This window comes from Janthinobacterium sp. GW822-FHT07H10 (genome assembly GCF_058798675.1).
Genome location: NZ_JBXAKS010000020.1, coordinates 1 through 56,445, shown reverse-complemented (window position 1 = coordinate 56,445; position 56,445 = coordinate 1). Strand labels below are relative to the sequence as shown.

The 56,445-nt window shown below is 64.2% G+C and carries 56 protein-coding genes (1 of these 56 only partly in view); 29 read left to right on the top strand and 27 right to left on the bottom strand.

Translation table 11 applies throughout. The features are described from left to right. The 12 genes from AC1RDJ_RS27070 to AC1RDJ_RS27015 form a co-directional block, all read left to right on the top strand. Positions 1–296, top strand: the final stretch of a protein-coding gene (locus tag AC1RDJ_RS27070; protein ID WP_071322365.1) for a pseudouridine synthase. It extends 415 nt beyond the left edge of the window; only the last 296 of its 711 coding nucleotides appear in the window; its start codon lies off the left edge, out of view; the stop codon is at positions 294–296. 214 nt (positions 297–510) lie between these two features. Beyond that, entirely contained in the window at positions 511–1,509 is a 999-nt protein-coding gene (locus AC1RDJ_RS27065) for a fumarylacetoacetate hydrolase family protein (protein ID WP_493029281.1), read from the top strand. A 260-nt stretch (positions 1,510–1,769) separates the two neighbouring features. After that, on the top strand, positions 1,770–2,963 hold the full coding sequence (flhB, locus tag AC1RDJ_RS27060) for a flagellar biosynthesis protein FlhB (protein WP_493029280.1): 1,194 nt from the start codon (positions 1,770–1,772) through the stop codon (positions 2,961–2,963). Next, the gene (flhA, locus tag AC1RDJ_RS27055) at positions 2,960–5,056 is read left to right on the top strand and encodes a flagellar biosynthesis protein FlhA (RefSeq protein WP_071322368.1); all 2,097 of its coding nucleotides are present in this window, start codon (positions 2,960–2,962) and stop codon (positions 5,054–5,056) included. Before flhB ends, flhA begins: the two co-directional genes overlap by 4 nt. Before the next feature lie 260 nt (positions 5,057–5,316). Beyond that, a complete protein-coding gene (flhF, locus tag AC1RDJ_RS27050) occupies positions 5,317–6,630 on the top strand; it encodes a flagellar biosynthesis GTPase FlhF (protein WP_071322369.1) in 1,314 nt (437 codons plus the stop codon). After that, on the top strand, positions 6,623–7,486 hold the full coding sequence (locus tag AC1RDJ_RS27045) for a MinD/ParA family ATP-binding protein (protein ID WP_071322370.1): 864 nt from the start codon (positions 6,623–6,625) through the stop codon (positions 7,484–7,486). Before flhF ends, AC1RDJ_RS27045 begins: the two co-directional genes overlap by 8 nt. 45 nt (positions 7,487–7,531) lie before the next feature. Then, the gene (locus AC1RDJ_RS27040; protein ID WP_071322371.1) at positions 7,532–8,263 is read left to right on the top strand and encodes an RNA polymerase sigma factor FliA; all 732 of its coding nucleotides are present in this window, start codon (positions 7,532–7,534) and stop codon (positions 8,261–8,263) included. Continuing rightward, positions 8,245–8,991, top strand: a complete 747-nt coding sequence (locus tag AC1RDJ_RS27035; protein WP_071322372.1) for a flagellar motor protein — start codon at positions 8,245–8,247, stop codon at positions 8,989–8,991. Before AC1RDJ_RS27040 ends, AC1RDJ_RS27035 begins: the two co-directional genes overlap by 19 nt. Before the next feature lie 5 nt (positions 8,992–8,996). After that, positions 8,997–9,767: a flagellar motor protein MotD gene (gene motD, locus AC1RDJ_RS27030; RefSeq protein ID WP_071326254.1), complete on the top strand. Its 771-nt coding sequence runs from the start codon at positions 8,997–8,999 to the stop codon at positions 9,765–9,767. A gap of 271 nt (positions 9,768–10,038) precedes the next feature. After that, positions 10,039–11,649 carry a CehA/McbA family metallohydrolase domain-containing protein gene (locus AC1RDJ_RS27025; protein ID WP_493029279.1) on the top strand — a complete coding sequence of 537 codons (1,611 nt, stop codon included), beginning with the start codon at positions 10,039–10,041 and terminating at the stop codon, positions 11,647–11,649. Positions 11,650–11,743: 94 nt separating this feature from the next. Then, positions 11,744–12,106: a translation initiation factor Sui1 gene (locus tag AC1RDJ_RS27020; protein WP_493029278.1), complete on the top strand. Its 363-nt coding sequence runs from the start codon at positions 11,744–11,746 to the stop codon at positions 12,104–12,106. Between the two features lie 61 nt (positions 12,107–12,167). Further along, the gene (locus AC1RDJ_RS27015; protein WP_493029277.1) at positions 12,168–13,028 is read left to right on the top strand and encodes a hypothetical protein; all 861 of its coding nucleotides are present in this window, start codon (positions 12,168–12,170) and stop codon (positions 13,026–13,028) included. A 52-nt stretch (positions 13,029–13,080) separates the two neighbouring features. Here the strand turns inward: AC1RDJ_RS27015 and AC1RDJ_RS27010 are convergent, their stop codons facing one another. The 3 genes from AC1RDJ_RS27010 to flgA all read right to left on the bottom strand — a co-directional run bounded on the left by AC1RDJ_RS27010 (position 13,081) and on the right by flgA (position 14,685). Further along, positions 13,081–13,548, bottom strand: a complete 468-nt coding sequence (locus AC1RDJ_RS27010) for a flagella synthesis protein FlgN (RefSeq protein WP_071322376.1) — start codon at positions 13,546–13,548, stop codon at positions 13,081–13,083. A 9-nt stretch (positions 13,549–13,557) separates the two neighbouring features. After that, a complete protein-coding gene (gene flgM, locus AC1RDJ_RS27005; RefSeq protein ID WP_034754089.1) occupies positions 13,558–13,866 on the bottom strand; it encodes a flagellar biosynthesis anti-sigma factor FlgM in 309 nt (102 codons plus the stop codon). Between the two features lie 111 nt (positions 13,867–13,977). Continuing rightward, positions 13,978–14,685, bottom strand: a complete 708-nt coding sequence (gene flgA, locus AC1RDJ_RS27000; RefSeq protein WP_493029276.1) for a flagellar basal body P-ring formation chaperone FlgA — start codon at positions 14,683–14,685, stop codon at positions 13,978–13,980. A 191-nt stretch (positions 14,686–14,876) separates the two neighbouring features. Between flgA and flgB the strand changes: the two genes are divergently transcribed. The 13 genes from flgB (at position 14,877) to AC1RDJ_RS26935 (ending at position 27,882) form a co-directional block, all read left to right on the top strand. Next, on the top strand, positions 14,877–15,329 hold the full coding sequence (flgB, locus tag AC1RDJ_RS26995; protein WP_493029275.1) for a flagellar basal body rod protein FlgB: 453 nt from the start codon (positions 14,877–14,879) through the stop codon (positions 15,327–15,329). Between the two features lie 2 nt (positions 15,330–15,331). Then, the gene (flgC, locus tag AC1RDJ_RS26990; protein ID WP_071322379.1) at positions 15,332–15,733 is read left to right on the top strand and encodes a flagellar basal body rod protein FlgC; all 402 of its coding nucleotides are present in this window, start codon (positions 15,332–15,334) and stop codon (positions 15,731–15,733) included. A 15-nt stretch (positions 15,734–15,748) separates the two neighbouring features. After that, entirely contained in the window at positions 15,749–16,444 is a 696-nt protein-coding gene (locus AC1RDJ_RS26985) for a flagellar hook assembly protein FlgD (RefSeq protein ID WP_071322380.1), read from the top strand. A gap of 53 nt (positions 16,445–16,497) precedes the next feature. Continuing rightward, complete coding sequence (locus AC1RDJ_RS26980) at positions 16,498–18,045, top strand: flagellar hook protein FlgE (RefSeq protein ID WP_071322381.1); 1,548 nt, start codon at positions 16,498–16,500, stop codon at positions 18,043–18,045. A 182-nt stretch (positions 18,046–18,227) separates the two neighbouring features. After that, positions 18,228–18,971, top strand: coding sequence for a flagellar basal body rod protein FlgF (locus tag AC1RDJ_RS26975; RefSeq protein WP_071322382.1), 744 nt, complete (start codon positions 18,228–18,230; stop codon positions 18,969–18,971). Positions 18,972–19,043: 72 nt separating this feature from the next. Then, complete coding sequence (gene flgG, locus AC1RDJ_RS26970) at positions 19,044–19,826, top strand: flagellar basal-body rod protein FlgG (RefSeq protein ID WP_071322383.1); 783 nt, start codon at positions 19,044–19,046, stop codon at positions 19,824–19,826. Between the two features lie 52 nt (positions 19,827–19,878). Further along, the gene (locus AC1RDJ_RS26965; protein WP_071322384.1) at positions 19,879–20,529 is read left to right on the top strand and encodes a flagellar basal body L-ring protein FlgH; all 651 of its coding nucleotides are present in this window, start codon (positions 19,879–19,881) and stop codon (positions 20,527–20,529) included. A gap of 2 nt (positions 20,530–20,531) precedes the next feature. Continuing rightward, complete coding sequence (locus AC1RDJ_RS26960; protein WP_493029274.1) at positions 20,532–21,647, top strand: flagellar basal body P-ring protein FlgI; 1,116 nt, start codon at positions 20,532–20,534, stop codon at positions 21,645–21,647. 10 nt (positions 21,648–21,657) lie between these two features. Continuing rightward, positions 21,658–22,581, top strand: coding sequence for a flagellar assembly peptidoglycan hydrolase FlgJ (flgJ, locus tag AC1RDJ_RS26955; protein WP_071322386.1), 924 nt, complete (start codon positions 21,658–21,660; stop codon positions 22,579–22,581). 87 nt (positions 22,582–22,668) lie between these two features. Continuing rightward, entirely contained in the window at positions 22,669–24,636 is a 1,968-nt protein-coding gene (gene flgK, locus AC1RDJ_RS26950; RefSeq protein WP_071322387.1) for a flagellar hook-associated protein FlgK, read from the top strand. A gap of 71 nt (positions 24,637–24,707) precedes the next feature. Next, positions 24,708–25,949 carry a flagellar hook-associated protein FlgL gene (gene flgL / locus AC1RDJ_RS26945; RefSeq protein WP_071322388.1) on the top strand — a complete coding sequence of 414 codons (1,242 nt, stop codon included), beginning with the start codon at positions 24,708–24,710 and terminating at the stop codon, positions 25,947–25,949. A gap of 181 nt (positions 25,950–26,130) precedes the next feature. Continuing rightward, positions 26,131–26,574: a MarR family winged helix-turn-helix transcriptional regulator gene (locus AC1RDJ_RS26940; RefSeq protein ID WP_493029273.1), complete on the top strand. Its 444-nt coding sequence runs from the start codon at positions 26,131–26,133 to the stop codon at positions 26,572–26,574. Between the two features lie 48 nt (positions 26,575–26,622). After that, positions 26,623–27,882 (top strand): MFS transporter, encoded by a 1,260-nt coding sequence (locus tag AC1RDJ_RS26935; protein WP_071322390.1) that lies wholly within the window; start codon positions 26,623–26,625, stop codon positions 27,880–27,882. A gap of 9 nt (positions 27,883–27,891) precedes the next feature. Here the strand turns inward: AC1RDJ_RS26935 and fliR are convergent, their stop codons facing one another. The 13 genes from fliR to fliF form a co-directional block, all read right to left on the bottom strand. Continuing rightward, positions 27,892–28,758, bottom strand: a complete 867-nt coding sequence (fliR, locus tag AC1RDJ_RS26930) for a flagellar biosynthetic protein FliR (protein ID WP_493029272.1) — start codon at positions 28,756–28,758, stop codon at positions 27,892–27,894. 16 nt (positions 28,759–28,774) lie between these two features. Next, positions 28,775–29,044: a flagellar biosynthesis protein FliQ gene (gene fliQ / locus AC1RDJ_RS26925; RefSeq protein WP_071322392.1), complete on the bottom strand. Its 270-nt coding sequence runs from the start codon at positions 29,042–29,044 to the stop codon at positions 28,775–28,777. Positions 29,045–29,056: 12 nt separating this feature from the next. After that, complete coding sequence (gene fliP / locus AC1RDJ_RS26920; protein ID WP_493029291.1) at positions 29,057–29,836, bottom strand: flagellar type III secretion system pore protein FliP; 780 nt, start codon at positions 29,834–29,836, stop codon at positions 29,057–29,059. A 7-nt stretch (positions 29,837–29,843) separates the two neighbouring features. Beyond that, the gene (fliO, locus tag AC1RDJ_RS26915; protein WP_493029271.1) at positions 29,844–30,449 is read right to left on the bottom strand and encodes a flagellar biosynthetic protein FliO; all 606 of its coding nucleotides are present in this window, start codon (positions 30,447–30,449) and stop codon (positions 29,844–29,846) included. Further along, on the bottom strand, positions 30,446–30,880 hold the full coding sequence (gene fliN / locus AC1RDJ_RS26910; RefSeq protein WP_034754038.1) for a flagellar motor switch protein FliN: 435 nt from the start codon (positions 30,878–30,880) through the stop codon (positions 30,446–30,448). The genes fliO and fliN overlap by 4 nt, the downstream gene beginning before the upstream one ends. A gap of 64 nt (positions 30,881–30,944) precedes the next feature. Continuing rightward, positions 30,945–31,931: a flagellar motor switch protein FliM gene (fliM, locus tag AC1RDJ_RS26905; protein WP_034754035.1), complete on the bottom strand. Its 987-nt coding sequence runs from the start codon at positions 31,929–31,931 to the stop codon at positions 30,945–30,947. A gap of 6 nt (positions 31,932–31,937) precedes the next feature. After that, entirely contained in the window at positions 31,938–32,447 is a 510-nt protein-coding gene (fliL, locus tag AC1RDJ_RS26900; protein ID WP_071322395.1) for a flagellar basal body-associated protein FliL, read from the bottom strand. 186 nt (positions 32,448–32,633) lie between these two features. Beyond that, positions 32,634–33,938, bottom strand: a complete 1,305-nt coding sequence (locus tag AC1RDJ_RS26895) for a flagellar hook-length control protein FliK (protein ID WP_493029270.1) — start codon at positions 33,936–33,938, stop codon at positions 32,634–32,636. 19 nt (positions 33,939–33,957) lie between these two features. After that, positions 33,958–34,398 (bottom strand): flagellar export protein FliJ, encoded by a 441-nt coding sequence (gene fliJ, locus AC1RDJ_RS26890; RefSeq protein ID WP_071322397.1) that lies wholly within the window; start codon positions 34,396–34,398, stop codon positions 33,958–33,960. A 32-nt stretch (positions 34,399–34,430) separates the two neighbouring features. Then, positions 34,431–35,747 (bottom strand): flagellar protein export ATPase FliI, encoded by a 1,317-nt coding sequence (fliI, locus tag AC1RDJ_RS26885; protein WP_232251296.1) that lies wholly within the window; start codon positions 35,745–35,747, stop codon positions 34,431–34,433. A gap of 89 nt (positions 35,748–35,836) precedes the next feature. Next, positions 35,837–36,538, bottom strand: a complete 702-nt coding sequence (locus tag AC1RDJ_RS26880) for a flagellar assembly protein FliH (RefSeq protein ID WP_493029290.1) — start codon at positions 36,536–36,538, stop codon at positions 35,837–35,839. 43 nt (positions 36,539–36,581) lie between these two features. Continuing rightward, on the bottom strand, positions 36,582–37,580 hold the full coding sequence (gene fliG, locus AC1RDJ_RS26875) for a flagellar motor switch protein FliG (protein WP_034787109.1): 999 nt from the start codon (positions 37,578–37,580) through the stop codon (positions 36,582–36,584). Continuing rightward, the gene (fliF, locus tag AC1RDJ_RS26870; protein ID WP_493029269.1) at positions 37,573–39,288 is read right to left on the bottom strand and encodes a flagellar basal-body MS-ring/collar protein FliF; all 1,716 of its coding nucleotides are present in this window, start codon (positions 39,286–39,288) and stop codon (positions 37,573–37,575) included. The genes fliG and fliF overlap by 8 nt, the downstream gene beginning before the upstream one ends. A 286-nt stretch (positions 39,289–39,574) precedes the next feature. On the opposite strand from fliF, the gene fliE reads away from it, so the two are divergent. Then, complete coding sequence (gene fliE / locus AC1RDJ_RS26865; RefSeq protein ID WP_493029289.1) at positions 39,575–39,916, top strand: flagellar hook-basal body complex protein FliE; 342 nt, start codon at positions 39,575–39,577, stop codon at positions 39,914–39,916. An 84-nt stretch (positions 39,917–40,000) separates the two neighbouring features. Here the strand turns inward: fliE and AC1RDJ_RS26860 are convergent, their stop codons facing one another. From AC1RDJ_RS26860 to AC1RDJ_RS26825, 8 genes are all read right to left on the bottom strand, one after another. Next, on the bottom strand, positions 40,001–40,747 hold the full coding sequence (locus tag AC1RDJ_RS26860; RefSeq protein ID WP_083411645.1) for a flagellar brake protein: 747 nt from the start codon (positions 40,745–40,747) through the stop codon (positions 40,001–40,003). Between the two features lie 25 nt (positions 40,748–40,772). Next, positions 40,773–41,099, bottom strand: coding sequence for an EscU/YscU/HrcU family type III secretion system export apparatus switch protein (locus tag AC1RDJ_RS26855; protein ID WP_071322403.1), 327 nt, complete (start codon positions 41,097–41,099; stop codon positions 40,773–40,775). Then, a complete protein-coding gene (gene fliK / locus AC1RDJ_RS26850; protein ID WP_493029268.1) occupies positions 41,092–42,291 on the bottom strand; it encodes a flagellar hook-length control protein FliK in 1,200 nt (399 codons plus the stop codon). The genes AC1RDJ_RS26855 and fliK overlap by 8 nt, the downstream gene beginning before the upstream one ends. A 17-nt stretch (positions 42,292–42,308) precedes the next feature. Further along, positions 42,309–42,635, bottom strand: a complete 327-nt coding sequence (locus AC1RDJ_RS26845) for a flagellar protein FliT (protein ID WP_289885295.1) — start codon at positions 42,633–42,635, stop codon at positions 42,309–42,311. 3 nt (positions 42,636–42,638) lie between these two features. Continuing rightward, positions 42,639–43,085: a flagellar export chaperone FliS gene (gene fliS / locus AC1RDJ_RS26840; protein ID WP_071322406.1), complete on the bottom strand. Its 447-nt coding sequence runs from the start codon at positions 43,083–43,085 to the stop codon at positions 42,639–42,641. 21 nt (positions 43,086–43,106) lie between these two features. Continuing rightward, a complete protein-coding gene (gene fliD, locus AC1RDJ_RS26835; protein WP_289885296.1) occupies positions 43,107–45,785 on the bottom strand; it encodes a flagellar filament capping protein FliD in 2,679 nt (892 codons plus the stop codon). A 230-nt stretch (positions 45,786–46,015) separates the two neighbouring features. Beyond that, positions 46,016–46,381: a flagellar protein FlaG gene (locus tag AC1RDJ_RS26830; RefSeq protein WP_071322407.1), complete on the bottom strand. Its 366-nt coding sequence runs from the start codon at positions 46,379–46,381 to the stop codon at positions 46,016–46,018. An 84-nt stretch (positions 46,382–46,465) separates the two neighbouring features. Then, complete coding sequence (locus AC1RDJ_RS26825; protein WP_071322408.1) at positions 46,466–47,953, bottom strand: flagellin N-terminal helical domain-containing protein; 1,488 nt, start codon at positions 47,951–47,953, stop codon at positions 46,466–46,468. Between the two features lie 425 nt (positions 47,954–48,378). Here AC1RDJ_RS26825 and AC1RDJ_RS26820 point away from each other — a divergent pair, with 425 nt between their 5' ends. Genes AC1RDJ_RS26820 through AC1RDJ_RS26810 form a run of 3 tightly spaced genes read left to right on the top strand, consistent with a single transcriptional unit; the run spans position 48,379 to position 52,573 of the window. Then, the gene (locus AC1RDJ_RS26820) at positions 48,379–50,427 is read left to right on the top strand and encodes a tetratricopeptide repeat protein (protein WP_493029267.1); all 2,049 of its coding nucleotides are present in this window, start codon (positions 48,379–48,381) and stop codon (positions 50,425–50,427) included. Then, positions 50,427–51,365, top strand: coding sequence for a UDP-glucuronic acid decarboxylase family protein (locus AC1RDJ_RS26815; RefSeq protein ID WP_071322410.1), 939 nt, complete (start codon positions 50,427–50,429; stop codon positions 51,363–51,365). The genes AC1RDJ_RS26820 and AC1RDJ_RS26815 overlap by 1 nt, the downstream gene beginning before the upstream one ends. Next, positions 51,362–52,573, top strand: a complete 1,212-nt coding sequence (locus tag AC1RDJ_RS26810; protein WP_493029266.1) for a class I SAM-dependent methyltransferase — start codon at positions 51,362–51,364, stop codon at positions 52,571–52,573. Before AC1RDJ_RS26815 ends, AC1RDJ_RS26810 begins: the two co-directional genes overlap by 4 nt. Positions 52,574–52,660: 87 nt before the next feature. Here AC1RDJ_RS26810 and AC1RDJ_RS26805 read toward each other — a convergent pair whose 3' ends face one another. From AC1RDJ_RS26805 to AC1RDJ_RS26795, 3 genes are all read right to left on the bottom strand, one after another. After that, complete coding sequence (locus AC1RDJ_RS26805; RefSeq protein WP_071322412.1) at positions 52,661–54,232, bottom strand: GGDEF domain-containing protein; 1,572 nt, start codon at positions 54,230–54,232, stop codon at positions 52,661–52,663. A gap of 223 nt (positions 54,233–54,455) precedes the next feature. Beyond that, entirely contained in the window at positions 54,456–55,103 is a 648-nt protein-coding gene (locus AC1RDJ_RS26800) for a response regulator (protein WP_071322413.1), read from the bottom strand. A 33-nt stretch (positions 55,104–55,136) separates the two neighbouring features. Further along, positions 55,137–56,445: sensor histidine kinase (locus AC1RDJ_RS26795; protein ID WP_493029265.1), on the bottom strand; the 1,309-nt coding region annotated here is incomplete at its 5' end.

Here is a 56,445-nt window from a genome sequence, read left to right as displayed (position 1 = left end):
CCACGCAAGAGCCCGTCACGGATGAGCTGGTGGCCCTGCTGCTGGCTGGCGTGCAATTGCATGACGAACCGGCGCCGCTGGCGGCCCTGGTCTGCGTCAAGCGTGGCGAGCACCAGTTGGAAATTGTGCTCGAGCAAGGCAAATACCACCAGGTCAAGCGCATGCTGGCCGCCGCCGGCAACCATTGCAGCGCGCTGCACCGTTCCGCCATCGGCAGCCTGACCCTGGAATCGCTGGGCATCGCCGAAGGCGAGTGGTGCTATCTGACGCCGGAACAACTGGCGCTGCTGGCCTGAAAACAGCTGGCCTAAGCTGCTGCGCGTCGCGCTTTGCGGCCGGCGATGCTCGCCGTGCACTGGCACGGCTGCGCTTCTCGGCCGCAAATCACTGCCGCTCGCGATGGTTCTGCCTGAAGCTCCACCTCTCTCCTTAATCGCCAGATGCCGTGATTTCCCGGCTTTTTGGCGTCTTTAGCCCACTATTGCCTGCATTTGACGAAGTTTCCCGCACATGAAATTAGCTACCCTGAACGATGGCACGCGCGATGGCCAGCTGGCTGTCGTCTCGCGCGACCTGAAAACGGCGCATCTGGCCGACGGCATCGCCTCGACCCTGCAAAAGGCGCTCGACGACTGGAGCTTCATCGCACCCCAGCTGGACTTGCTGTACCAGACCATCAATAGCGGACGCGGCCATCGTGCCTTCGACTTCGATCCCGCCAATTGCATGGCGCCCTTGCCGCGCAGCAGCCTGCGCGTGGCGGGCGCCGCTTACCTGCAGCAGACCGAACGGGCTTGCAAGGCCGCCGGGGCGGAAGCGCCCGCCAATCTGCGCGACGCTCCAAGGATGTACCAGGGCGCCAGCGACGCTTTCCTCGGCGCCCACGAAGACATTACCCTGGCGCACGAGCAGTGGGGCATCGATTACGAAGCGGGCATCGCCGCCATTACGGACGATGTCGCCATGGGCTCCACGCCGGACCAGGCGCACCTGAACATCAAGCTGCTGATGCTGGTCAACGACATCACCCTGCGCAACGTGGCGCCCGACGAGCAGGCCGGCGGCTACGGCTTCCTGCAGGCGAAGCCGGCCATGGCATGTTCTCCCGTGGCCATCACGCCCGACGAGCTGGGCGACGCCTGGCGCGGCGGCAAGGTGCATTACGCCCTGCGCTGCAGCCTGAATGGCAAGTTGTCGGGCCAGCCCCATGCGGGCGCCGACATGGCTTTCAATTATCCGCAGCTGCTGGCCCATCTGTGCCAGACGCGCAACGTGCGCGCCGGCGGCGTGGTGAGTGCGGGCGGCGTCGCCAACAAGGAAATCAAGAAGGGTTTTTCCAGTATCGTTGAGCGACGTAACCAGGAGATGATCGCCGATGGCGTCGCCAGCACGCCGTTCCTGCTGTTTGGCGATGTCGTTCGACTGGAAATGCTGGGCGATGACGGCAAGTCGCTGTTTGGCGCGATTGAGCAAACCGTAAAGCAAGCCGAGGCGAGAAAAAATCGTTAGGCCCCCGAGAAAATGGCCATGACGGCGTTGCAGTCCCTCGCCGTACATTCGTACTGTCTTCGGGGCTGCGCCTTGTCCTGGCCATTTTTCGGTCTCCTTTGACGTGGCGCCTGCGGCGCCTTGTTTCATCTAGGCAAAGGAAATGCCGGGGAAATGCCCCCCTGTTCCGCCGATGGCGTGGGCCCGCTGGAACCGATAATGCGACATGCCCAGTCCGTATTGCGCCTAGCCAGGCCGCAGGACTTCACCGGAGTTGATTGATGTCGGAAGACAGCGACGCAGAAAAGACCGAAGCCGCGTCACCGAAGCGCCTCGAGCAGGCGCGTGAGGAAGGCGACGTTCCGCGATCGCGTGAAGTGGCCACGTTTACGGTGCTGATGGCGTCCGGCTGCTGCCTGTGGTTTGCCGGCGACGCCATCGTGCGCCGGCTGACGGCCGTCATGGTGTCCGGGCTGACACTCGACCGTGAACAGATACTCAATCCCGATGCGATGATGTTGCGCATCGGCTATGACGTGGGCTCGGTACTGCTGACCTGTTTGCCATACGCCGCGGCCATCATGCTCGTGGCGCTGGCCTCGCCCGTGCTGGTCGGTGGCTGGCTGTTCAGTTCCAAGGCGTTTACGCCGAATTTTGGCAAGCTCAACCCGATTCGCGGCCTGGGCAATATGGTGTCGAAGAATGCCCTGGTGGAATTGCTGAAGGCCGTCGCCAAGACCATCGTTGTCGGCGTCGTCGCCTGGCTGGTGATGCAGCATCAAAAGGATGCCGTGCTGGGCCTGTCGGTCGAATCGCTGCGCGCCGGCTCGGCGCACCTGATCAGCTTGCTGATCACGGCCTTTTTGCTGATCGTCGGCGCGCTGGGCCTGATCGCCGCCATCGACGGCCCCTACCAGATGTGGCACTACGCCAACAAGATGAAGATGACCTTGCAGGAAGTCAAGCAAGAGTCGAAGGAATCGGACGGCAATCCGCAGATCAAGGCGAAAATCCGCCAGATGCAGCATGAAATGTCGCGCCGCCGCATGATGGCCGACGTGCCGACGGCCGACGTGGTGGTGACCAACCCGACGCACTATGCGGTGGCGCTGAAATACGGCGAGAATTCGCGCGGCGCGCCGCAGGTGGTGGCCAAGGGCATCGACGAGGTGGCGGCGAAGATCCGCGAACTGGCCGGCGAGCACAAGGTCGCCATCCTGGAAGCGCCGGCCCTGGCGCGCGCGCTGTACAAGCACACGGAGATCGGCGACGAGATACCCGAAGCGCTGTACGGCGCCGTGGCCGAGGTGCTGGCGTATGTGTTCCAGCTGCGCAGCTACGGCAAGGGCCAGGGCGAGCGTCCCGACAAGCCGAAGAAACTGGATGTGCCGCCCGAGCTCGACCCGCAGAACCCCGCATCGCAGATACCGCCCGCAGCAGACGCGGCAGACAAGAATAAAGGAAGTGCACCATGAACGGTTTGACCATGCCAGCCTGGTTGAGCGGATTGAAAGGCAACGCCAGCAAGGGCCTCGCCGCGCCGATCATCATCATCATGCTGCTGGCGATGATGGTGCTGCCGCTGCCCGCCTTCATCCTCGACATCTTCTTCAGTTTCAATATCGCGCTGTCCATCATCGTGCTGCTGACGGCGCTGTACACGGTCAAGCCGCTCGACTTCATGGCCTTCCCGACCATCCTGCTCGTGTCGACCATGCTGCGCCTGTCGCTGAACGTGGCGTCCACGCGCGTGGTGCTGACGGAAGGCCATACGGGCGCCGACGCGGCCGGCAAGGTGATCGAAGCGTTCGGTCACTTCTTGATTGGCGGTAACTACACGGTCGGTATCGTGGTCTTCATCATTTTGACCATCATCAACTTTACCGTCGTCACCAAGGGTGCGGGCCGTATCGCCGAGGTGGGCGCCCGCTTCGCGCTGGACGCCATGCCGGGTAAACAGATGGCCATCGACGCCGACCTGAATGCCGGCCTGATCGGCGAAGACGAGGCGCGCCGCCGCCGCACGGAAGTGGCGCAGGAAGCGGAATTCTATGGCGCCATGGACGGTGCCAGCAAATACGTGCGCGGCGACGCCATCGCCGGCATCATGGTCACCGTCATCAATATCGTCGGCGGCTTGCTGGTGGGCTTGCTGCAGCACGACATGGGCTTTGCCGATGCGCTCAAGAACTACACCCTGCTGGCCATCGGTGACGGCCTGGTGGCGCAGATTCCTTCGCTGATCATTTCCACGGCGGCCGGTATCGTCGTCTCGCGCGTGGCCAGCGAGCAGGACATCGGTACCCAGCTGGTGGGGCAATTGTTTGCGAAACCGCAAGTGCTGTACATCACGGCCGGCATCATCGGCGGCATGGGCTTGATTCCCGGCATGCCGAACATGGTCTTCATCCTGCTGGCGTCCCTGCTGGCCGGTTCCGCGTATCTGATCAGCAAGAAGCGCACGCAGGCGAAAGAGGCGGCCGAAAAGCCGGCCGAGGTGCAGCAAGCCACGGTGGCGCCCGAGCAGGAAGAGGCCAGCTGGCAAGACATCATGCCCGTCGATACCCTGGGCCTGGAAGTGGGCTACCGCCTGATTCCGCTGGTCGACAAGACGCAGGGCGGCGAATTGCTCAAGCGCATCAAAGGCATCCGCAAGAAATTCGCCCAGGAAGTGGGCTTTTTGGCACCGCCCGTGCATATCCGCGACAATCTGGAATTGAAACCGTCGGCCTACCGCATCACGCTCAAGGGCGTGGAAGTGGGGGTTGGCGAAGCATTCAATGGCCAGTTCCTGGCGATCAACCCCGGCATGGCCAGCGGCACCTTGCCCGGCCTGTCCACGACGGACCCGGCCTTCGGCTTGCCGGCCACGTGGATCGAGGCCAGCCTGCGCGACCAGGCGCAGTCGATGGGCTACACGGTGGTCGATGCGGGCACCGTGGTGGCCACGCACCTGAACCACCTGATCACCTCGCACGCTTCCGAATTGCTGGGCCGCGCGGAAGTGCAGGCGCTGCTCGACCACCTGGGCAAGGATGCGCCGCGCCTGGTGGAGGACCTGGTGCCGAAGATGCTGTCGCTGTCGACGCTGCAAAAAGTGCTGCAGAACCTGCTGATGGAAGGCGTGCACATCCGCGACATGCGCACCATCATCGAAACCCTGGCCGAGCACACGGTGCACACGCAGGATCCGAACGACCTGACGGCGCTGGTGCGCGTGGCCCTGGGCCGCGCCATCGTGCAGCAACTGTTCCCCGGCGCGGCCGAACTGTCCGTAATGACGCTCGACAGCCGCCTCGAGCGCCTGCTGATGCAGGCGATGGGCAATGGCGGCGATGGCGCGGGCATCGAGCCTGGCCTGGCCGACACCATCGCCCACCAGGCGGGCCTGGCCGCGCAGCAGCAGGAAGCGCTGGGCCTGACGCCCGTGCTGCTGGTGCCGGCGCCGCTGCGCGCGCTGCTGTCGCGCTTCCTGCGCCGCGCCCTGCCGCAGCTGAAGGTGCTGTCGCATGCGGAAGTGCCGGAAACCAAGACCATCCGCGTCACCAGCCTGGTGGGTGCGCAGTAGTTGCCTGATAAGCAAGGCGGGGCCGTTCCGGCGCGAACGGCCCCGTTTTTTACTTGCCGCACCTCAATTTCCTCACGGCAAACTGAATAACGGGTACTTTCCCGTCCTGTTCCTTCGATCATTTCCCCAGTGCATCGCTAATAATGGAAACTGTCCGAGTGATCTGTGTCCATGTGGAAGACAGCACTCAAGCAACAGGAGTCGATGATGGTCACACCGTTCAGCCAGTACTGCGCCACCCCCGCCTCGGGAGGCCGGCCATGAATGTGAAGAAATTTACGGGCGCCTCGTCGCGCGATGCGCTGCGCAAGGTGCGCGAAGCGCTCGGCCCCGATGCCGTGATCCTGTCGAACCGCCAGGCCGATGGCGTGGTGGAAATCCTCGCGCTGGCCAATGACGATGCCGCCTCGCTGGCATCGCCGCCGGCCGCCTCGGAAATGGCCCAGCCGCGTCCCCAGTTGCAGACCCAGTTCGCCACGCCGCAGCGCGCGGCCGCCCCGGCCCAGCGCCCGGCCGCGCCGCGCCAGGCATCGTCCGAGCCAGTGGACATGGCCCGCATGCAGCAGATGATGGCCAGCGCGCTGGCGCACGTCAAAGAGAACGCCGCCGCCGAGATGAGCGGCATGATGAATGAAATCCGCGCCATGCGCGGCATGATGGAAACCCAGCTGGCGGAAATCTCGTGGGGTTCGACGCAGCAGCGCGAGCCGCAAAAAGCCGTCGTGCTGCGCGAAATGCTGGCGGCCGGCTTCTCGGCCAGCCTGGCGCGCTACCTGATCGACAAGCTGCCCGCCGGCCTGGACGGCGCGCAAAGCATGCGCTGGATCAAGACCGTGCTCAGCCGTAACCTGAATACTGTCGCCAATGAAGACGCCATGCTCGAGCAGGGCGGCGTATTCGCGCTGGTGGGCCCGACCGGCGTCGGCAAGACCACCAGCACGGCCAAGCTGGCGGCGCGCTGCGTGATGCGCCACGGCCCGGAAAAGCTGGCCCTGATCACCACGGACGCCTACCGTATCGGCGCGCACGAACAGCTGCGCATCTACGGCAAGATCCTCGGCGTGATGGTGCACTCGGTGAAGGACGAGGCGGACTTGCGCATCGCCCTGAAGGAATTGAAGAACAAGCACACGGTGCTGATCGACACGGTGGGCGTGAGCCAGCGCGACCAGATGGTGACGGAGCAGGTGGCCATGCTGTCGGGCGCCGGCGCCGACGTCAAGCGCCTGCTGTGCCTGAATTCGACGGCAACGCAGGAAACGCTCAATGAAGTGGTGCGCGCCTACCAGGGCAGCGGCCTGGCCGGCTGCATCATGACCAAGCTCGATGAGGCGGCGTCCATCGGCAATGTGCTCGACGTGGTGATCCGCCAGAAGCTGAACCTGTTTTATGTGTCGAACGGCCAGCGCGTGCCGGAAGACCTGCACCTGGCCGACCGCGCCTACCTGATCGACCGCGCCTTCAAGCTCAAGCGCGATACGGCGGCGACGCAGTTTTCCGATGCCGAACTGCCGCTGCTGATGGCGCAGGCCGCCGCCCGCAACAATGAAGCGCGCGGGGTGCACCTTGGCTAATTTCGATTTCGACCAGGCCGAAGGCCTGCGCCGCATGCTGGCCGGCCCGCAGCCGCGCGTCATGACGTTCCTGTCGGCCACGCCGCAGGACGACAAGGGCGCCATGCTGGTCAACCTGGGCGCTTCGCTCGCGTATGGCGGCAATGAAGTGCTGCTGGTCGACGCCAGCGGCGGCAGCGACGGCGTCGCCTCGCGCCTGGGACTGGCGCACGGCGCCAGCCTGCTCGACGTGGCGCGCCAGCAGTGCGGCCTGAACCAGGTGATCCACCAGGTGCCGCAGGGCTTCGGCGTGGCCCACCTGGGCGCGCGCAACCACCTGATGGACAGCAGCGACTATGCGGGCGACGAAGACACGCGCCGCCTGGGCAAGACCTTCGAAGTGATGGCGCGCCAGAGCGGCATCGTGCTGGTCGACGGCGTGGTGGCCGAGGAGGGCGCATGCTTCCCCGTGCCGCTGATGGCCTCGTCCGACATCGTGGTGCAGGTGTCGAACAGCGCCAATTCGATCAAGGCGGCCTATTGCCTGATCAAGCGACTGAACCAGGAGCTGGGACGGCGTCCGTTCGGCATTCTTGTCACCGGCGCTTCCGAATCCGAGGCAAAAGTGGTATACGATAATATGGCGCAGGCGGCGAGCCGCTACCTGGCCGTGAAACTGACGTCGATGGGCTCGGTGCCGGCCGATGAATACCTGCACCGCGCCGCGCGCCTGGGCCGCAGCGTGGTCGACGCGTTTCCGCTGGCGGGAGCTTCGGTGGCGTTTCGCGGACTGGCCGAGCGCCTGGTCCGTTCGGCGGCGCCGGTGCTGGGCACCACCTTGTACCAGACGGGGAGCGCACACCATTTCAGCGCCTGAATCCAACCGTAGCACCAGATAAGACGATAAAACAATAAGCAGCCTATGTACACGGTCAAAGGGAAATCGAACAAGGACTATTTGCTGACGGAGCATATCCCGCTGGTGAAGCGTCTGGCGCACCATATGAAGGCGAAATTGCCGCCTTCGGTCGAGGTCGATGACCTGATCCAGGCCGGCATGATCGGCCTGCTGGACGCCATCAGCCGCTATGAGGAAACGCATGGCGCGCAGTTCGAGACGTATGCCGTGCTGCGTATCCGCGGCGCCATGCTCGACGAGCTGCGCACCAGCGACTGGCTGCCGCGCAGCATGCGCCAGAACATGCGCAAGATCGAAGAGGCGATGAGCATTTTGCAGCAGCGCCTGGGCCACCCGCCGACGGAGTCGGAAGTGGCGAAACTGCTGAAAATGTCGCTGGCCGACTACCAGGAAATGCTGGGCGACGGCGGCGGCCACCAGCTGGTGTACTACGAAGATTTTCATGACCCGGACGGCAATGACAGCTTCCTCGACCGCCATTGCGTGGACGAGGACAGCGACCCCTTGCGGTCCCTGCTCGATACCGATTTCCGGCAATCCGTGATCGATGCCATCGACGCGCTGCCGCCACGCGAGAAAATACTCATGGGCCTGTACTACGAAGAAGAGCTGAACCTGAAGGAGATCGGCGCGGTGATGGGCGTATCGGAATCGCGCGTCTCGCAGCTGCATACCCAGGCCGTCGCGCGCCTGCGCGCAACCTTGAGGGAGCAGGCGTGGACTGGTCCAGCGTAATCGGGCTGGCGCTGGCGCTGGCGGGCCTCCTGGTCGGTCAGGCACTGGAGGGCGGCAAGATGGCCTCCCTGCTGCAGCCGGCCGCCTTCGCCATCGTTGTCATCGGCACCTTCGGCGCCGTGCTGCTGCAAACGCGCTTGCGCACCTTCGTGCGCGGCCTGGAAATGCTGCGCTGGGTGTTCCTGCCGCCTTCGGACACGCGCGCCGCGCTGGCGCGCGACATCGGGCAATGGAGCCTGACGGCGCGCCGCGACGGCCCGCTGGCCCTCGAGCGCCTGATGGAAAACACGGCCGACCGCTTCAACGCCAAGGGCTTGCGCATGATCGTCGACGGTATCGCGCCCGACAAGCTGCGCCAGCTGCTCGACGTGGAAATCTCCGCCTACGAGATGGCCGAGCGCCAGGCCGTCAAGGTGTGGGAATCTGCCGCCGGCTATTCTCCCACGATCGGCATCCTGGGCGCCGTGCTGGGCCTGATCCACGTGATGGAAAACCTCACCGACCCCAGCAAACTGGGCGGCGGCATCGCCGTGGCGTTCGTCTCCACCATCTATGGCGTGGGCTTGGCCAATCTGCTGTTCCTGCCGGTGGCAAATAAACTCAAGGCCATCGTTTCGCGCCGCGTGCTGCAGTATGAAATCACGGCCGCCGTGCTGTACGACATCGCCACGGGCGACCATACGCGCATCATCGAAGAGCGCGTGGCCAGCCTCCTGCACGAGCACTGACCATGATGCGGCGCGCGCGCAGGAAGTATGACGAGGAACCGGACAACCAGGACCGCTGGCTGATCTCGTACGCCGATTTCATCACCCTGCTGTTCGCCTTTTTCGTCGTCATGTATGCGATTTCGCAAGTCAACGAAGGCAAGTACCGCGTCTTCCAGAGCGCCATCGGCCAGGCCTTCAGCCTGGACAAGGGCGCGCCGCCCATCCTCATGGAAGCGCCGCAGGCGATCCCGCTGCCGAATCCCGCCCTGAAGCGCCGCACGGAAGCCATCCGCCGCGAGCGCGAGCACATGACGCGCCTGGCGCAGGACCTGACGTCCACCCTGGCGCCGCTGGTGAAGGAAGGCAAGGTGCGCGTGACGCAGACGAGCCGTGGCGTCAGCGTGGAAATCAACGCCAGCGTGCTGTTCGACCCGGGCGCGGCGCGCCTGACGCCGGAATCGGACCAGGCCCTGCGCGCCGTGGCCGTGCTGCTCAAGGACGACACGCACGACGTGCAGGTGGAAGGGCATACCGATGTGCAGCCGATCAGCAATTCGAACTTCGCCTCGAACTGGGAACTGTCGGCCGCGCGCGCCAGCGCCGTGGTGCGCCTGTTCATCGCCAGCGGCGTGCAAGCCACGCGCCTGACGGCCGTCGGCCACGCCGACAACATCCCCGTGGCGCCGAACGCCACGCCGGAAGGGCGCGCGCGCAACCGCCGCGTCGCCGTGACCATCCTCTCGGGCATCCCCGAGACGGTGACGGAAGTGCCGACGGCGCCGCCGGCCAACTGACAAGGCCTGACAAAACCGTCGCGAGCGGCAGCGAGGCTCGGCGCCCCTGTTGGCCCGAGAAGCGGAGCTGTGCCTTGCACTGGGCCGCCGAGGCCGTGAGCATCGGCGGGCGCAAATCGCGACGCGCAGCAGGTGTTGTTAGGTGTTCTATGTTAGGTGTGCTAAGCCTGGCCTTCCTGCCGGCGCGGCTTCGCGCCCTAGTGCGTGTCATGGGCTGGTCATACTGGACTGCTAGGCTGTCGCCCTTCTTTTCAGCTTCCAGGTCAATCCCATGTCTTACTCCAGAACCTTGCTTCCTTCGGCCATCGCCATCCTGTTGAGCGTCGCTGCCTGCGGCGGCGATGGCGGCCCGGACAGCAGCGTGCCACCGCTGCCCGCCGGCCGCTGGATCGCCGGCGACCTGCACACCCACACCACGCAATCGGCCGATGCGGATGTCAGCCAGACGCTGGACAAGGTGCTGGCCAAGGCCTTTACCACGTATGGACTCGACTGGATGGCGCTGTCCAACCATTTGCGCGTTTCCACGCGCGATGCGCTGGGCGCGCCGCTGCCGGCGCCCATTCCGATGTCCATCGCTGCCGAACGCCATGAAATCCCGCGCGTCCAGGCGCTGCAGGCGGGCGGCGCCTACGCCGACAAGCTGGTCTTTTCCGGCTTCGAGTGGGACATGCCGACCCACGATCACATCGGCATCGGCCTGTTCGAAGGCAAGGACAAGCTCAGTGCCAGCACCCGGGGCATGAAGGAGTTCGAATACCTGTTCACCACGCGCGACGCCAGCATGTTCGACGCCGCCGACGTCGCCGCATGGAAAGGCAAATATGGCGAGGCGCGCTACAACAAGACGGCTGCCGACGCGCTGCAAGCGATCAACTGGCTCAGGCAGAATTATCCGGAAACCAGCTACGCCGTCATCAACCACCCGTCGCGCAACAAGGGCAGCTACAGCATCGCCGACTTGCGCGCTTTTAACGATGCCGCCCCCAACATCATGTTCGCCATCGAAGGCATGGTCGGCAACCAGATGGAGCCGGACCGCGGCGGCTATACGGCCGCCTACACGGACGACAATGCGCTGCTGCGCGTGTATGGCGGTGTCGACTACGTGGTGGCCAAGCTGGGCGGGCCATGGGATGCGCTGCTGGGCGAGGGCCGCCGCATCTGGAACCTGACCGACTCGGATACGCACTTCAAGATCGTCGGCGGCAACAGCAGCGGCTATTTCCCCGGCGAATATGCGAAGAACTATGTGTTCAACAGCGCGCAAGGGGCGCCGCAGGCGAAGGATTTGCTGGCCGGTTTGCGCTCGGGCAAGATGTTTTCCACCTATGGCGACTTGATCAACGCACTGGACTTCAACCTGGCCAGCAAGGACGACCGCAAGGAGATGGGCGGCGAGCTGAAGGTCGGCAACGGCGACACCGTCACGGTTACCATCCGCTTCAAGAGCCCGGCCAGGAACAACTACGAGAAGCCGGTCGACAGCGGCGTGGCCGCCAACGTCAAGCCCGTCGTCGACCATGTCGACATGATCGTCGGCGATGTCGGCGCGAAGGCGGTGGCGGGCACGCCAGCCTACGACGTTGCCAGCAATGCCAGCACGCGCGTGCTCAAGCGCTTCACCAGCGCGGACTGGAAACTCGGGGCGGACGGCTACTACAGCGTGAGCTACCAGGCCACGGCGGCGAAGAACCAGTATTTCCGCCTGCGCGGCACCAATCTGGGGACCGATGTTGCCGGCCTGACGCAGGCTGGCGAACCGCTGGCCGACCAGCGCACGGGGGCCACGGACAGCACCCAGCGCTTCAATGACATCAACGACCGCAATTACCGCAGCCTGTGGTTCTATTCGAATCCGGTCTTCGTGACCGTGCGTTGATGGCGTCGCCGGCCGGCAGCGCGCCGCCGGATGGGGCGGGGGCCCGCTGCCGCTTGGTACAATCGGGGCCTTTCCCCACTTTTATCTCTCGATCATGAAAAGCAGTTCCCAGGGCGGCCTCGTGTATTCCACCGAAACGGGCCGCATGTGCCCCGCCTGCCGCCAGCCGCTGGCGCAGTGCGCATGCAAGGCCGCAGCGAAAGCGGCGCCGGCGGGCGACGGCGCCGTGCGCGTGTCGCGCCAGACCAAGGGCCGCGGCGGCAAGAGCGTCACCGTGGTGAAAGGCCTGGCGCTGGACGCCATCGCGCTGGCCCTGCTGGGCAAGCAGCTGCGCACGCAGTGCGGCTCGGGCGGCACCGTCAAGGATGGCGTCATCGAAGTGCAGGGCGACCACGTGGACGCCATCCTGGCCGCGCTGCTCAAGCTGGGCCACCGGGCGAAGCAGGCCGGCGGCTGAGGTGCGGGCCGGTGCCGCGCGCCTGTGGTAACGTGCGCTTCCCGACCCCGCCCGCCACCTCATGATGAATCGCACACTTGCCAGCATCGCCATCGCCGCCACCGCGGCCGCGCTGGCGCTGGCGTACTGGCCCGCGTCCGACGGCGGCGCGCCGGCAGCGGCCACCGCCACCGCTGCTGCCGGCGCGCCACCGGGGCGCAGCCTGGCCTCGTATTTTTCTGTCGATGCCTCCGTCCCCGCGGCCGAGGCAGCCCTGGTCATCCCCCTGGCGCAGCGGCTCGAGCGGCTGGCCGCCAGCGGCAGGGCGGAAGATGCGTATGCCGCCTTCAATCTGATCGACGACTGCATGGTCTTCCTGCGGGAGGGGCGCTTGCCGGGCATGGAGTTCGAACTGGGGCGCGAGATGACGGCGGAAGAGAAGGTTGCCCAGCAGCAGCTATGTGCGGGCTTGACGCAGCGCCAGCGCGACGAGCGCCTGGCCTACCTGGCCACCGCCGCGAAGGCGGGCGTGCCGGGCGCCAGCACGATTTTCCTGTCGGAAGGCCCGTTCGGCGACCGCAGCGCGCTGCGCAACCGTCCCGACGACCCGCTCGTGCAGGAATGGAAGCGCCAGGCCATCGCCCAGCTGACGGCGCAGGCGGACGAGGGCGAGCTGAGCAGCGTTTCGACCCTGATGATGGCGTATCTGCGCGATGGCGACGTGGTGCGCAAGGACGCGCCGCAAGCGTATGGCTACCTGCTGGCCCTGCGCATGGTGTATGGGGAACTGCTGGCGCCCGGCATCGCCAATCCGTATCAGGATGAATACTGGCACTGGCTGCAGGATGAGCTGACGCCGGCGCAGCAGGCCGCCGCCACGGCGAAGGCGCAAGCCATCGCGGCGAAATTTCGCCAGCATGCGGGGCGTCCCGCGCCCGCTTGAACGGACAGGGGCGCGCGCCTTGCCGCGGTAGTGCCGTGTCGGGGTGTTTGGCTTAGCCGATGACGACGCGCCGGTTCGGCGTATTCGTCGTCGGTTGGCCGCTGGGGCCGTAGAAATTGCCGCTTTGGGCCGTGGGGCGCAGGGCGTTCAGGGCGCCTTGCGTGTGCAGCATGTGCTTGTTGACCAGCAGGCTGTTCAGGCGGTTCTGTTCCTTCGCTTCGCGCGTCGTCTCGAGCAAGGCTTTCCACAGGGGCGCCGCGTCGGCGATGCCGGCGCCGACCAGCCAGTCTTCCATGCCGGCTTCGGCGGCCATGAAACCGGCCGCCGCCAGGGCCTGGTGGCGTTGCGCCGCCAGCTGGCTCAACTGTCCTATCAGTGCCGTCTTGCGCACGGTGATCTCCGCAACCGCATCGATGTCAGCCGCAACCAGATGCAGCTGTTCTTCTTTCATCAATGCCAGCAATGTGGTCATGAGCTCTTGCTCGTCGCGCAGGCTGGAAAACGGAGTCACTGATTGCATGGGGGAAACCTATCTATTTCGTGAGTGCAGCAAGTCCTTGACTGTATCCAAGAGACCGTCCGCCACTTTTTCAGAGTTGACCTGGAACTGGCCGTCGGCGATCGCCAGCTTGATGCGTTCGACTTTTTTCGTGTCGAACACGGCGCCGCTGCCGGCAGTTGCACTGGCCGCTAATGCCTGTCCTTGCGGCGACAGGCGTACATTGTCCGACGTCGTCGGTGTTGCTTGCGCTTTCTCGGCATTGCGGGCACCCGAGGTATTCGCGGGCGCTACCGGCAGGCCGGGATTGCTTTTAATGGTGTTGTCGGTAATTTTCACAGCGTGATCCTCGTCTGGTCGAAGTCAAAAAACTCCGGGATATGTGTCATTATCGGCACCTTCTTCCGAAACTTTAGTGCGCCAGACCACAATATCGCTGTCCATCCGTATCTAGAAAGCCACCTCCACCAGGCCGCCGGCGCGCGCCACGCCGCTGATCTGCTGGCCGCCCTGGGTGCGTACCTGCACCACCTGGCCGTCGCCGGCGCTGCCGATGGCGCGTCCTTCTGATGCCACCTGGAAACCATTGCCACTGGAAACGACACGCACCAGCTGGCCCTGCATCACCACGGGCTTGCGGCGCAGGGTGTCGAGGCGCATCGGCGTGCCCGGCGGCAGCGAGATATTCGTGCTGGCGCCCACCACCTGGGCCATGTCGGTGGCGATGCCTGCCGGCAATGCCGCCAGGTCGCCCTGCATCGTCACCAGCTGGCTGGCGTCGATGGCCTGTCCCTGCGCCAGCGGCACGGCGCTGGCCACGTAGTCGCCGACGACGGCCACGTTCGCCTGTAGATAGATGGTCCAGCTGGCCGGCGCCGTGCAGCGCACGCCGACGGTGGTCTTGCCCCAGGCGCGCGCGCCGGGGGCCATGAACGCTTGCGGCGCGGGGCAGGCGGCCAGGTTCAGGCGCGGATCGACGGCGCCGACGGTGACCGTCACCTTGCCGGGCAAGCCATTGCTTTGTACCTGCAGGAATTGTTCCACGCTGTCGCGCAGTGCTTCCGGCATCTGGCGGCCAGCGTTTTGCGCCTGCGCCAGCGGCGCGGCGGCGGCCAGTGCGGCGGCAAGGGCGAGAAGGAAAGCAAGCGGTGTTTTCATGGTGATAGGCCTCTGGAATATTGCCATGATAGGGCGCGGCGGCCCGTTCGAAGCGCGGATTAGGGGGTAAAAGTGCGGTCTGATCCGGCGATGGTCTTGCCGGTGGGCACCGTACTATGTTTCCTGTCATCACTATACCGCCATCCTTCCGCCATCTCGGGCGCCAGTGGCAGATCTTTCCGGAGCCTGACATGATAGGGAAACTCGACGATTACATGCGCTTCAACGAGACGGCGCTGAGCCTGCGCTCGACGCGCCAGGAATTGCTCGCCTCGAATATCGCCAATGCCGACACGCCCAACTACAAGGCGCGCGACGTCGATTTCGCCAGCGCCCTGAAAGGGGCGATGGCGCGCAAGGATGGCGTGCCGCCCGCCCTGAAGGGCACGGCGCCGCAGCATATGCCGGGCAAGGGCGTCGCCGCCGCCGTGGGGGGCAGCGCGGGCGGCAAGGTCGAGACGCTGGCCGACGGCACGCCGCTGCTGTACCGCGCGCCGGCCCAGGGCGCCGTCGATGGCAATACGGTCGACATGGACCTCGAGCGCAATGCCTTTGCCGACAACGCCATCCGCTACGAGGCCGCCGTGACGTTCCTCAACTCGCAGATCAAGGGCATGCTGACGGCCATCCAGGGAGGGCAATAATCATGTCGCTATTTAATATCTTCAATGTTTCCGGTTCGGCCATGAGCGCCCAGGCGCAGCGCCTGAATACGGTGGCCAGCAACCTGGCCAATGCCGACAGCGCCACCAGCGCCAGTGGCGAAGCCTACCGCGCCAAGCAGGTGGTGTTCGAAGCCGTGCCCATGGCCAATGGCGCCACGGCCGTCAAGGTGCAGAAGGTGATCGAAGACCCGTCGCCGATGAAGCTGGTCTACGACCCGAAGAATCCGCTGGCCGACGAGAAGGGCTACGTCACCATGCCCAACGTGAATACGGTCGACGAGATGGTCAACATGCTGTCGGCGTCGCGCTCGTACCAGACCAACGTGGAAACCATGAACGCGGCCAAGTCGCTGCTCCTGAAAACCCTCACCATCGGCCAATAAGGCTGACTGACCATTATGGCAACCATCGATACCAGCAACACCGTCACCACCGACCTGATGGCGACGATGAATCCGAAGAAGACCACGGCCGATCCCGGCAGTGTCGAGGCGGAAACGAACAAGTTCCTGACCCTGCTGGTCACCCAGCTGAAGAATCAGGACCCGATGAACCCGCTCGACAATGCGCAACTGACCAGCCAGCTGGCGCAGCTGTCCACGGTGACGGGCGTCAACAAGCTCAACACGACCCTGGAAACCCTGAAAGCCAGCTACCAGCAAGCCGAATCCATGCAGGCGGCCAACATCATCGGCCACGGTGTGTTGACGGCAGGCAAGGATATCAACCTGAGCAAGAGTGCCGCCCTGCTGGGCGTGGACCTGGCCACGCCGGCCGACAAGGTCAAGGTCATCATCTACAAGGATGGCAAGGAAGTCCACTCGATCGACCTGGGCGCGCAGGCGGCGGGCACCTTGCCGCTGGGCTGGAACGGCTCTACCGCCGATCTCGACAAGGACGGCAAGAACATCGTGCTGGCCGACGGCGCCTATACCTTCGCCGTGGAGGCCTCGCGCGGCGGCACCAAGCTCAAGGATGCGACGGCGCTGATGTTCGGTTCGGTCGCCAGCGTGTCGACGGGCGCCGGTGGCGTGAAATTGAATGTGCCGGGCGTGGGCAGCATCACCATGGCCGACGTGAAACAGATTCTGTAAGCCGCTTCCCCTTAGCGTGACCCTCTACCCCTAATTTCTACCAGGAGAACACAATGTCTTTCCAACAAGGCCTGAGCGGCTTGAATGGCGCCGCCAAATCGCTGGACGTCATCGGCAACAACATCGCCAACTCGTCGACCGTGGGTTTCAAGCAATCGCAGGCGCAGTTCGCCGACATCTATGCCAACTCGCTGTATGGCGTGGGCGGCAACCAGGCGGGGATCGGCGTGTCGGTTTCGCAAATCGCCCAGCAATTTAATCAGGGTAACCTGGAATCGTCGTCGAATCCCCTCGACATCGCCATCAATGGCGGCGGCTTCTTCCGTACCAGCGTCAACGGCGCCATCCAGTATTCGCGCAACGGCCAGTTCCAGGTCGACAAGAGCGGCTTCATCGTCAACGCCCAGCTGGCGCAGCTGACCGGCTATCCGGCCGACGTCAACGGCAAGATCGTCGCTGGCGCCGTCGTGCCCCTGCAGATCGACCAGTCGGACATGAAGCCGCAGGCAACGACCAAGATCAGCACGGAAGTCAACCTCAATTCCAATACGGCGATGCCGACCACGGTGCCGTTCAAGTCGACGGACGACACGTCGTACCACAAGTCGTTTCCCGTCGAAGTCTTCGATTCGCTGGGCAATTCCCACAATATGTCGAATTTCTACGTCAAGACGGGCACCAACACCTGGGATGTCTACTCGGCCATAGACGGCACGGAAGTGACGAGCATGAAGGCCGCGGCCGCCCTGCAGACGGACCCTGCCTCGCTGGCTGCGCGCGCCGCCTACCAGGCCGCCGCCACGGCCGTGCCGCTGGTGCCGGCCAATGTGACAGCCGCCGCCGTCGCCTATGGCAACGCGGCCGGCGCCGCCGTCTCGGCCGCCGCCGCCGCCGCGGGCGCCACGCCGGCGCAACTGGCCGCCATCGCCGCCACCTACGGCAGTGCCGTGCCGAATGGCGTCAATTCGAGCCGCACGCCGGACCAGATCGATGAAGCCATCCGCGCCGTGACCGTGGTGCCAGCCGTCAAGACCGGTTCGCTGGTCTTCAACACGGTCGGCAGCCTGGACCGGGCCGCCATGCTGGCCCTGACGCCGCCGCAAACCTTGCCCGTCACCGTTAACCTGCCGATCTTCCCGGCCACGGGCGCGAATGCGACCCTGTCGGTCCAGGTCGACTTCACCAAGTCTACCCAGCTGGGCACCGTCACGGCGGAAAAGAAAACGGAAGCGGACGGCTACAAGGCCGGCCAGCTGAGCCGCTTCGTCGTGGGTGACGACGGCGTCATCCAGGGCCAGTACAACAATGGCAAGACGCGCGCCCTGGGTCAGGTAGTACTCAGCAACTTTACCAACCCGAACGGCCTGCAGCCGCTGGGCAACAACGCCTGGGTGGAAAGCTCGGCTTCGGGCAAGCCCATCACGGGCGAGCCCAAGACGGGTACCCTGGGCAATTTGCGTGCCTCGGCCGTGGAAGTGTCGAACGTCGATTTGACGGCGGAACTGGTCAACATGATCACGGCGCAGCGCGCCTACCAGGCGAATGCGCAGACCATCAAGACGCAGGATTCGGTCCTGCAGACGCTGGTGAACCTGCGTTAACGTGGGGGCGCCTCGTTAAGCTGCTGCGCGTTTCACTACCGGGCCGGCGTTGCTCGCTGTACCTCCGTACAGCTGCGCTACTCAACCCGGTATTGAACCGCTCGCTACGCTTCCCGAGGCACCCTAGATGTTGCAGTAGTACCGGGGTCTGACCCCAGTTTTCGTTTTGTACGGAGAAACACATGGACCGTCTCATCTACACCGCCGGCTCGGGCGCCAAGCACATCCTGGACAAGCAGGCGACCACCGCGAATAACCTGGCGAACGCCACCAGCACGGGTTTCCGCGCCCAGCTCGACTCGTTCCGCGCCGTGCCCGTGGTGGCCGACGGCATGATGCCGACGCGCGCCTTTGTCGTCGACTCGACGGTCGGCTCCGATTTCACGCAAGGTCCCATGCAGCACACGGGCCGCGCGCTCGACGTGGCCGTGGAAAACGGCGGCTGGATCGCCGTGCAGTCGGCCGACGGTTCCGAAGCCTACACGCGCAACGGCAGCCTGAAACTCAATGAAAACGGCATGCTGCAGACGCAGGCCGGCCTGATGGTGCAGGGCGATACGGGACCCATGGCGATACCGCCCGGCGTGACGGTGGCGATTGCCAGCGACGGCACGGTGGGGACGATTTCCACCGACGTGCCGCCCGGCCCGTCGACGGTGCTGGGACGCATCAAGCTGGTCAATCCACCCGAGCAGCAACTGGTGCGCGGCGACGACGGCCTGTTCCGCCTGAAGGATGGCGCCGTCGCCCAGGCCGACCAGGCCGTCAAATTGACGACGGGCGCGCTCGAGGGCAGCAATGTCAGCCCCGTCGACTCCATGGTCAGCATGATCGCCCTGGCGCGCCAGTTCGAAACGCAAATGAGCCTGTTGAAGAATGCCGAGAATAACGCGGCGAAAGCCACCCAGATCCTCGCTTTGAATTGATGGGGGCAGCCGCATAATGGTCACATAGAAATAGTCTACAGGGCTGACTAGCGCTGTTATTGGAGAAAAATCATGATTCGTTCCCTTTGGATTGCCAAGACCGGCCTGGAAGCGCAACAGACGCAGATGGACGTGATCGCCAATAACCTGGCCAATGTCAGCACCACGGGCTTCAAGAAGTCGCGCGCCGTGTTTGAAGACTTGCTCTACCAAAATGTCCGCCAGCCGGGCGCGCAGTCCTCGCAGCAAACCCAGCTGCCATCGGGCTTGCAGATCGGCACCGGCGTGCGCACGGTGGCCACGGAACGCATCCATACCCAGGGCAATCCCCAGGCCTCGGGCAATTCGCGCGACGTGATGGTCAACGGCACCGGTTTCTTCCAGGTGCTGATGCCGGACGGCGCCACCGCCTACACGCGCGACGGCTCGTTCCAGACCGACAGCAACGGCCAGCTGGTCACTTCCGAAGGCTTCGTCATCCAGCCCGCCATCACCGTGCCGACCAATGCGCTGAGCCTGACCGTGGCGCGCGACGGCACCGTTTCCGTCACCCTGCCCGACACGGTGGCGCCATCGCAGATCGGCTCGCTGCAGCTGACCACCTTCGTCAACCCGGCCGGCCTCGAGTCGAAGGGCGAAAACCTGTACATGGAAACGGGCGCGTCCGGCGTGGCGCAGACCAATACCCCGGGCACCAACGGCGCCGGCGTGCTGATGCAGGGCTATATCGAGACGTCGAACGTCAACGTGGCCGAGGAAATGGTCAACATGATCCAGACGCAGCGCGCCTACGAGATCAACAGCAAGGCCATCACCACATCCGACCAGATGCTGCAGAAGCTTTCTCAGCTTTAATTTTTTTTTAGTCGTCATGCCATCCGCCGCCGGATGGCAGCGGAGGTTCGTCATGCAATACCCCCTCATCGCCGTCTTGTCCGCAGTCCTGTTGTCCGGCTGCGCCATCACGCCCACCTCGATCGTGCAGTACCCGACCACCACGCGCGCGCCGATGCCGGAACCCGTGGTCGTCAACAATGGCTCGATCTACCAGCCGTCGACTTACCGTCCCGCCTTCGAAGACCGCCGCGCGCGCCATGTGGGCGACACCATGACCATCGCCATCACCGAGCGCACGAACGCCGTCAAGGCGGGCGCCAGTTCCGGCAACAAGTCCGGCAGCGTGGGTTTCAGCACGCCCGGCTTCGCCCAGGGCCGCCTGGGCGGCACGGTCTCGGCGAATGGCGCGACGAAATTTGCCGATGGCGACAACCAGTCCGCCAGCAACACGTTTTCCGGCGTGATCGGCGTGACGGTGATCGAGGTATTGCCAAACGGTAATTTGATCGTGGCGGGCGAAAAGCAGATCGCCATGAACAAGGGCACGGAATTCATCCGCTTCTCGGGCATGGTCAATCCGGACACCATCGGCACGGGCAACGTCGTGCCGTCGACCCAGGTGGCCGACGCGCGCGTCGAATACCGCACCAACAGCCAGATCGACCGCGCCGAAATGGCCTCGATGGCGTCGCGCTTCTTCCTCAGCCTGTTGCCGTTCTGATCATGGCCACGTTTACCTTCCCCCGCCTTTTACTCGTCTGCGGCCTGGCTGGCGCCCTGCTGGCGCCCGTGGCGCAGGCCGAGCGCATCAAGGACCTGGCCAGCATCGCCGGCGTGCGCCAGAATCAGCTGATGGGCTATGGCCTCGTCGTCGGCCTCGACGGCAGCGGCGACCAGACCACGCAGACGCCGTTCACCATCCAGAGCGTGGCGGCCATGCTGCAGCAGCAAGGCGTCAACTTGCCGCAAGGCACGAGTTTGCAATTGAAGAACGTCGCCGCCGTGATGGTGACGACGGCCTTGCCCGCGTTTGCCCAGCCGGGCCAGCTGCTCGACGTGACGGTGTCGTCGATGGGGAACGCGAAAAGCTTGCGCGGCGGCACTTTATTGATGACGCCGCTGAAGGGCGCCGACGGCCAGGTGTACGGCATGGCGCAGGGCAACGTGCTGGTGGGCGGCGTGGGCGCGCAGGCGGCCGGCAGCTCCGTCGTCATCAACCACCTGAGCGTGGGGCGCATCTCGGGCGGCGCCACCGTCGAGCGCGCAGTCGCCTCGGCGCTGGGCGCCAACAACACGATCCGCCTGGAATTGAACGCCACCGATTTCGCCACGGCCAGCCGCGTGGTCGACGCCATCAACAGCCGCTATGGCACCGGCACGGCCGCCGCGCTCGATGGGCGCGTGATCCAGGTGCAGTCGCCGGGCGGCAGCGACCAGCGCGTGGCGTTCCTGGGCCAGCTGGAAAGCATCGAAGTCAACCCGGCCCGCCTGGCGGCCAAGGTCATCATGAATGCGCGCACGGGCTCGGTGGTGATGAACCAGTCCGTGACCCTGGAAACATGTGCCATTTCGCACGGCAACCTGTCCGTCACCATCAATGTCGAGCCGCAGGTGAGCCAGCCGGCACCGCTGTCGGGCGGGCGCACGGTGGTCACGCAGACGGCGCAGATCGATATCAAGAAGGAACCGGGCAAGGTCATGCTGGTCAAGGGCGGCGCCTCGCTGTCCGACGTGGTGAAAGCCCTCAATGCCATCGGCGCCTCGCCGCAAGACTTGCTGGCCATCCTGCAGGCGATGAAGGCGGCCGGTTCGCTGCGCGCCGAACTTGAAATCATTTGATGGACATGCCATGATCAGCCAAACCGACCTCAGCAATACCGCCGCCTATGACGTGAAGGGCATGGATGGCTTGCGCCAGTCCGCCAAGGCGCGCGACCCCGCCGCCCTGAAAGAGGCGGCCACGCAATTCGAAGCCATGTTCATCAACATGATGATGAAAAGCATGCGCGACGCCACGCCGCAGGACGGCATCATGGATAGCCAGCAAAGCAAGATGTACACCTCGATGCTGGACCAGCAGACGAGCCAGAACCTGGCCAAGCGCGGCACGGGCCTGGCGGACGTGCTGATCCGCCAGCTGTCGTCGTCGAACCAGGCGCTGGCCGCCGATGGCGCCGAAGCGCCGTCGCCCCGTTCCTCGAGCATGGCGCAGGCGCTGGCCGCCTTCCGCCAGCAGCAGGGCGCGCTCACCGAGGGCGCGAGCGGTGCCACGGGCGGCAAGACCCTGAGCGACAAGGCCAACGCCACGCAGGCGCCGCACGTGCGCGCGTTCCAGGAAAAGCTGGGCGCACATGCGGAAGAGGCCAGCCGCGCCACCGGCATCCCGGCCAAGTTCATGCTGGGCCAGGCGGCGCTGGAAACGGGCTGGGGCAAGCGCGAAATCATCGCCCGCGACGGCAGCAGCAGCCACAACCTGTTCGGCATCAAGGCGTCCGGCGACTGGAAGGGCAAGGTCACGGAAGCCGTCACCACCGAGTATGTGAATGGCAAGGCGCAGCGCAAGGTGGAGAAATTCCGCGCCTATGACAGCTATGCGGACAGCTTCAAGGATTACGCGCAATTGATTACGAACAACAAGCGCTATGAAAAAGTGCTGGCCAGCGCCGGCGACGCCAGCACGTTTGCCCACGGCTTGCAAAAGGCCGGCTATGCGACGGACCCGAATTACGCTGCCAAATTGACAAAAATTATCAAGAATTCGCTGGTTGGTTAAGCCGCCGCCATATCCTGTGCAGGCCGCGTGCTTCAAGTTTTCGCTGCGGCTGCCGTAAATACTTTTGAGGGTAACCAATAAGACACCATGACTTCGAATCTACTCAGCATCGGTAAGAGCGGTTTGCTTGCAGCGCAGGTGGGCCTGTCGACGACCGGGCATAACATCACCAATGCCAACGTGGACGGCTACAACCGCCAGGTGGTGCTGCAGCAGACGGCGCAGTTCAACAATGCCGGTTATGGCTTCGTGGGCAATGGTACGGAAGTGTCGCAAGTGAAGCGCCAGTACGACAGTTTCATGGCCGCCCAGGTGAACAATGCGCAGGCGACCACCAGTTCGCTCGATGCGTATTACACGCAGATCAGCCAGATCGACAACTTGCTGGCCGACCCCACGGCCGGGCTGTCGCCGGCGATGGCCGATTTCTTCAAGGGCGTGCAGGATTTCAGCTCGAATCCCTCGTCCGTGTCGTCGCGCCAGGCATTGTTGTCGAGCGCCAACTCGCTGGCCTCGCGCTTCCAGGGCCTCAGCGCGCGCCTGACGGAAATCGGCGACGGCGTCAATTCGCAGATCACCTCGAATGTGAAGGTGATCAATTCCTACGCCAAGCAGATCGCCGAGCTGAATAACTCGATCGCCAGCCTGACCGTCAATCAAAGCAACCAGCCCAACGATTTGCTCGACCAGCGCGACCAGCTGATCACGGAGATGAACAAATACGTCAAGACTACGGTCCAGCCTGGCTCGAACAACACGATCACCGTGTCGATCGGCTCGGGCCAGCCGCTGGTGGTGGGCGACAAGAACTTTGAGCTGGCCGTCACGCCTTCGCCGACGGACCCGCAGCGCCTGGACGTCGGCTATGTCACGGGCTCTACCGTCACCAAGCTGTCGGAAAGTTCGCTGACCGGTGGCGCGCTGGGCGGCTTGCTGGAATTCCGCAGCGGCAGCCTGGACCGTATCCAGAATTCGCTGGGCAAGGTCGCCATCGCCCTGGCCGCCACCTTCAATGACCAGCACAAGCTGGGCCAGGACTTGAATGGCGACATGGGCGGCGACTTTTTCAAGGTGCCCGATCCCGTCATCGGCGCCGATTACCGCAACAATTCATCGAGCACGACGGCGCTGTCGGCCAAGGTCAGCGATCCGACCAAGCTGACGGGCAGCGATTACGCCGTGAGATATGACGGCGGCAATTATGTCGTGACGCGCCAGAGCGACGGCGCGAAAACGACCATCAACCCGTATCCGCAAACCGTGCCGCAAACCATCGATGGCGTGGATTTCTCGATTTCGGGCACGGCCGCCGAAGGCGACAACTTCATGGTCAGGCCGACCGCCAACGGCGCTGCCGGCCTCGGCGTGCTGATTACCGACCGCAACAAGCTGGCCGCCGGCGCGCCGATCGCCACGGGCGCGCCCGTCAGCAACACGGGTAGCGGCAAGCTTGGCCTGGGGAGCGTGGACAAGGCCTATTTGACGCCCGGCAACGCGCTTACGAGCACCGTGACCTTGACCTACGACAAGGTCAGCGGCTCGCTGTCGGGCTTCCCGGCAGGCCAGGCCGTGACGGTGAAAGGCTTGAACGGCAGCAGCACCACGTATCCGGCCGGCACGGCGAACATTCCGTACACGGAAGGCGACAGCTTCAACTTCGGCGGCATCAACGTCAGCATGACGGGCGCGCCGGCGCAGGGCGACAAATTCACCATTGCGCCGAACTCGGGCGGCGTGGGCGACAGCCGCAATGCGGCGCTGCTGGCGAGCTTGCAGACGAAAAATATTCTCGACGGCGGCAAGGCCACGTTCCAGGGTTCGTACGCGGAAACCGTCAGCTTCGTGGGCAACAAGACGCGCGAAGTCCAGGTCAGCGGCCTGGCCAGCCTGGCGTTGTTGCAACAGACGAGTACACAGCAGCAAGCCGTGTCCGGCGTCAACCTCGACGAAGAGGCGGCCAACCTGCTGCGCTACCAGCAGGCTTACCAGGCGTGCGGCAAGGTCATGCAGATTGCCAGCACCCTGTTCGACGTGGTCATCGGTCTCGGACGTTAATTCTTCATTATTCAGATTCAGCGATTTAAGCGGCGGCTTGTAGCGCCGCCGCCATCAGGAAGGGCAGCATCATGCGCATCAGTACCAGAATGATCTATGAAACGGGCAGCTCCCAGCTGAATAACCTGCAGGGCGCGCTGAACCGCACGCAGATGCAGTTGTCTGCCAACCGCCGCAACCTGACGCCGGCCGACGACCCGATCGCCTCGGCGCGCGCGCTGGAAGTGACGCAGTCGCAATCGATCAATACGCAGTTCGTGACGAACCGCTCGAACGCCAAGAATTTCCTCTCGCAGGAAGAGCTGGCGCTGGCCAGCACCACCTCGCTGATCGCCGACGTGAAGGATCTGGTCTTGAAGGCCGGCAATCCGGCGCTCAAGGATATCGACCGCCAGAGCCTGGCGACGGAGCTGAAAGGCCGGCTGACCGACCTGCTGGGCATCGCCAACACTTCCGACAATGCGGGCGGCTACCTGTTTTCCGGCTACAAATCGTCCACCCAGCCGTTCAGCCAGACTCCGGGCGGCGCCACCTATGTGGGCGACCAGGGCCAGCGCGAGCTGCAGGTAGGCTCGGCGCGCTACCTGGCCACCAGCGACTCGGGCGCGACCGTGTTCGAGAACAATCTGACGGGCAACGGCAAGTTCACCACGGCGCCCGATCCAGGCAATTTCACGCGCGGCGGCGCCGGCATCATTTCCGGCGGCACCGTCACCGATCCCACCAAGTTGACGGGGCACAAGTACTCGATCGATTTCCAGGTGACGGGCACGGGCACCGACGCCAAGACGACCTATACCGTGACGGACGTGACCCTGGGCCAGACCATCCCGACTCCGGCCGTGCCGGTGGCCTACAAGGCGGGCGACGCCATCAACTTCGACGGCCAGCAAGTCAATATCGCGGGCAAGCCGGCCGACCTGGACAAGTTCACCCTGGAGCCGAGCGGCAAGGAATCGATCTTTACCACGATCACCAACCTGATCGGCGCGCTGGGCCAGCCGGCCACGGGCGACGCCGGCCAGGCGCGCCTGACGGCCAGCCTGAACGCGGCGCACAATATCCTCGACACGGCTTACGACAATGTGCTGTCGGTGCGCGCGGAAGTCGGTTCGCGGCTGAAGGAGCTCGATACCCTCGACAGCGCCGGCGACGACCTCGACCTGCAGTACGCGAGCACCCTGTCGGGCTTGCAGGACCTGGACATGGTGAAGGCGATTTCCCTGTTCAGCCAGCAGCAGATCACCCTGCAGGCGGCGCAGAAGTCGTTCACGTCCATCTCGGGACTGTCGCTGTTCAATTACATCAGCTAAGCCATCCGTTTCAGTGCGGAGACCGGGGAGCCGGGGCAGGGAGTGCATCTTCCGCCCCGGCTTTTTTGCGTGCGCAGGAGAGCCACTTCGACAAGATGGTCAGGTAGCCTGTACAGGCAAACTGTGTAGGTTACCTGCATATCTGTTATAGTAGGGCCTGTTGATCCACTACCCGTTTCCCATGCCTACTCCACAAGACGAACACGAACAAGTGCTGCAACTGGCCGGCGAATTGCGCATTCTCATCGGCAAGCTGCGCCGCCGCCTGCGCGAAGAGGCGCATCTGGGCGACGTCAGCATGTCGCAGGCATCTGTGCTCAGCCGTCTCGAGCGCGACGGCCCGGCCACCGCCAGCAGCCTGGCGCGCGCCGAAGGCATGCGTCCGCAGTCGATGGCCGCCACCGTGCTGGCGCTGACGGAAGCGCAGATGGTGACGGGGTCGCCCGATCCGGCCGACGGGCGGCAGACCATCCTGACCCTGACGGACAGCTGCCGCGCCTGGATCGCGGCCAGCCGCGCCGCGCGCGAAGACTGGCTGGCGCGCACCATTGAAACGCGGCTCACGCCGCAGGAAGTCACCGAACTGGACAAGGCGGTGGCATTACTCAAACGTTTGGCGCAGTGATCCGCTGAACCATTCACCCCGACCCCGGCAAGGAGCCCGCACGCCCAGATGAAAAACACATTCCGTTCGCTACGCAATCCCAATTACCGTATCTGGGCCGGCGGCGCCCTCGTGTCGAATGTCGGCACCTGGATGCAGCGCACGGCGCAGGATTGGCTGGTGCTGAGCGAATTGACGCAGCACAATGCCAGCGCCGTCGGCATCGTCATGGCCTTGCAATTCGGCCCGCAGCTGCTGTTGCTGCCCCTGACGGGCATGGCGGCCGACCTGCTGGACCGGAGAAAATTGCTGTTGTTCACGCAGGCGGCCATGGGCTTGCTGGCGCTGGGCCTGGGCGTGCTGTGCATCAGCGGCCTGGTGCAACTGTGGCATGTGTATGTGTTTGCCTTCCTGCTGGGCTGCGTGACGGCCTTCGATTCGCCCGTGCGCCAGACCTTTGTTTCCGAGATCGTCGACGAGGAAGACTTGACGAACGCCGTGGCGCTGAATTCCACCTCGTTCAATGCGGCGCGCATGCTGGGCCCGGCCGTGGCCGGTTTGCTGATCAGCAGCGTCGGCAGCGGCTGGGTCTTCATCATCAACGCCGTCTCGTTTGCCGCCGTGATCGGTTCGCTGTTGCTGCTGCGCGTGCAATTGCTGCGCCGCGCGCCGCGCCTGAAAGCCACGCGCGCCAGCCTGGGCGAAGGTTTCCGCTACGTGCGCCAGCGGCCCGACCTGATGGCCATCCTGCTGATGCTGTTCCTGATCGGCACCTTTGGCTTGAATTTCCCGATTTTCCTGTCGACCATGTCGGTGACGGCCTTCCATGCGGGGGCCGGCCAGTATGGCGTGCTCAGTTCCGTGATGGCTTGCGGTTCCGTGGCCGGCGCCCTGCTGGCGGCGGGACGGGGCCGGCCCACCCTGGCGCTGCTGCTGGGTGCGGCCGCGCTGTTCGGCTTTGCCTGCGCACTGGCGGCCGTGATGCCCAACTACTGGCTGTTCGGCATGGTGCTGGTGGTGATCGGCATCGCCGCGCAAACCTTTACCACCAGCGTCAACAGCAGCGTGCAACTGTCGACGGCGCCCGCCATGCGGGGCCGCGTGATGGCCATCCTGTTGGCGATCTCGGCTGGCGGCACGCCGCTGGGCGCGCCCATCGTGGGCTGGGTGGCCGATACCTTCGGCCCGCGCTGGGCGCTGGGCATAGGCGCCCTGTCGGGGCTGGCGGCGGCCCTGGTCGGCGTGCGCTATCTGGTCAGGCATCACCAGTTGCGCCTGAACGTGGACCTGCGGCGCTGGCGTTTTGCGCTGAGCAGCGACCAGCCCTGAGCGCCGGCCTTACGGTGCGGGCAGCGGCGCTGGCTGGGCCGGCGGCGCGGGGCGCAGGGGATTCGGCGGCACGGGCGGCGGCGGGCGGTCGCGCGTGGCGAAGCCGCGCGGCAGCAGACGTGCCGTTTCTATGCCGCGCAGGAACATGTTCTGGAATGGCGTGGCCAGGTAGGGCAGCACCATGCCGATCACCAGCAAGCCCACGCCCAGGGTGACGGGGAAGCCGATACCGAAGATGTTCAGCTGCGGCGCGGCGCGCGTCAAAATGCCCAGTGCCACGTTGGTCAGCAGCAGGGCGGCGATGATGGGCAGGGAAATTTGCAAGCCGGAACGGAAGATTTCCCCGCCCCAGGCGGCCAGCTGCTGAAAGCCGCCGCCGCTGACCGGACTCGATGAAATCGGCAGGCTGACGAAGCTTTCCGCCAGCGCCGCCAGCAAGACCAGGTGCCCGTTGACAGTCAAAAACATCAACGTGGCCAGCATGACGAGGAACTGGCTGATGGCGGAAGACCTGCCCTTGGTTTGCGGGTCGAAGAACGAGGCGAAGCCCAGGCCCATGGTCAGGCTGCTGATTTCGCCGGCCATCTCGATGGCGGAAAATACGATGCGGATGGAAAAGCCCATGGCCAGTCCCACCAGCATTTCCTGCGTCAGTATCAGCAATCCCGCCAGCGACATGGGATTGACCGCAGGCAATGCCGGCACGGTGGGGGCGATGATCATGGCCAGCATGACGCCCAGCGAGACCTTGACGGTGGCCGGCACGGCCGCGTTGCCGAACAGCGGGGCGGCCGCGATCAGGCCAAGGATGCGGCTAAGCGGCCACAGCAGAGCTGCGATCCACGTGTTCAGTTCAATGCTGGACAGGGTCAGCATGGCAACAGCGGCTGCACTAGCCCACCAGGTTCGGGATGCCCGTGAAGACCTGGCGCATGTAGTCGAGCATGACGGACAGCATCCATGGGCCGGCCACGACGATGGCGATGAAAATGCCCACCAGCTTGGGGATGAAGGACAGGGTCGCCTCGTTGATCTGCGTGGCGGCCTGGAAGATACTGACGATCAAGCCGATGATGAGGGCGACCAGCAGCATGGGCGCGGCCACCATCAGCGTGATTTCCATCGCATGGCGGCCCAGGGTCATGACGCTTTCGGGTGTCATCGCAGTCCTATCCTAGTAAAAACTCTGTGACAGCGAGCCCAGCAGTAACTGCCAGCCATCGACGAGCACGAACAGCATCAGCTTGAACGGCAGCGAGATCGTCGCCGGCGACATCATCATCATGCCCATCGACATCAGCACGCTGGCGACCACCATGTCGATGATGAGGAAGGGGATGAAGATGGCAAAACCGATCTGGAACGCCGTCTTCAGTTCGCTGGTGACGAAGGCCGGTACGAGGATGCGCAGCGGCACGTCTTCCGGGCCTTGCAAGTCTGGCGAGCGCGACATCTTGGCGAACAGGGCCAGGTCGGCCTGGCGCGTTTGTTTCAGCATGAAGGTTTTCAGCGGTTCGACGCCCTTGTCCATCGCCTGCTGCATGCTGATCTTGTTTTCCTGGTAAGGCTGGTAGGCATCCGTATAAATCTTGTCGAACACGGGGCCCATGACGAACAGGGTGAGGAACAGGGCCAGTCCCACCAGCACCTGGTTCGGCGGCGCCGATTGCGTGCCGATGGCCTGGCGCAGCAGGGACAGCACGATGATGATGCGCGTAAAGCAGGTCATCATCAACAGCGCCGCCGGCAAAAAGGTGAGCGACGTCATCAGGATGAGCGTCTGCACCGGCAGCGAATAGTTCTGGCCGCCGCCCGGCGCCGGCGTGCTGGTAAACGCGGGGATGCCCGGCTGGGCCAGGGCCCACAGCGGCAGCGCCAGCGCGGCGACAGCCAGCAGCCAGGTCAGCGGAGTCTTGATATCGCGCAATGCCAGCGCCTGTTTCGCCTGCGTCATTGCGTGTTTATTTCCCATTGCGCTTTTCGATGGTCTGTTTCAGCCATTCGGAAAAATTGGCGGCCGCGGGGCCGTTTTGCGCCGTCGCCAGTTGCGGCAAGTCGCCTTCCTGGCGCGGCATGGTGGCCAGCGCATTCACGCGGCCGGGCGAGGCGCCGACGACGATCCACTGGTCGGCCACTTCGATCAGCACGATGCGTTCGCGTCCACCGAGGTTGAGCGAGCTGACGACGCGCATCCGTGCATTGCCGCCCATGGCTTTCGGACCGTAGCGCTTCATGAACCAGGCCAGGCCGATCAGCAGGGCCAGCACGAAGACGAGCGCGAAGATGGTTTGCAGCAAGCTGCCGGCGGACGACGTGGGCGCCATGGTCATCGGCGCGCCGGGCGGCATGGCGGGCAGGGCGGCGGCGGCAGGCGAGGTGGTGGCCGCAGCCGCAGCCGCGGGGACGGCCCCGGCTTGCCCGCTTGCGCCCTCGGCAGGCGTGCTGGCGACGGCGGCGCTGGCCGCCGGCGCTGCTGTCGGGATGGAAGCGGGCGCCGGCGCCGCCTGGGCAATGCAGCATGCCGCCACGAGCGGCAGCATGGTGGAAATCAACAGGCCAGGCTTCATTTATTGAGTTTTCGGATACGTTCGGACGGCGTGATGATGTCGGTCAGGCGGATGCCGAACTTGTCATTCACCACCACCACTTCGCCCTGGGCGATCAGGCAGCCGTTGACCAGCACGTCCATCGGCTCGCCGGCCAGGCCGTCGAGCTCGACCACGGAACCCTGCGCCAGTTGCAGCAGGTTCTTGATGGCGATCTTGGTGCGGCCCAGTTCGACCGTCAGCTGCACGGGGATATCGAGGATGAAATCGATATCGTTGTGCGTTTCCGACTTCGACGCCTGCTTGGAAAAGTCCTTGAACACGGCGGCGCTGGCCGCGCTGGCCGTATTGGCGGCCTGGTTCTGCAGCGCTTCGGCTTCCGCCTTGGCCTGCTCGGCAATGGCCGCGCCCCAATCGTCTTCCGCGCTTTGGTCGTCTTGGTTGTCAGACATGTGTTTCTCCTGTTGTACAGATGTGGGCCGCAGCGCGACCCGGGTATTTATCTATTGCAATTATTTAATGATTGTTCATGTTGTCGGCATTGGCCAGCAACTTTTCAACCTTCAGCGCATATTGTCCGTTCAACACGCCATATGTGCAATCCATCACGGGCACGCCGTCGACGGTGGCGGCGATCAGTTCCGGGATGTTGAGCGGAATGATGTCGCCCACCTTCATGTTCAGGATTTCATCGAACGACACGCGCGCCGTGCCCAGCGACGCCACCAGCTCGACTTCGGCGATCTGGATCTGCTGCGTCATCAGGCGGATCCAGCGCTTGTCCACTTCCAGCGCCTCGCCCTGCAGGCTCGAGGTCAGCGAATCGCGGATCGGCTCGATCATTGAATATGGCATGCAGAAGTGGATTTGTCCGGAAACGGAGCCCAGTTCCACCGTAAACGTGGAGGCTACCACCACCTCGTTGGGCGTGGCGATGTTGGCGAACTGCGTGTTCATTTCCGAACGGATATATTCGAACTCGACGGGGAAGACCGGCTCCCACGACTTGGTATAGGCTTCGAAGACGATATCGAGGATGCGCAGAATGATGCGCTGCTCCGTCTGCGTAAAGTCGCGCCCTTCGACGCGCGTATGAAAGCGCCCGTCGCCGCCGAAGAGGTTGTCGACCAGCAAAAACACGAGGCCCGGATCGAAGACCATCAGGGCCGTGCCGCGCAGCGGCTTCATGTGTACCAGGTTCAGATTGGTCGGCACCACCAGGTTACGGATGAACTCGCTGTATTTCGACACGCGCACGGAGCCGACCGACACTTCCGCGCTGCGGCGCAGGAAGTTGAACAGCCCCACGCGCAGCAGACGGGCAAAACGCTCGTTGATAATTTCCAACGTCGGCATCCGGCCGCGCACGATGCGCTCCTGGGTCGCCAGGTTGTAGGTACGAACTCCCGTGACGTCTTCCGGCGCCTGCGCGTCGTCCTGGTCTCCGTTGACACCCTTCAGAAGGGCATCGACTTCTTCCTGGGAGAGGAAATTATCGGCCATGGCTGCTTATTGAATGATGAATGCGGTAAATAATACGTCCGTCACGTCCTGCTCCGGCCCTTTGTCCTCGAACGGCTGGTTCACCTGGCCGATGATTTCCGCCGCCAGTTGCTGCTTGCCTTCCACGGTATTGAGTTCCGAGGCTTTTTTGCCAGACAGCAACAGCAACAGGCGGCTGCGCACCTTCGGCATGTTCAGCTTGATCAAATCCATTTCTTCGGGACTGCTCGCCTGCAGGGTAAATGCGATCTGCAGGTATTGCTCGCCATTTTCCGGCTGCAAGTTGACGGTGAAGGCATCGATGGGCACGAACACGGGCGGACCCGCCTTCGACACCTGTTTTTTCTTGCTGGAGCTGGTGTCAGCCTTGTCGGACTTGCCATGCAAGAAATACCAGGCCGCACCGCCACCGAGGCCGCCAGCCACTAGAACCGAGGCCAGCACTATGATCAGAAGCTTCTTTTTTGACGCGCCGGCCGGTGCCAGGGCTGCGTCTGCTTTCGGATCTGCTTTCATTTTTGGATTTGCTTTCAATGGTACTCGAGTGCATGGAAGTGGATCACGACGCCATTATGTCATTATCGGCAAATTCTGCGCAGAAGGATGCAGTGAAAAGAGGGCGGAAGCGCCCTCAACTCGATGTTTCTGCACGAAAAGTTCCAGCGCGGGCCGCCGCTGTGGCCTGCGGGCGACGAATTGCCGCTAGGCGAAGGTATCCACGGCGCCCAGGGTCGCCCTGCCGCGCGTGCCCGTGGCTGGCGCGATGGCGATCTCGCCGCCGGCGACGCCGCTACCCTGGCCATTGCCGCGGCGTCCGTCCGACGCCTCGCCGTTGCCATGGTTTTGCTGTTCCGGCGTGCCGGCCGAGACCGTGGCGCTGCCGAAGGCGATGCCCGCTTCGCTCATCATCTCGCGCAGGCGCGGCATGGCCGCTTCCAGCGCCTGGCGTACCTCGGGCTGGGCCGACATGAAGGCCGCGTCGGCCTGGTCATTGGTCACCGTCAAGACCACCTGCAAGGGGCCGAGGTCGGGCGGATTCAGGGTCAGGGTGGCGCTCTGGTCGCCGCCGGCCGCCATCCACACGACTTTCTGCCCCAGCTGCTGGTCCCAGGCCGGCGTGCCGACGCGGCCCGCCAGCTTGTCCGCCGGCACGGCTGCCGCCGCGGCCGCCTGTTGCAGCGCGCCTGGCTGCAGGGTCGCCGCCAGGCGGCTCAGGTCGGCAGGCGCTTCCTTCGGCAGTGCTTCGGTCATGGCGCTGCCCGCCTTGACGGTTGCCGCCAGCTGGGCGTCGATGGCCAGCTTGCCCGCCTCGCCCCTGGCGCCGGGCAGGCTGGCGCCAGGCTGCGCCGTGGTGGCCGCCTTGCCCTGGGCCTGGACCAGACTGTCGGCGAAGTCGCCACCGTCCGCTTGCGCGGCGGCTGCGGCCTTGCCGCTGCCCTGGCCAGCCAGTTGCAGGGCGGTGGCCGCCAGGCTCTTGCCGTCGGCCTTGACGCCGGTGCGCGGCGCCAGTTCCGGCGTCGCCTTGGCAGACGCTGCCGGTGTCTGCATGGCCAACTGGATGCTGCCTACGAGGGCCAGCATCTCGGCGGCCGGGTCGGCTGGCGGCGGTACCGCAGCGGCGGCGGTGGCTGGCACGCTGGCCTCGGCCTCGCTGCCATCCTTGGCTGCCGGCGCGGGCGTCGTTGCTTCATTGGCGGAGCTGGCCTGGCTATCGGGCGCGGTGGTTTGTTCGGCTGGCTGCTGCACCGGCTTGGCTTCGCTGCCTGGCGCCTTGGCGGCCGGCGCAGGAGCGGCAGCCTGGGCCGGCGCAGGGACGGGAGCAGGGCGGGCCGGTGCTGTTTGCGCTTGCGCAAGATTGCGGCTGGCCTGGCGCTGTTCGATCTGGCGGTTCAGGGTGCGCTGGAAGTCGCCGTCGCTGCCGCCATTGGACGGCTGGGCGCGGTTGGCCGGGCCAGGCGTGGCATTCGGCGAGACAATCTGGGAAATCGGGTTTTGCAGGGTTTGCATGGTGCTGCCTCTGTGTTGCTTAGCGTTTGTAATAGGCTTGTCGAGCCGCGTGCTCATCCATTGCCTTCTGGTCGCGCTTGTTTTCCAGCTTCAGCGCCTGTTCCTGTGCCCGGTTGTTCAGGGTGGTGTACGACATGCGCTTGCGTTCGGCCAGTTGCCAGCGCATCTTTTCATTCTCGCTGCGCGCCTGCGCATGCTCGACCACTTGCTGCTGGCCCAGGATGGCGCTGTCGAGCTTGACCATGAAGGCCTGGAAGTTGCGGTAAGCCATGGGCGTGATGCCGTTGCTCATGCTCGCTTCGAAGCGCTTGGCATAGTCGTCGCGGTAGCCGGACAGCATGTCCAGCTTTTCGCGGCAATCGTCGAGCGCTTTCAGGGCCGCGCCCAGGCGCTTGGCGCAGTCGTCCGTTTCGCGCTGCGCAAGGTCGATCAGGGTGGCAAGTTGGGAAGGAGAGGCCATGACTGATTATATTCCCCGTGTGCAAGCCCTAATCAGTCGAATAGAGCGGTAAGTTGCCCCAAGCTCTCGTCCATGCTGACCCGCTCCGTGATTTGCTGTTGCAAAAACGCTTCAATCTTTTCATGCAGGGCGATGGCCTGGTCCAGCACGGGATCGGTGCCGGCGCTGTAGGCGCCCACGCTGATCAGGTCGCGGCTGCGTTCATAGCGCGAATACAGCTGTTTCAGCTTGCGCGCCTGCTGCTGGTGCTCGGGCGTGGTGATCGAGTGGGCGGCGCGCGAAATCGACTGTTCGATGTCGATGGCCGGATAGTGACCGGCCTCGGCCAGGCGCCGGTTCAGCACGATATGCCCGTCCAGGATGGCGCGCGCCGAGTCGGCGATCGGGTCCTGCTGGTCGTCGCCTTCCGTCAGCACGGTGTAGAAGGCCGTGATCGAGCCGCCGCCTTCCTCGCCATTGCCGGCCCGCTCCACCAGCACGGGCAGCTTGGCGAAGACGGATGGCGGATAGCCCTTGGTGGCGGGCGGCTCGCCGATGGCCAGGGCGATTTCGCGCTGCGCCATGGCGTAGCGGGTCAGCGAATCCATGATCAACAATACGTTTTGTCCCTGGTCGCGGAAATGCTCGGCAATCGCCGTCGCATAGGCGGCCCCTTGCAGGCGCATCAGCGGCGGCGTGTCGGCCGGCGCGGCCACGACGACTGAGCGGGCCAGGCCTTCGGCGCCGAGGATCTGTTCGATGAATTCCTTCACCTCGCGTCCCCGTTCGCCGATCAGGCCGACGACGATCACGTCCGCTTCCGTGTAGCGGGCCATCATGCCCAGCAGCACGCTTTTCCCTACGCCGGAACCCGCGAACAGGCCCATGCGCTGGCCACGGCCCACGGTCAGCATGGCATTGATCGAGCGCACGCCCACGTCCAGGGTGTCGACGATGGGCGCGCGGCCCAGCGGATTGGCGGGGCGCACGTTGATGGGGGCGCTGTCGGTCGTGTGCAGCGGACCCAGCTGGTCGAGCGGGCGGCCCGCGCCATCGAGCACGCGGCCCAGCAGCTGCGGCCCCACGGGCAGGTGGCGCGCGCGGTCGCTGGGGCGGCGGCGCGGATGGGCCACGCTGCCGGGACGGGGGATGGCCGGTTCGACGGAAAACACGCGCGTGCCGGGCACGATGCCTTCGACGTCGCTTTGCGGCATGAGGAACAGGCGGTCGCCTTCGAAGCCCACCACTTCCGCCTCGACCCGGCCGCCATTCGGCAGCGGCACGGTGCAGGCGGCGCCGACAGCCAGGCGCAGGCCCACGGCTTCCATCACGAGGCCGGCCACGCGCGTGACCCGGCCCGACACCTGCATCGGCTCGACGAAGCCGACCACGGCCGAACAGTCGCTCAGGTAGGCGCGCCAGCGCGCCGCGTGGGCAGGAGGGCCTTTGACGGGCTCGCTCACGGCGCCAGCCAGTCCAGGTCTTTGCCCAGCGCATGCGTCAGGCGGTGCCAGCGGGTGGACGTCTGCGCGTCGATCTGGTTGCTGGCCGTGTCGATCTTGCAGCCGCCGCGTTCCACGCTCGGGTCTTCGATGACGCGCCAGCCGCCCTTGTCGAGCTCGTCGCCGATGCCGTCGCGCACCACTTGCGCATCTTCTGGATTGAGCATCAGCAAGGCTGGTTGTTGCAGGACTGGCAAGTATTCGATGGCTTCGCGCACCACGGGCAGCATCAGCTCGGGACGCACGGGCAAGGCCGTCTTCAGCATGCCCTTGGCCAGCTGCAAGGCCAGCTCCATCACGTCATTGGCGATCAGTTCGTCGGCCTGCTGCACGGCCGTGCCAAAGTCGACGGCGATGGTTTGCAGGTGCGCCAGTTCCACGGCGGAGACGGCCTTGCCTTCCGCATAGGATTGCGCGTGGCCGTCGGCGTGCCCGGCCGCATGGCCTTCCGCATAGCCGGCCGCGCGGCCTTCCTCGAATGCGGTGGCGCGCGCCTCCTCGCGGATGGCGTCCAGTTCTTCCTGCGTCGGGTATTCGAGCGGCGGCGCCAGCTCTTCCTCGTGCAGCTCGGCAAACGGATCGAACTCCGGCTCGGGTTCCGGTTCGAGCAGCTTGCGCGCGGCCACCACGCTGGGGCGCTCGTCGCCAAACGAGGTCATTTCCCAGCGCTGGTACGCGGTTTGTTGCTCTTTGGGAATTAAATTAGACAAACGAATCCTCGCCTTTTCCGCCTAGGACGATCTGCCCCTCGTCCGCCAGGCGGCGCACGATCTGCAGGATCTGTTTCTGCTGCGATTCCACTTCCGACAGGCGCACGGGGCCTTTCGACTCGAGGTCTTCGCGCATCATCTCGCCGGCGCGCTGCGACATGTTCTTGAAGATCTTGTCGCGCAGCTCTTGCGAGGCGCCTTTCAGGGCGATGATCAGCATTTCCGACTGCACTTCGCGCAGCAGCAGCTGGATGCCGCGGTCGTCGATGTCGATCACGTTGTCGAACACGAACATTTCGTCCATGATCTTTTGCGCCATGTCGTTGTCGTAGTTCTTGATATTGTCCATGACGGAGCCTTCCTGCTCGCCGCTCATGAAGTTCAAGATCTCGGCCGCCGCGCGCACGCCGCCCAGCGACGATTTCTTGATGTTTTCGTTACCCGACAGCAGTTTCGTCAGCACGTCGTTGAGTTCGCGCAAGGCGGCCGGCTGCACGCCGTCCAGCGTGGCGATGCGCAAGACCACGTCGTTGCGCAGGCGGTCGGTAAAGTGGCCGAGGATTTCGCAAGCCTGGTCGCGTTCCAGGTGGACGAGGATGGTGGCGATGATCTGCGGGTGTTCGTTGCGGATCAGCTCGGACACGGATTGCGAATCCATCCACTTCAGCGATTCGATGCCGGATGCGTCCTTGCCGCCCAGGATGCGCGACAGCAGCACGGAGGCCTTGTCGTCGCCCAGCGCCTTGGTGAGCACCTGGCGGATGTATTCGTCCGAATCGAGGCCGACGGTGGAATTGAGTTCCGTCTGCGCGCGGAAGTCGTCCAGCACCTCGACCACCTGCTCGTGCGCGATGCCCTTCATGGTGGCCATGGCGGCGCCCAGCTTCAGCACTTCGCGCGGGCCGAGGAATTTCATCACTTCGGCCGCTTCGCTCTCGCCCAGGGCCAGCATCAGGATGGACGCTTTTTGCAGTCCCGTTGTCTCAGTCATTATTGCCTACCCATGCTTTGATTACGTTGGCCACCACGCGCGGGTCTTCCTGCGCCAGTTTCCTGGCCATCGCCAGGTTTTCGCGGTAGCCGCGGGCCGTGTCTTCTTCCAGTTCTTCCAGCTCGGCTTCGCTGAGCAGGACTTCGTTTTCTTCGTCCGTCTTGGCCAGTTCCGGCTCGACGACGGGCGGCGGCGCGCCGAAATCGTCGATCTTGCGCATCACGGGGCGCAGCATCGGGCGCACGATCTTGATGAAAATGTACAGCAGGATCAGGGCCGTGATGAGGAATTTCGCCAATTCCTTGGCCAGCGGCAAGTTGGCCGGGTCGCGCCACCACTCCAGCTTGCTTTCCGGCGCGCGGTCGATGCCGTCGAACGGCGAATTGGCCACGCTGAAGCTGTCGCCGCGATCCTTGTTGTAGCCCATCGCTTCCTTGACCAGATTGTTGATCTGGACCATTTCGGCAGGGGAAATCGGCGTTACCGTGACCTTGCCATCCTTGCCGATGACGCGGCGGTAGTTGACGACCACGGCCACCGACAGGCGGCGCAGGCCGCCCATGGATTTCTGTTCGTAGCGCACGGTCTTGTCGACTTCATAATTCGTCGTCGATTCCTTTTGCGTCGGCGCCGTCGGCGCGCCGGCCGCCACGCCCGGCGCTTCGGCCGTCAGCGGTGCCGTGGCCACGCCAGGCGGCTGGTTCGACAGCGCGCCGGGCACGCCGGACGGGTTGGCATTGCCGGCGCCCGTCGATTCGCTCGTTTGCTGGCTGCGGATGGTGGACGCTTCCGGCGGCGAGTTCGGCTTGTAGGTTTCGGCCGCCTGCTCGCTTTGCGAAAAATCAACGTCGGCCGTCGCTTCGGCGCGCACATTGCCTTCGCCGACGATGGGCAGCAGGATCGATTCGACCTGCTTGATCACGCTTTGCTGCAACTGCTGCACGTACTTCAATTGGTTCGGGTCCAGGCTCTTGATGCCGTTGGCGCGGTCCTTGTCCTTTTCCTGGTTCGACAGCAAGGTGCCCGCCTGGTCGACGACGGTGACATTGATCGGCAGCAATTCCGGCACGCTGGACGCCACCAGGTGCACGATGGCGCTCACCTGCAGCTGGTCCAGGCCGCGGCCTGGATGCAGGTTCAGCAGCACGGAAGCCGTCGGTTTTTGCTGTTCGCGCACGAAGACGGACGGTTTCGGCAAGGCCAGGTGGACTCTGGCCGTGTCGACGGCGGACACGGATTCGATCGATTTCGCCAGTTCGCCTTCCAGTGCGCGCTGGAAATTGACCTGTTCCAGGAATTGCGACACGCCCAGCTTCTGGTTTTCCATCAGCTCGAAACCCACGTTGCCGCCTTTCGGCAAGCCTTGCGCGGCCAGCTTCAGGCGCGCATCGTGAACTTGCTCGGACGGCACGAGTATGGCGCCGCCGCCTTCGGAAAACTTGTGCTTGATGCCCAGCTGGTCCAGCGATGCGGTGATGGCGCCGCCGTCGCGGTCCGTGAAGTTGGAGAACAGCACCTTGTACTCGGGCGGCTGGTTCCACATGTAGAGGGCCGCGCCGATGGCGATCAATGCCGCCACGCCCAGGCCGCGCAGGAAATTCTTGCCCATCGGCGTCTTGGCGAAGGCTTGCACGGACTCCACGGGAGAGCGCGCGGGCGCTGCTTCCGGTGGTATGCGGTTCACATCGATTTCTTCGGCTACAGCCATGATTGCCTTCCGGGGCGCGTGGTTTGACAGTTATCGGGTGGTGCGTGGGGGCCGCTTCCTCGGGAGGAGGGGCGATATGCAGAATTATCCGCCACTGTCGCGCGCTTCAATCGTCCAAATAGAAGGCGCTTTTGCCGCCTGCTCGGCCGAGTGGCTGGCTTTTGCGCTGGTATTGTGGAACCCTGGCAACACGTGGTGGAAGTTATTGTACCCGGCGTTGCCTTGCTGGCCAGGGTTTTGTTCTCTGGAAGCAACAAGCAGGAATAGACGAGAATCGGGAGGCAAGGTGAAAACAGGCGGTATCGATAGCAGCAGGATCGAGGCGATGATCGCGCAGCTGAAGTCGGCGGCCACGCGGCCGGAAGCGAAAGTGCCGGCAATCCAGACCGAGGCCCCGGCAGCCAAGGTGAACTTCGCCGATGCGTTCAAGGGCGCGCTGGAATCCGTCAGCGGCGCGCAAAAGGCGTCGTCGGCCATGGGCCAGCGCTTTACCATGGGCGACGAGAAAGTCAGCCTGTCAGACGTGATGGTATCGATGCAAAAGTCCAGCATCGAATTCCAGGCCACGGTACAGGTGCGCAACAAGTTGGTTGCTGCCTATCATGAGATCATGAATATGCAGGTGTAAGGTTCTTATATGTGTATGTCACGAACGGCGGGGTCCGACCATCAGGTTCGACCCCAGTCTTCGTTCTGGGTCACTGCTTGAATATCAACCCAGCCCTGCCATGCGTGCATTCCTCTCGCGTTCCAGCCGCGTGATATAGCGCTGCACGTGCGCGAGCATGCTGCGTGGCAAGTCGACGAACTGGCAGCCGAGGCGGCGGTTCAGCTTATTGTTGAGCAAAGTCATGTCCAGCGAGTTGCGGATCTGCAAGGTGGCGGTGACGATGCCGACGTCGGGCAAGTCGATGCGGCAGCCCGGATAATCCCTGCCGATGGTCTCGCCCAGCATCAATTTGTTGTCGAGGATGGCGATGCCGCCGCAGCTGATGTCGGCCAGCGGGAACAGCGTGTCGGCGCCGCCCAGCGCGGGCGGCAATGGAATCGAGACGCGCACGGGATTGCTGACGGGCGTCGTCATGCGGTAATACTCGCGCCGCTGCAAGCGGATCAGGGTTTCCGGCACGGCAATCTTCAAGGCTGGCGTACCCTCGTATTGGCACTCTTCCACCAGGGCGCTGGCGAACAGGATGCGGATCTTGTCGAGCGAGGTTTCAAACGAGATGCCGGTGGCGGCCACCATGCGCCGGTTCTGGTCGGCATTGACGGAGCGGTCGAGGATGACGGTGTTGCGCTCCGCATCGACTTCCAGGATCGAGGTGACGCACACATCGGATTCACCGTGGATCAGCATTCGGATCAGCTGGTTCTTTTCGCCGATGCTGCGTAACAGGGCGATGATTTCCCGCCGCGATTCCACTTCAAAGTCATGCCAGTTTTCGAGGCCGGAATCCATAATATGTGCTTGCATTGATGCCTGTCTATGTATCGATGGGAAGAGAGCTGGTGTCGGGCGGCGGCGGGATGGGGCCGCCGTTCGCAGATTCAATATGATATAACCAGGCCAGCAGTTCCGCAATCGCCCGATACAGGCCGGGCGGGATCTGGCGGTCGAGGTCGACATCCATCAGCAAGGCCACCAATTCCTTCGATTCATGTACGAAGACGCCGTGCTCGCGCGCCGTGCTGATGATCTGGTCGGCGATCAGGCCGCTGCCCTTGGCCACCACCTTGGGCGCCGGCGCGCCGCTCTGGTAGGCCAGGGCGACGGCCGTCTGCGGCACCTTGCGCTTGGTGTCGTCAAGCATCGCCGTCTCCTGGCGCCGCGTCCGGCGCTTCGGCGGCGTCCGGCTTGCCGGCGATCGTCAGCGACGACAAGGGCCAGCCCGCCGCGTCGAGCGCCGCTTCCAGCCGCGCCGCATGCTGGCGCAGGGTCTCGGCGCTGCCTTCGCTGCCGGCCTGCATCTGGATCGCCACTCTGCCGCCCTGCAACACCACTTGCGCGGCCAGGTCGCCCAGCAGGGGAAACTGGAAGCGCACGCTGCTGCGCCACGCCGTGGCCTCTTCGTCGCCGTCGCGGCCATCGTGCTGGCCGCCTTCCGGCGCATCTTTCGCGATATCCCACTGCATCTTCTGGCCCGGCCACGCCTCGCCCTGCCACTGCACGCGCGCCTGTTCGTGCGTATGCAGCTGCAGATTGATCAGTTGTGCCGAGGCCAGGTCGGTGCCGCTTTTCTGGGTTTCGCCCTGGGCGGCCTTCTGCATCTGCGGCTCCAGCAGCAGCGAGGCCAGCGGACGCTTGCCCTCGGCCCATTCCGCCACATGCGATTCATAGAACAGGCCACTGCTGCCGACGGCGTCGCGCAGCTTGTGCGCCACCTGGGCGGGATCGGCGCCGGGCGCGGCTATCAAGGGGGTCTTGCCCACCAGCGACAGCGGCGCGCCGGGCGCGCTTTCCGCCTGCACCAGCACGCTGCTGATGGCGCGCGCGGTGGTGCTCAGTTCCGGCGCGGGCGTGTCGCCGGCCAGCGCCGGCAGCAGGTTGGCCGGTGTCAGGGGCGCACGGCTGAGCAGGGTGGCGGCCGTGCTGCTGGCGCGCGTGCCTGCCTGGGCGGCGCCGGCCTGGGGGCCGCGCAGGTCGGCCGCCTCGGGTTCCGCTTCCGCGTCCGCATACGTCAGCAGGGCGCTGGCCGGCTGGTCGCGGTTATTGCCTATTTGAAAAGAGGGGCGGGGATTGATGCCGATCAAGGTCAGCGGGATTTCCGTGCCCAGCTGGGCGCCGGCGGGCAGCTGCATGCGGGCCGGCGTGCCGGCCACGCGCACCAGGTAGCTGCCGTCGCCCATGCGGGCCAGCACTTGCCCCTGCATGGATTTGCCGATCAGTCCCTGCAGCGAGCGCTGGAACTCGGCCTGGCGCGGATCGGCGACGCTGTCGGCCGGGCGCGTGACCTTGACCGGGGTCAGGGGCGTCATGCCGATGGCATCCATCTTCGGCAGCATGCCGCCCCCGCCCGTGTTTAAACGCCGTAGGCGTTGGCCAGGCGCCGTTCGGTGCCGGTGTTATTGATCAGCTTGGACAATTGCGCCATCCACGGCATGGTCAGGTCGCGGACCTTGCGGTCGTCTTCCAGGATCTGCTTGATCATGGCAACCTTGCGCAAACGGCCGGCGCTTTCCAGCACGACCTTTTCCTCATTCGCCTTCAGGGCGGCCACATGCGCGCCGATGCGCTGCTCGAGCACTTCCAGCTCGTCCCAGTCGGCGTTGGTGGCGGCGGTCACCATCTGGCCCGTCAGGGTCTGCATGGCTTCGTAGGTGGTCAATACTTCTTGATTCGTCATCATGGATCAGGCGCTCGCAAGGCTGGGCATACGTTTCAAATCGGCGCCGGGGGCGGCGGCGGGCGTGGCGCCAATGGCGTTCCAGGTTTCGCGCAAGTCGGTCAGCAGGCGCTGCACTTCTTCCAGCATGGCGATATCGTTGTTCAGATTGGCCGTCAGCAGGCGCGCGCTCATGTATTCATACAGGGCGTCGAGGCCCTCGGCGATCTGGCCGCCCACTTCCTTGTCCAGGCTGGCGCGCAAGCCGTTGTCGATGATCTGGATGGCTTTCGAGATGGACTTGCCTTTTTCCGGCACGTTGCCCGATTTCATGTGCATCTGCGCGCTGAGCACGGCCACCAGGGCGCCGTCGTACAGCATCACGATCAGCTTGTGCGGCGAGGCCGAGACGATACCCGTTTCCAGGCCGACCTTGGCATAGGCATTGACGCCGCGTTGTTGGGTTCCAAACATATGTTCTCCTGATGATAGCGCTTAGCGGTTGGCGGCAAGGGCGGCCAGCTGCTGGGTCAAATAGGATTGGGTGGTCGCCATTTTGCTCAGCGTTACGTCGAGGCGCGTGTACTGGGCCCGGTAGCGCGCTTCGATGGTGGTCAGCTTGTCGGCAAAGCGCTGGCGCTGGTCGGCCACATCCTTGATGCTGTTGTTGATGCCCGTGGTGCGGCCCGTGATGATGCCGTCCGTGCCGAGGAAGGAAGCGGCCAGGTTGTTCAGCTGGTAGGCATAGCCTTGCGAGAAGCTCACCGTGCCCCTGTCTCCCAGGCCGCCGCCCGTCACTTCGATCTTCAGGCCGTCGGCCGGCGAACCGGGCGCGCCCGTCAGGGTCTGGCCCGAACCGATGACGGCCTGGCCGCCGATGGTGCCGGCCACGTCCGTACCCTTGGTGGGCGTGACGCCCGCGCCGATCAGCGAATCCACGGTCGTGCCGGTGACGGAGGAAACGGCCAGGTTGGAGACGGAACCGTAACGGGCCGACGCCACCACCAGGCGGCCATTGCCGTCGATCGAAGCCGTCACCGAGCCGCCATTGTCGCTGAAGGTTTTTACGCCGTTGATCGACGACTGGATCATGCCGGCCAGCTGGGCCGGTGTGTAATTGCCAGCAGGAATGGTCACGGTGGCCGTATTCTTGGCAGCGGCAGGGTCCGTGTCATTCAAGGTGACGCTCCAGGTGGTGTCGCTGGCGATCGTCGTCGAGGCCGGCAAGGCCACGGTGCCGCTCAGGGTGCCCTGGCTGGCCATGTTGGTGATGTTCAGCGCATACGAGCCGGGCTTGGTGGCGGCCGTCGAGCTGGTGAAGCTGACGTTGCTGTCCGTGGTTTTCCCCAGGGCCGAGAAGAGGCCGGCCACGTCGGAGAAGTTGGCGCTGATGGCCTTGTCCAGCACGGCCGAGTCCAGCACCAGGCTGCCGTCTTTCTGGAAGGTGATGCCGACCTGGTCCAGGGTCTTCAGGTTGCCTGCCAGTCCGGTGATCGATGTGCTCAGCTGCTTGCGCAGCTGGGACTGGATCGATTGCGTCGTCGAATCGCCGAGCATGACGCCGGCCTGCTTGGTTTCCGCGTTATACGACGTCATCTTGGCGATCGACGCGTTCAAGTCGTTGTAGGCCTTGACGAAGGCGGTGACGCCGGTCTTCACCGTCGTCGTATCCTTGGACACGGACAGCGAGCTGCTGCCCACCTTCAGCACGTTCAGGGTCACGCCTTCGATGGCGCTGTCGATGCTGTTCGAGCTGTTCGTGATGGGAATGCCATTGACGCTGAGCATGGTGTTCTGCGCGGCGCTGTTCTGTTTCAGGTTTTGCGTGCCCGAGGCATCATAGGACAGCAAATCGCTCAGCGCGCTGTCGGCCGGCTGGCCGTCGCTGCCGCTGAGCGAAATCTTCATGCTTGAATTGGCGCCCGACTTCGACGAGCTCAGCACCAGATGGTGGGGCTTGTCCGTGCCGTCGGAAACGATGCTGGCGGTCACGCCCAGGCCCGCATTGTTGATGGCGTCGCGGATGCCCTGCAGCGAATTGTTCGTCGAATCGATGACCACCGTGCCCGTCGCCTGCGTGGCATCCTGGGTAAAGCCGCTGCCGATATACGCGCCGCCGGCGCCGGCCGTCAGTCCGGCCGCCGCCGGATTGCTGCCGCCCACCGTGATGGGGCTGCCGTTGGTCGAGGCGAGCGTGATGGAGCTGGCAACGGTGACGTTAAATCCCGTGTTGGTGGCCGTCGAGGCATGGCCGATGCCGCCCTTGACGTCGCCCGTCACCACTTCCTCGATCTGGATGTTGGAGCCGTCCGCGCGCGTAAATTGCAGGGTGCCGTCGGCAGCCTTGCCGCTGACGGTGATGTTTGCTTCCGCCAGGGCATTCGAGACGGCGTTCGGGCCGGCCAGGGTGGTATCGAGCGAGGCGCCCGTGATGCCGGCGCCGGCGCCCACGCCATTGCCCTGCGTAACGATATTGATGCCGCCAACGGACAGCGAATACGTGCCATCTGCACCGGTGGCCACATTGCCATAGCCGGCGAATAGGGTGGCGCTGCTGGCGGCCGGCTGTGCCGTGGCCGTCACGCCCGTGGTGCTGCTCTTGGCGTTGATGGCTTCGGCCAGCGCGCGCGTGCTCTTGGTGGTGCTGTCGGTGGGAATGGCCGTGCCATTCAGGGTCAGGGAGCCGTTGTTGATGCCGTTTTGCAAAGTGGTACCGCTGAGTGCCGTACCTTTCATGCCGAAGATGCCACCGCTAACATTACCTAATTGAAATGAAATGGTGGTCTTGGCGCCCGAGCCGATGGTGGAAATCTTGCTGGCGTAGCCAGCCGAGGTCAGGGTTTGCGATTGCGCAAGCTGGCTGACATTGATGTTGTAATTGCCAGCCACGGCCTTGGCGCCGGCAGAGGCCGTAAATACGAGCGGGTCGGCAGGCATCGCCGAGACGGCGCGGAAATTGTTGCTGTTGCTCAGGCCCGAGAGCGACGTCTGGAAGGCGCCCACGGCGCCGCTCAGGGTACCCAGCGCGCTCAGCTTGGCCTGGTAGGAAGCGGTTTTCTTGTCGTACGTCGCCAGGGGCAGCGCTTCAGCGGTCATCAGCTTATCGATGAGGGCGGTGACGTCCAGCGTGCTGTTGCCGATGCCTGGGGAAGATAAGGTTGGTGAGATGGCCACTACATGCTCCTAGGAAAACACTAATATAAGCTGTTATCGGCAGAATCAATCAGGACTTGAGAGGGGCTTTTACGCTTCTGTTTTCAGTTGCCTGAGCAGGCAGGCCGGAATGCGGGGATGTTGTCGTGTGAACTGCATTAAAAAACAGGGCCAGTCCAGGTGGCTGGCTGGCCCTTGCTCGCGGTTTCTTTGCTGTATAGCACTGATCCTGCGTTTCTTGCCGGCATGAATTATGCGCTCTGGCTGATCAGCTGGCCTTTTGCCGAGGCAAATGACTTGGCAATTTCCAGTGCTTCCCGGGTCGGGATCTGGCGCAGGACTTCCTGCGTTTCCTGGTCGATGATCTTGACCACGGTGCGCTGGCTGTCTTCGTCGATGGAAAATTGCAAGCCCTGGGTCTTGACCTGTGGCGACTGGTTCAGCTCCGAAACGGCCTGGTCCAGCTGTTCGCGGCTCGGTTCCTTGCCGTTGGCCGTGGCGTCGATGCCGGTACCCGCGTTGCGTGATGCCTGCGGACGTGCGGCGGCCGGTTCCGCGGCCGGGTAGTTCTTGTCGATGCGCGCTGCGGAGGCGGCAGCTATGGTGTCGATAGTCATGTTGCTCCCCTAGTGAAAATTCCCCTGCCGAAAAAATCCGGCAGGGGAACCTGAGTCCAGCGATGTCGCGTGGCTAATCGAAGATTAACCGCGCAGCAGGCTCAGCACGCCGTTTGGCAGCGAGTTCGCTTGTGCCAGCATGGCGGTACCAGCTTGTTGCAGGATCTGGCCACGGGTCATGCTGGCCGTTTCTGCAGCAAAGTCGGTATCGACGATGCGGCTGCGCGAGGCCGACAGGTTTTCCGTCGTCGATTGCAGGTTGGCGATCGCCGAGGAGAAGCGCGATTGCAAAGCACCGTACTGCGCGCGTTGGCTGTTGACCGTGGACAAGGCTGCATCCGTGATCTTCAGTGCCAGCTGGGCGCCTTCGAACGTGGTGACGTCCAGCGTGGCGACCGATTTCAGGCTCGAACCCTGGTTGGCGCCAACAGCTACGCCGCCCGTCAGTTTCAGGCCGGTAGCCGACGTTTCGCTGACCGAGAAGCTGCTGTCGCCATCGAAGGTGACGCGGCCGTTGGCCACGGCGACGGCGGTCGAGGTTTTGGCATCGAATGCTGCCGCTGCCAGCTTCACGCCTTTTTCGTCGTACGTTTTCACGTCCAGCTTGGCGTTGGTCTGCGTGTTGCTGATCTTGATATCCGCGCCGGATGCATTGCTCAGCTTGATGCCGCCCTGGGAGGCATCGTACTGGGCGGTCACGCCCGTCTTGGCCGTTTGCGCATTGATCGCGTTGATGCCGGCGGCAAAGTCGGCAGCCGTGCCAGCGGTGCCGGTGACGGCGAACGATACGGTCACGGCGTCCGCTGCATTGGAGTTGTCCGAGTTGATCTTGAACGAATATGCTTCCACGCCCAGGGCCAGGTTGACATCGGTGCGGGCGTCAGCCGTTACGCCGGTGTTGGCGGTCTTGGCATTGACGGCGGCGGCAATCGACTTGGCCGACGAGGTGGCGTCCGTGGCGACGTCGGCGGCGCCGAACTTGCCCGAGATCTTGATCGAACCACCGTTGGTGGCGCTGGTGGCGGCCGCTGCTTGTACTGCAGCATTTTCCACGCGGTTGTTGCCGTAGGTGCTGGTCAGGAAGTTCGCGCCATTGGCCGAAATCAACTGGTTGGCATCGGCGCCGACCTGGAAGTTAGCCGTACCCATGGTGCCGTCCAGCAAAGCCTGGCCGTTGAACGAGGTGGTGGTGGCGATACGGTTCAATTCCGAGTTCAGCTGGCCGACTTCGGTTTGCAGAGCCTGGCGGTCGCTGGCCGAGTTGGTGGCGTTCGACGATTGCACGGCCAGTTGGCGGATGCGTTGCAGGATGTCGCCCGAGCTCGACAGTGCGCCCTCGGCCGTTTGCGCCAGCGACACGCCGTCATTGGCGTTGCGGGTCGCTTGCGTCATGCCGTTGATTTGCGACGTCATGCGGTCCGAAATCGACAGGCCGGCGGCATCGTCTTTGGCGCTGTTAATACGCAGGCCGGAGGACAGGCGTTGCAGCGAGGTGGTCAAGGCCGATTGCGAGGTCGACAGGTTGCGTTGCGAGTTCAGGGAAGCGATGTTGGTGTTAATTACTGCAGCCATTTTAATTCTCCAGACAGGTACTACATTGCGCTATGTGCTATTCACGTTGGTCTGCCTCTGTACTTTGAAGCAATCAAACCGTCGTTGTAATGTTTATCGGTGGCCGCCTGAAAAAGTTGATAGGAAAAAACATTCTTTATTTTATTTTTTCACCCTCAGCTTTCCGTGGAGCGGCCCGCTAGACGGCAGGTAAAAACAAAACTTGAGGGCAAAAAAAGTTTTATTTTTACCCGCATGCCCGTCTGTTGAGGACCCAGGAAGCGTATGCCGGTTGCCGGCCGCGGTTTTTAAGCCCCCATATATGGGCGTATTCCCCGCCTGCTCGTGGAATGATGCTTGGTTACAACTGGTAAGATTGTTCCCATCACACGTCCTGCCTGCCGTCACGGCGATGGCAGCGCAACTTCGCCTAACCATGAGTTTTTATGACAACGACTAATATGGCTGCCAGCGGCGCCTCCATTGCCCCACGGCCGCAGGAAATAGAGCAAGCCGTCGGCGAGGCCCTGGAGCAGGCGCAGCAACATCTGCGCGCGGAGCGCTATGACGAGGCGGCACAGCTGTTCTTTGCCGTGCTCGAACTGGCGCCCGAGGAAGCGTTCGCCAATCGCCAGCTGGGATTGCTGTACTTGCGTACGGGCGATGCGGCAGGCAGCCTGCCGCACTTTGCCGCCGTGCTGGGGGCCGAGCCCGAGCAATCGACCAGTTGGCTCGACTATATAGAAGCGCTGATGCTGGCCGGGCAGATCGACCTGGCGCAGCAGACGCTGCTACTGGGACGCCGCCATGGGCTCGATAGCCTGGCGGTCGATCAGCTGGAGCAAAAATTGCTGGAAGAGCAGCGGCAGGAGCATGCCGGCCTGGCTGGCGACGCCATGGCGGCGCATGGCAAGAAGGCCATGAGCGCCGATCAGAAGCTTTCCGAGCGTTTGACGGCCCTGTTTGACCGTGGCCATTATGCGGACATGGAGGTGGAGGCGCGCGCCGCCACGCGCCGCGCGCCGCGCGATGGCCTGGGCTGGAAAATGCTGGGCGCCGCCCTGCAAATGCAGGGCAGGGCCCGTGCAGCGCTGCCGTGCATGCAGAAAGCGCAACGTTTCTTTCCCGGCGATGCGGAAATATTGAACAATATAGGTCTTGTCCAGCAGGAGCTGGGGCGCTACGCTGCAGCCGAGTTGAGCTATCGCAAGGCTTTCAGCATGGTGCCCGACTTTTTTGGCGCCCATAGCAACCTGTTGTTTTTGCAAAATTACAATTCCACGGGGTCGCCTGCCAAGCGTTTCGAGCAGGCATTGCGTTTTGGCAAGGCTGTCACGGCCTATGCCGCCCAGCCATTTCGCCGCTGGGCTTGCCGCAAGGATCCCACGCGCCTGCGTATCGGTATCGTGTCGGGCGACTTGCGCCGCCATCCCGTCGGCTACTTCCTGGAAAGCTTGCTCGCCTCGCTCAATAGCGAAACCGTGGAACTGATCGCCTATCCCACGGTCGTCAAGGTCGATGAGCTGACGAACCGCCTCGCTCCCCATTTTTCCGCCTGGCGCCCTATCCATGACAAGACCGACGAGGCTGCCGCCGCCATGATCGACGCCGATGGCGTGCATGTGCTGCTGGACTTGAGCGGACATACGGCGGAAAACCGCCTGCCGCTGTTCGCCTGGCGGCCGGCCCCCGTGCAAGCCACCTGGCTCGGTTATTTTGCCACCACGGGCGTGGCGCAGATCGACTATCTGCTGGGCGACCGCTTTGTCGCGCCGCCAGGCGAGGCAGACCAGTTCACGGAAACCCTGTGGCGCATGCCCGACAGCTATCTGTGCTTTACCGCGCCCGAGTTCGACCTGGCGGTGGCGCCCTTGCCCGCGCTGGAGAATGGCTATGTGACGTTTGCCTGCTTTAATAATCTGGGCAAGATGAATGATGACGTGGTGGCCGTCTGGGCCAGGGCGCTGCAGCAGGTGCCCGATGCGCGCTTGTTCCTGAAAAATCCGCAGCTGGGTGACGCCGGCGTGCGTACCCATACGCTGGCGCGCTTTGCCGCGCACGGCATTCCTGCCGTACGCCTGCGCCTGGAAGGGCCGTCGTCGCGGCAAGAGTTGCTGACCACCTACCAGCAAGCCGACATCGTGCTCGATCCCTTCCCGTATCCGGGCGGTACCACCAGCATGGAAGCACTGTGGATGGGCTTGCCCATCGTCACGCGCAAGGGCGACCGCTTCCTGTCGCACCTGGGCGAATCGGTCCTGCACAATGCGGGCTTGCCGGACTGGATCGCCGCCGATGATGACGCGTATGTGGCTATTGCCGTTCAGAAAGCCGGTGACCTGGCGTCCCTGGCAGCCCTGCGCGGCGGCCTGCGCGCCCAGGTACTGGCCTCGCCCCTGTACGACGCGCCGCGCTTTGCGCGCCATTTCGAAGACGCCATGTGGGGCATGTGGCGGGCGCGGATGGCTGTGATTGATAACGCAGGAGAAGAATAATGTCGCGTACCACCCTGATTACCGGCGGCGCCGGCTTCCTCGGCTCGCACCTGTGCGACCGCATGATCGCCGATGGCCACGACGTGCTGTGCGTGGATAATTTCTACACGGGCAGCAAGGACAATATCCGCCACCTGCTGGGCCACAAGCGCTTCGAGCTGCTGCGCCACGACGTCTGGCTGCCGCTGTACGTGGAAGTCGACCGCATCTACAACCTGGCGTGCCCGGCCAGTCCCGTGCATTACCAGAACGACCCGACCTCGACCACCAAGACCTCGGTGCTGGGCGCCATCAACATGCTGGGCCTGGCCAAGCGCAAGCGCGCGCGCATTCTGCAGGCGTCCACCTCGGAAGTGTATGGCGATCCGCAAGTGCATCCGCAACGCGAGGATTATTGGGGCCATGTCAACCCGATCGGCCCGCGCGCCTGCTACGATGAAGGCAAGCGCTGCGCCGAAACCCTGTTTTTCGATTACCACCGCCAGTCGGCCGTGGATATCCGCGTCGTGCGCATCTTCAATACCTATGGCCCGCGCATGCATCCGAACGACGGCCGCGTCGTCAGCAACTTCATCGTGCAGGCGCTGCGCGGCGAACCGATCACCCTGTACGGCGACGGCCAGCAGACGCGCTCGTTCTGCTATGTCGACGATTTGATCGAGGGCATGGTGCGCATGATGAACCAGACCCAGGAAATCGGTCCCATGAACCTGGGCAATCCCTCCGAATTCACCATCCGCGAACTGGCCGAGCTGGTGCTGCGCCTGACGGAATCGAAAAGCGAACTGGTCTTCCGCCCGCTGCCGGCCGACGACCCCGTGCGCCGCCAGCCCGATATCGCCAAGGCGCGCGCCGCCCTGGAATGGGAACCGACGGTGAGCCTGCATGATGGCTTGAAAGAAACCATCGCCTACTTCAAGAAAGTGATCTTTGCATGAAACAGCAATTGCTCCCGGCCGTGTGCCCGGTCTGCGCCCACACGGTGGCGGCGGCGTTTTTCGATGGCGGCCAGCAAGCCCTGGCCACCCTGGGCTGGCCGGCCAGCGCGGCCGAAGCGCAGGCGATGGCCGTGCAGCCGCACGATTTCGTGCAGTGCCCGCAGTGCGCGCATGTGTGGAACCGCGCGTTTTCCTATGACGCCATTCCCTACCAAAACAATCCCAACCGCATGTTCAACAAGGGCGGTATCTGGAAAGGCCACCTGGCCGATACGCGCGACGTGCTGCTGGCCCGCTTGCCGGCCTCGCCCACGGTGATCGACATCGGTTGCGGCGAAGGCCATTTCGTGCGCGCGCTGGCCGACGCCAGGGGCGAGCAGGGGCGTTTCATCGGTTTCGACCCGAATGCCACGCCGGAAACGGGCCGCGGCGTGGAGTTTCATGCGCGCTATTTCCAGCCGCTGCAGGATGTGCCTGAGTTTGCGCCCGATGCGCTGGTGATCCGCCACGTGCTCGAGCACCTGACCGATCCCGCCTCCCTGGTCGAGCAGATGGCGTGGGCCGCCTCGCGCTCGGAGCAGCCGTGCTGGCTGTTTGCCGAAGTGCCGTGCATCGACCGCGTCTTCGCCACGGGCCGCCTGGCCGATTTCTTCTATGAACACATGTCGCATTTCACGACGGAATCGTTCCGCACCCTGATGCAGCGGGCCGGCGAGGTGGTGCAGCTGGCGCACGGCTATGACGGCGAGGTCGTGTATGCGCTGGTGCGCCTGCAGGTGCCGAAGGCGCTGCGCGACCAGGCGCGCCACAGCAACGCATTTGCCGTTGCCGCCCAGCGCAGCCGCAAGACCATTGCCGCCCAGCTCGACACCCTGGCCACCGGCGGCCAGCGCGTGGCCATCTGGGGCGGCACGGGCAAGGCCGCCGCCTTCATGCACCAGTTCGGCGCCGACGCGCAGCGCTTCCCTCTCGTGGTCGACTCCGATCCGGACAAGGCCGGCACCTTCGTGCCTGGCCTGGGCCAGGAAATCGTCTACCGCGACGTGCTGAAAACGGCGCCGGTCGACGTCGTCATCATCCCCACGCAGTGGCGCGCCCGCGATATCGCCGCCGAAATGGCGCGCGAAGGCATCGTCGCCAAGTCCATCCTGATCGAGCACGAAGGCGGCTTGATCGATTTCTTTGCCGACGAGCATCCTTACCGCTGATTTCCCGCCAGGCGCCCAGCAGGCGCCGGAATGCAAAATGCCGCTCGATGAGCGGCATTTTTATTGGCTGCTGCCGTGAGAGGCGGCTCAGTCGGCCACCACCACGCGGTTCTTGCCCGTCTGCTTGGCCTGGTACATGGCGCGGTCGGCGCGTTTGACCAGTTCGGCCTGGTCTTCGTTGGGCAGGCGCAGGGCCACGCCGGCGGAAAACGTGATCAAGACTTTCTCGTTGTCGTGCAGGAAGAAATGCCGGGTCAGCTCGCGCTGCAGGCGCGTCATGGTCGAGGCGGCCGCATCGACCGTGGTTTCCGGCAGCAGGATGAGGAATTCCTCGCCGCCGAAGCGGGCGATGACATCCATCGAGCGCAGGGTTTCCTTGACGATCTTCACCAGGTGTTTCAGGGCCGCATCGCCGGCCAGGTGGCCGTAGGTGTCGTTCAGGCGCTTGAAGTCATCGAGGTCCAGCATGGCGATGCACAGCGGCGTGCCGCGGCGGTCGGAGCGGGCCGTCTCGCGTTCGAACACGTCGTCGAGGCCGCGGCGGTTCAGGCTGCCCGTCAGCTGATCTTCACGCACCAGTTCGCTCATATGCTGGAGCTTGGCTTCCAGCGTGTGGATGCGCTGTTCCGCATCCTGCACTTCCTGGCGCGCCAGCACCATCTTGTCGCGTGCGCGCAACGCTTCGTTCTGCACCATGCGCGTTTCGCGCAGTACTTCGTCGAGCACGTGATTGAGTTCGCTGATGTTTTCCGCCTGGCTGATCTTTTCCGAATAGCCGCCGATCTTTTCGTGGAAGTCGCCCGTGCTGGCCGCCACCTGGCCCAGGCGGTCGATGAAGGTCATCATCATGTTCTTCACCGTCAGCTTGACGTCGGACAGGCTGTGCTTGAGCTGGCTTTGCTTGTAGATGACTTCCTTCAGGCTGCGCGTGGCGTCTTCCAGCGCGCGCTGGTCCAGCGGGCCGGCGATCAGGTTTTGCACGGCATCGACCTGGCCGCGCAGCCAGCTGTCGTCGTCCAGCAACTGGCTGACGTTGTCGAGCAGCAGCTTGAACAGGCGCAGCAGCAGTTCCTGCTGCTCGGCCGTATCGCCGCTCTTCAGTTCAATCTGGTAGCACAGCTGTTTCAGGCGCAGGGCCGCCTCGTTCAGGGCCTCTTCCGTGTGCGCCTGCTTGATGGCGGCGCCCAGCGATTCGGCCTCTTCCACCAGCGCGGGCGTGCCCGTCAGCAGTGTGGCGACGGCAAAGCCCAGGGTGCGGCTCAGTAATTCGCGCAGGGTGCGCGTCTGTTCGCCGTCCGGCAGGGGCGGCAATTCGATGCCGCCGCCTTTCTTGGCCTGTTTTTCCGCCAGCTGCGCCAGGGTGCGCGCATAGCTGTCCCAGTCGCGCGCCTTCAGGGCGCGCTGGAAGCGGCGGCCGAAGTCGCCCAGTTCGCCCGCCGATTCGCTCATCTTGGCGGCAAACTGCGTCAGCACGTTTTCCGCGCCGTTTTCCGTCGGGGCGCTGGCGGCCAGCACGGCCGCGGGCGCTGCCGGCGGGTCAGCCGGTTCGCTGATGCCGGCGATTTCATTGTAGATGTCGCGGTAGGCGCCCGGCGTGGGCGCGATGCGGCGCGTCGCCAGGCGGCGAAACGCTTCGCGGGCGATGTCGGCCGGGTTCATCGCCGCACCGGCGGCGGTATTCGTGGCGCCAGCCGGTGTATTTGCTGGCGAAGATGGCAATTTACTGGACATGTAGGCAAAGCCTTTTTAGATATATTCTAATTATCCTCATGATATGCGAGTTGGCAAAGAACTTATTGTGCGAGAAGCAAGGAGAAGTCCATCCAATTCGCCAGATGCCAGCCTGCATGCCGTGTCGGCGGCATCCGGCCGCCGTGCCCCGCTAGTCGACCAGCTGGTTGCGGATGGCGTAATGGGTCAGTTCGGCACTATTCTTGAGTTTCATTTTCACCAGCAAGCGGGCGCGGTATTCGCTGACGGTTTTCACGGACAGTTTCAGCTCCTCGGCGATGGCGCCCACCGTCTTGCCCGAGGCAATCATGACCAGCGTCTGGTATTCGCGGTCCGACAAGGTGTCGTGCAGGGCCGTTTCGTGGTCTTCGCCCACCGTGTTGGCCAGTTCCTGGGCCAGCGAGGCGCTGATGTACTTCAGGCCCTGGGCCACCTGGCGGATGGCCGTCACCAGTTCGCGCGGCGCGCTCTGCTTCGTCAGGTAGCCGGCGGCGCCCGCCTTGAGCGAGCGGATCGCGTACTGGTCTTCCCTGTGCATGGACAGCATCAGCACGGCCAGTTCCGGCTTTTCCTTCTTGATCTGCTTGAGCACCTCGATGCCGCTGCGGTCGGGCAGGGAGATGTCGAGCAGCAATACCTGGCATTTCGAGCCACGGAACAGCTTGATGGCGTCGTGGCCGTTTTCCGCTTCGCCGGCAACGACGATGTCGCGGGTATCGGCGAGGATCTGCTTCAAGCCTTCGCGCACGATCGCGTGATCGTCGGCGATAAATACCCGGATGGTGGCTTTTTCTTTCATGACTGCATTCGTTTCTTATCTGGTTCACCTACGCTAGGCTGCGTCTTGCGGCGGCCTGGCATGCGCTGGCGCATGGGCTGCAGCCGCTATTATCGCCTCTCGCGGCGAGGCCAGCCTGATTTTTATGCTGAGTATGGTGCCGCCGTCGGGCGCATCCATCAGGCTCAAGGTGCCGCCCAGCGCGCTGGCGCGCTCGGTCATGCCGCGGATGCCGAACGATTGCGGCTTGGCGCGGTCGGAAAGGCGCATGCCGACGCCATTGTCGGCGATCGACAGGCCGAGATGCTGGCGCTGCCGGACCAGGCGCACCGCGACCTTGCTCGCCTGCGCGTGCTTGGCGATGTTCGTCAGCGCTTCCTGGGCGATGCGGAACAGGCTGGTGGCCTGGTCCAGTTCCAGCTCGATGTGCTGGCGGTTCGACGTGAACTGGCATTCGATGCCGGCCTGGCGCGCGAATTCCTTCACCTGCCAGTCCAGCGCGGCGACGATGCCCAGATCCAGCATGGAGGGGCGCAAGTCCAGCGAAATGCGGTGCACGGCGTCGATGCTGCGGTCGACCAAGGCATCGACATACTCGGCTTTTTCTTGCAACAGGGCATCGTCAGGCGGCAGGCGCCGGGCCAGCATGGCCAGCGCCATCTTGATCGCCGTCAAGTTGCCGCCCAGGTCATCGTGCAATTCGCGCGCCAGGCGCGTGCGCTCGTGTTCCTTGACCTTGTCGATATGCGCCGTCAGTTCGGCCAGGCGGGCGCGCGACTGGCGCACTTCGATCTGTTCGAGCCGGCTTTCGGTGATATTCGTCATGATGCCTTCCCACTGCACCGTGCCGTCGGCCAGCGCGCGCGGCGTGGAGCGCAGGTTGATCCATTTCACATCCTTCCACGCATCGACCCAGATGCGGCCTTCCCAGTTCCAGCCCCACAGGGCGGTCTTCGACGCCTGCATCGAGTCCAGGTACGAGGCGCGGTCGTCCGCCAGGATCAGCTGGTAGAACAGTTCCGGGCGCGCATGCAGTTGCGCCGGACTCAGCCCCAGCAAGGCCTGGCAGCCGTCGCTCAGGTAGGGAAAGGCGCTGCGGCCGTCCGCGTGCAGGCAGAACTGGTACACGAGGCCCGGCGTATTCGAGACGATGGCGTTAAAGCGCGTTTGCACCTGTTCCAGCGCGGCGGCCGTCGCCTGCGGCGTGCGCAAGTCATCGCCCACGGCCAGGATCAGGGCGCGGCCCTGGTGGCTGGCGCGCGACAGGTGCAGCGTCAGCGAATAGCGGCTGCCATCGCGGCGCCGGGGCTGCACGTGCACGATGGCTTGCGCGCCGACGGCCTCGTCAAGGGCAGCCAGCTGG

Bases quoted from the DNA above. Each gene is read 5' to 3' on its own strand.
- AC1RDJ_RS27065 (WP_493029281.1), top strand. From the start codon at position 511: ATGAAATTAGCTACCCTGAACGATGGCACGCGCGATGGCCAGCTGGCT.
- flhB (WP_493029280.1), top strand. From the start codon at position 1,770: ATGTCGGAAGACAGCGACGCAGAAAAGACCGAAGCCGCGTCACCGAAG.
- flhA (WP_071322368.1), top strand. From the start codon at position 2,960: ATGAACGGTTTGACCATGCCAGCCTGGTTGAGCGGATTGAAAGGCAAC.
- flhF (WP_071322369.1), top strand. From the start codon at position 5,317: ATGAATGTGAAGAAATTTACGGGCGCCTCGTCGCGCGATGCGCTGCGC.
- AC1RDJ_RS27040 (WP_071322371.1), top strand. From the start codon at position 7,532: ATGTACACGGTCAAAGGGAAATCGAACAAGGACTATTTGCTGACGGAG.
- motD (WP_071326254.1), top strand. From the start codon at position 8,997: ATGCGGCGCGCGCGCAGGAAGTATGACGAGGAACCGGACAACCAGGAC.
- AC1RDJ_RS27025 (WP_493029279.1), top strand. From the start codon at position 10,039: ATGTCTTACTCCAGAACCTTGCTTCCTTCGGCCATCGCCATCCTGTTG.
- AC1RDJ_RS27020 (WP_493029278.1), top strand. From the start codon at position 11,744: ATGAAAAGCAGTTCCCAGGGCGGCCTCGTGTATTCCACCGAAACGGGC.
- AC1RDJ_RS27015 (WP_493029277.1), top strand. From the start codon at position 12,168: ATGATGAATCGCACACTTGCCAGCATCGCCATCGCCGCCACCGCGGCC.
- AC1RDJ_RS27010 (WP_071322376.1), bottom strand. From the start codon at position 13,548: ATGCAATCAGTGACTCCGTTTTCCAGCCTGCGCGACGAGCAAGAGCTC.
- flgA (WP_493029276.1), bottom strand. From the start codon at position 14,685: ATGAAAACACCGCTTGCTTTCCTTCTCGCCCTTGCCGCCGCACTGGCC.
- flgB (WP_493029275.1), top strand. From the start codon at position 14,877: ATGATAGGGAAACTCGACGATTACATGCGCTTCAACGAGACGGCGCTG.
- flgC (WP_071322379.1), top strand. From the start codon at position 15,332: ATGTCGCTATTTAATATCTTCAATGTTTCCGGTTCGGCCATGAGCGCC.
- AC1RDJ_RS26985 (WP_071322380.1), top strand. From the start codon at position 15,749: ATGGCAACCATCGATACCAGCAACACCGTCACCACCGACCTGATGGCG.
- AC1RDJ_RS26980 (WP_071322381.1), top strand. From the start codon at position 16,498: ATGTCTTTCCAACAAGGCCTGAGCGGCTTGAATGGCGCCGCCAAATCG.
- AC1RDJ_RS26975 (WP_071322382.1), top strand. From the start codon at position 18,228: ATGGACCGTCTCATCTACACCGCCGGCTCGGGCGCCAAGCACATCCTG.
- flgG (WP_071322383.1), top strand. From the start codon at position 19,044: ATGATTCGTTCCCTTTGGATTGCCAAGACCGGCCTGGAAGCGCAACAG.
- AC1RDJ_RS26965 (WP_071322384.1), top strand. From the start codon at position 19,879: ATGCAATACCCCCTCATCGCCGTCTTGTCCGCAGTCCTGTTGTCCGGC.
- AC1RDJ_RS26960 (WP_493029274.1), top strand. From the start codon at position 20,532: ATGGCCACGTTTACCTTCCCCCGCCTTTTACTCGTCTGCGGCCTGGCT.
- flgJ (WP_071322386.1), top strand. From the start codon at position 21,658: ATGATCAGCCAAACCGACCTCAGCAATACCGCCGCCTATGACGTGAAG.
- flgK (WP_071322387.1), top strand. From the start codon at position 22,669: ATGACTTCGAATCTACTCAGCATCGGTAAGAGCGGTTTGCTTGCAGCG.
- flgL (WP_071322388.1), top strand. From the start codon at position 24,708: ATGCGCATCAGTACCAGAATGATCTATGAAACGGGCAGCTCCCAGCTG.
- AC1RDJ_RS26940 (WP_493029273.1), top strand. From the start codon at position 26,131: ATGCCTACTCCACAAGACGAACACGAACAAGTGCTGCAACTGGCCGGC.
- AC1RDJ_RS26935 (WP_071322390.1), top strand. From the start codon at position 26,623: ATGAAAAACACATTCCGTTCGCTACGCAATCCCAATTACCGTATCTGG.
- fliR (WP_493029272.1), bottom strand. From the start codon at position 28,758: ATGCTGACCCTGTCCAGCATTGAACTGAACACGTGGATCGCAGCTCTG.
- fliQ (WP_071322392.1), bottom strand. From the start codon at position 29,044: ATGACACCCGAAAGCGTCATGACCCTGGGCCGCCATGCGATGGAAATC.
- fliP (WP_493029291.1), bottom strand. From the start codon at position 29,836: ATGACGCAGGCGAAACAGGCGCTGGCATTGCGCGATATCAAGACTCCG.
- fliO (WP_493029271.1), bottom strand. From the start codon at position 30,449: ATGAAGCCTGGCCTGTTGATTTCCACCATGCTGCCGCTCGTGGCGGCA.
- fliN (WP_034754038.1), bottom strand. From the start codon at position 30,880: ATGTCTGACAACCAAGACGACCAAAGCGCGGAAGACGATTGGGGCGCG.
- fliM (WP_034754035.1), bottom strand. From the start codon at position 31,931: ATGGCCGATAATTTCCTCTCCCAGGAAGAAGTCGATGCCCTTCTGAAG.
- fliL (WP_071322395.1), bottom strand. From the start codon at position 32,447: ATGAAAGCAGATCCGAAAGCAGACGCAGCCCTGGCACCGGCCGGCGCG.
- AC1RDJ_RS26895 (WP_493029270.1), bottom strand. From the start codon at position 33,938: ATGCAAACCCTGCAAAACCCGATTTCCCAGATTGTCTCGCCGAATGCC.
- fliJ (WP_071322397.1), bottom strand. From the start codon at position 34,398: ATGGCCTCTCCTTCCCAACTTGCCACCCTGATCGACCTTGCGCAGCGC.
- fliI (WP_232251296.1), bottom strand. From the start codon at position 35,747: ATGCAGGTGTCGGGCCGGGTCACGCGCGTGGCCGGCCTCGTGATGGAA.
- AC1RDJ_RS26880 (WP_493029290.1), bottom strand. From the start codon at position 36,538: ATGACCTCGTTTGGCGACGAGCGCCCCAGCGTGGTGGCCGCGCGCAAG.
- fliG (WP_034787109.1), bottom strand. From the start codon at position 37,580: ATGACTGAGACAACGGGACTGCAAAAAGCGTCCATCCTGATGCTGGCC.
- fliF (WP_493029269.1), bottom strand. From the start codon at position 39,288: ATGGCTGTAGCCGAAGAAATCGATGTGAACCGCATACCACCGGAAGCA.
- AC1RDJ_RS26860 (WP_083411645.1), bottom strand. From the start codon at position 40,747: ATGGATTCCGGCCTCGAAAACTGGCATGACTTTGAAGTGGAATCGCGG.
- AC1RDJ_RS26855 (WP_071322403.1), bottom strand. From the start codon at position 41,099: ATGCTTGACGACACCAAGCGCAAGGTGCCGCAGACGGCCGTCGCCCTG.
- fliK (WP_493029268.1), bottom strand. From the start codon at position 42,291: ATGCTGCCGAAGATGGATGCCATCGGCATGACGCCCCTGACCCCGGTC.
- AC1RDJ_RS26845 (WP_289885295.1), bottom strand. From the start codon at position 42,635: ATGATGACGAATCAAGAAGTATTGACCACCTACGAAGCCATGCAGACC.
- fliS (WP_071322406.1), bottom strand. From the start codon at position 43,085: ATGTTTGGAACCCAACAACGCGGCGTCAATGCCTATGCCAAGGTCGGC.
- AC1RDJ_RS26830 (WP_071322407.1), bottom strand. From the start codon at position 46,381: ATGACTATCGACACCATAGCTGCCGCCTCCGCAGCGCGCATCGACAAG.
- AC1RDJ_RS26825 (WP_071322408.1), bottom strand. From the start codon at position 47,953: ATGGCTGCAGTAATTAACACCAACATCGCTTCCCTGAACTCGCAACGC.
- AC1RDJ_RS26820 (WP_493029267.1), top strand. From the start codon at position 48,379: ATGACAACGACTAATATGGCTGCCAGCGGCGCCTCCATTGCCCCACGG.
- AC1RDJ_RS26815 (WP_071322410.1), top strand. From the start codon at position 50,427: ATGTCGCGTACCACCCTGATTACCGGCGGCGCCGGCTTCCTCGGCTCG.
- AC1RDJ_RS26810 (WP_493029266.1), top strand. From the start codon at position 51,362: ATGAAACAGCAATTGCTCCCGGCCGTGTGCCCGGTCTGCGCCCACACG.
- AC1RDJ_RS26805 (WP_071322412.1), bottom strand. From the start codon at position 54,232: ATGAACCCGGCCGACATCGCCCGCGAAGCGTTTCGCCGCCTGGCGACG.
- AC1RDJ_RS26800 (WP_071322413.1), bottom strand. From the start codon at position 55,103: ATGAAAGAAAAAGCCACCATCCGGGTATTTATCGCCGACGATCACGCG.